We start from the raw sequence: 57,671 nt of genomic DNA, 5'->3' as shown, positions 1-57,671 counted from the left end.
CAGCGGATAGGCGGCCAGGTTAACCACCACCATGAGTAGCGGCAGAGAGTACTGCACCAGATTGTCAGCGGCAGAGTAGATGCCCGCCTCGCTGTCACCACTGATCGCCGAGAGCATGATCCGGTCGGTCACCGAGACCAGCGTCAGCAGCACAAAGTTAACCGCCAGCGGCCAGCCAAAATGGCCCAGCTCACGTAGCCGGCTGGCGATGTGCGGCCCTGGACGGATCATTTCACGCCAGAGTCGAAGATTGATAACACTACCCAACAGGGTAGCGAGTAACAAACCCATTAACAGGGCCACCACACCATCATAACCAGCCTCGATCAGCGCCAACGAGATCAGCAGCGCAGCGACCGACTTGACCAGGCTGGTCACCCCAAAACGGGCTGGTCGAGCACCGGAGCGCAGTAACTCCAGGGTCATCTCGAATCCACCCAGCGACCACATCAGCAACAGCGCCAGCAACACCAACCAACCCCCATCGGAGAACCAGACAAGCGCGCCGACAAAGGGCAATACCCCCAGCAGACTCGCCGTCACAAAACCGATGAGAATGGCTTGGCCCAACCCCTGGGCCGGATCTGGGTAGCGTGGACGCAGCCGGGTGATGCTTACCCTGAGCCAGTAATAGAGGAAAATGTTGAAGAAACTGACCAGCGAAAAGATTACCGAAAAACGACCATACGCCTGGGGATCCAGCAGCCGAGTGTAGAGGATCAGCGCCAGCAGATTGATCAGGCCCGGGCCGAATTTGGCAAAAAAATAGATCAGCGTGTGTCGAAGCAGCATAATATCTCTGTGATCGCAGCCAGACTGTGGCAGCCGCCCTCGTCCAATTGGGGCGCGCTGTAGCGACCGGGGGCTCTGTCTGTGGCAGAATCATCAGCCGCTGAGCCAGGCGAGCCATCGCATCATGTAGAGGCCGCCGCCGATGATACCCGAGCGAAGAGTCACACAGGAAGCGCCATGCCGCATCTGATCAATTTCATCCCGCCGCGCTTTCGCTCCACTGGCACCGCTTTTCTGCATGATCTGCTGATGGTGCCGCTGGCCTGGCTGGGTGCCTACTGGCTGCGCTTCAATCTGGAGACAATCCCCGACGACTATCTCCAGGCCGGGCTGTTTGCGCTGCTGATCTTGCTGCCGGTACAGGCCGCCACCTTCCTCTTCCTCGGGCTCTATCGGGGCATCTGGCGCTTCTCCTCACTGCCCGACCTGCTGCGCATCCTCAAAGCCATCGTCATCGGTACCGCGATTGCTATGGTGATCCTGTTCCTGATCACCCGCGGCGTCGGCATCCCCCGCTCGGTGCCTTTGCTCCACGCGCTGCTGCTAGTGATACTGCTGAGCGGGCCGCGCCTACTCTACCGCTGGCTAAAGGATCATCACCTCTACCTCTCCGCCGGTCAGCGAGTGCTGATCGTCGGCTCCGGCAAAGCCGGTGAGATGCTCACCCGCGACATCCTGCGCAATCGCCGCGAGGCATTCCAGCCGATCGCCTTCGCCGATGACAACCGTCGCCGCCACAAGCGCGAGATCCACGGCATCCCGGTGGCTGGCGCCTGCCAGCAGATTCCCGGCCTGGTCCGCGAGCACGAGATCGACCTGATCATGATCGCCATCCCCTCCGCCACCTCCAAGCAAATGCGCCGGGTGGTGGAGTATTGCGAACAAGCCGGCGTGCCCTTCCGCTCGGTGCCGCAACTGCAGGATCTAATGTCGGGCAATGTACAGATCAACCAGCTGCGCGAGGTCAGTATCGAGGATCTGCTCGGCCGCGAACCGGTCTCCCTCGACTGGCCGGAGATCCGTCAGGCGCTGGCTGGCAAACGCATCCTGGTCACTGGTGCCGGCGGTTCGATCGGCTCCGAACTCTGCCGTCAGCTCGCCGCCCTCGGCCCGGCGCAGCTGGTGCTGTTCGAGAACAGTGAGTTCAACCTCTACACCATCGAGATGGAGCTGCGCCAGCACTTCCCACAACTGAATCTTGCCTACCAGCTGGGGGATGTCACCGACGCCGCCTATCTCAACCACGCCTTCGACCAGCACCGCCCACAAGTGGTGTTCCACGCCGCCGCCTACAAGCATGTGCCGATGCTCGAGCCACAGCTCCGCCAGGCGCTGCGCAACAACGTGCTCGGTACCCAAAACGTCGCGCTGGCGGCACACCGCTGCGGCTGCTCCGACTTTGTGCTGGTCTCCACCGACAAGGCGGTCAACCCGGCCAACATCATGGGGGCAAGCAAACGCGCGGCGGAGATCTTCTGTCAGAATCTGAACCGACAGTCGCAGACCCGCTTCATCACGGTGCGCTTTGGCAACGTGCTCGGCTCCGCCGGTAGCGTGATCCCGCTGTTTCGTCAGCAGATCGCCAGCGGCGGCCCGCTCACCGTCACCGATCCGCGCATGGAGCGCTACTTCATGACCATCCCCGAGGCCTGCCAGCTGATCATGCAGACCATGGTGCTGGGGCAAGGCGGTGAGATCTTTGTCCTCGACATGGGCGAGCCGGTGAAGATCAGCTATCTGGCAGAGCAGATGATCCGCCTCTCCGGCAAAACCCCCGGCGAGGATATCGAGATCGAGTACATCGGCCTACGGCCCGGCGAGAAGCTCTATGAGGAGCTGTTCCATGAGAAGGAGCAGCTGGAGGGCACCGCCCACGAGAAGGTGCGGCTGGCGCGCCACCGGCAGGTCGAGTGGATGGCACTGAACGCCACTCTGGAGCAGATCACCGCCGCCTGCGAGGCGATGGATGAGGCGAAGCTGCTGGAGCTGCTGCACCAGCTGGTGCCGGAACATGGCCCCAAGCCGGAGCAAGCGAAGAAGAGCGACTCCGCCGAGGTGATCTATCTCAACTCATCGCCGCAGAGTTGATCCGGCAGATCAACGCACCAGCCCCGCCTCAACCTTGTCTCGTGTCTCCTTGCCCACCAGCCGTTCGATCAGCACCAAAGTGAAATCTATCGCGGTACCCGGCCCGCGCGAGGTGATCACCCTGCCGTCGGTCACCACCGCCTCGCCGCTCAGCCGCACCTGTGTCAATCCCAGCGCCTCCAGAGTTCCCGGATAGCCGGTCGCCTCGCGTCCATCCAGTAGGCCAGCGCTGGCCAGCACCTTGGGCGCGGCGCAGATCGCCGCAGTGTAGCCACCGGCGTCGGCCAAGCGTTGCAGCAGGGAGTGAATGCGCGGGTCATTATTGAGGTGGTCGGCGCCCGGCAAGCCACCGGGCAGTACGATCATGTCGAACCGCTGATCCAGCGCCTGGTCGAGGCTGGTGTCGGGGATGATCTTCAGGCCGCGGGAGGCGAGCACCGGTTCTGCATCCAGACCGGCCGTCACCACTTCCACACCGGCGCGAGTCAGTAGATCTGTGATGGTGACGGCTTCGAGCTCTTCACAGCCTTGGGCGAGGGGGACGAGGACGCGTGCCATTGGCTTCTCCCTTGGTTGATAAGTTGTGACACTGGCACCAGTCGGATGCCCTGCTGCTCCAGTTCAGGCAGTAGCGCTTCCAGCACCTCAAGGGTCTCCGGATGGGGGTGAGCGATGCCGATCGCGTGGCCCTGGCTGCGGGCAAGCGCTAGCAGCCGCTTGAACTGGGCACGGATGGCCTCTGGCTGCCGCAGGTTGTCGAGAAACACATCCCGCCGGCCGGTGGCAACCAGATTCTCTTGAGCCGACTGTTCGGCGAGGGTTTTGTCGGTGGTGCGGCTGTCGAGAAAGAACAGCCCGGTGTCGCGGATCAACGCCATGAATTGCTGCATCGCCACGCCATCTGCGGTCATCATGCTGCCCATGTGGTTGTTGATGCCCGCCAGATGGGGCACCGAGGAGACTGCTGCAGCCAGCACCTCCGCCTGCTCCTGGCTTGTCATCCCAGTGAGCAGGGCGCCCTCACCAAGGGGCAGCGCCTCAAGCGACTCCATCGGCAGGTGCAGCATCACCTCCCGCTCCAGGCGATACGCCTGATCCGCCTGCTGACGCGCGTAGGGAGTGTGGGGCAGAAAAGAGTAGGTGACCTTGCCGGGCAGCGCCAGGGCGCGCTCGCCACGCTGCATCAGGTTACCCATGTCATCGATGATCAGCGCAACCAGCGGCGGATCATCTTCTGCAGGCACCTCAGGCTCAGCCGCCACCACTGCGCTGCACAGCAGCAGAGCGAGCAGGCTCAGGAGCGTGCGTGGCAGCTTTTTCAGCAACATCGATCAACCCGCATCGGGCCGATTGAAGATCGCCAACCCTTTGAGCAGATTGAGCGCTTCGTTGAGCTGATAGTCCTTTGCCAGCAGCGCGGCAATCGCCTCCTGGTCATCCTTATTACGCTTCTCCGCCCTTTTCTTCTTCCCTTTGGCGTCACCATTGCCGTTCGATAGATGACCGGAGAGGTCGGCCTCCTTGAGTGGCGAAACGCCATTGTTCTTCACCTTGGCAATCTCTACATCCTGCAGCTCGATGTCAGGCTTAATCCCCTCCGCCTGGATCGAACGGCCGGATGGAGTGAAGTAGCGGGCAGTGGTGAGCTTGACCGCGGAGACCTTGTTGACCGGGATGATGGTCTGCACCGAGCCCTTGCCGAAGGTGGCGCGCCCCATGATCACCGCCCGGTCGTGATCCTGCAGCGCACCGGCCACAATCTCCGAGGCAGAGGCGGAACCGGCGTTGACCAGCACCACGATCGGTGCGCCGTTGAGCACATCGTCCGGGGCCGCCTCAAAGCGCAGCGCCGAGTCATTGATGCGACCCTGTGTATAGACGATCAGCCCCTCTTCGAGAAACGCGTCACTCACTGAGACTGCCGCGTTGAGCACCCCACCAGGGTTGTTGCGCAGATCGAGCACCAGCCCTTTCAGTGGTCCGCCCACCTTGCTCTTCATCTTCTCGATCGCCTTCAGCAGGTCATCCGTGGTGTGGGACTGAAACTGGGAGATCCGCACATAGCCGAAGGCATCTTCCAGCAGCCGGCTCTTGACACTGGTGACCTTGATGATATCGCGCACCACCTCAATCTTGAGCGGCTGCTCCTGGCCTTCACGTACAATGGTCAGGATGATCTTGGTACCGGGCTTACCACGCATCAGCTTGACTGCGTCGTTCAGGCTCATGCCCTTTACCGGGGTCTCGTCGAGACGCACGATCAGATCGCCGGCGCGCACCCCGGCACGCTGTGCTGGGGTGTCATCGATCGGTGAGACCACCTTGACGAAGCCATCCTCCATGCCAACCTCGATGCCCAGGCCGCCGAACTGGCCGGTGGTGCCGACCTGCAGCTCCTTGTACTCATCCGCGTTCAGATAGCTAGAGTGGGGATCGAGACCGGAGAGCATGCCGCGGATCGCGTACTCCAGTAGCGTCTTGTCGTCCACCGGCTCAACGTAGTTAGCCTTGATCCGGCCGAAGATCTCGGCAAAGGCGCGTAGCTCTTGCAGTGGCAGCTCGGCAGTCGGCCTTTCCGGCTGCTGCGCAGCGGCAACAGCAGAAAGCTGGCCCATGCTGATTGCCATCAGACCCACCAGGAAATTACGTACCTTAGCTGACTTCATGCTGCTCTTCTCAGTTGATCGGCCCGGCCGGAGCGGGGCGCTATACCATGTTCATCTGCCACCCGGGTCTGTGGCGGCTCGACCAGCCAGCCAACCCGGTTGCCGCGACTGCGCCGGCACCATTTTTTCGGATTGACTGCGCGTCCATTGTGGCGGATGGCGAAATAAACGCCAGGGCTGGGACGGCCACCACTACTGCCAACCAGGGCCACTACCTCACCCGGCTCGACCCATTCCCCGGTTTCTTTAAACAGGCTCTGATTATAGCCATAGAGGCTCATATAACCGTCGCCGTGGTCGAGAATCAGCAGCAGGCCAAAACCACGCATCCAGTCGGCGAAGGCGACCCGGCCACGATGTACCGCCTTCACCTCGCCCCCTTCCGGGGCGGCAATCACCACCCCATCCCACTGCAGCTCACCCACATTCCGCGGCGAACCGAAACCTGCCGTGAGTCGTCCGCGCGACGGCCACTGCAGTTTGCCTTTGCGGACGCTAAAGGGTTTCTGCTGCATCGGATCGACCGGAATGTCCGCCAGTGCCTGCTGCAGGCTGGAGAGCAGCGAGCTGAGCTGAGTTTCATCCTCCTGCAGTTGCGACAGCTCCACCCCCTTGCTGGCGAGCTGTCTGTTGAGAGAGGCAATGAGCTGCTCGCGGTCCCGTTTCGCCAGTTCAAGCCGTTGTTGTTCCGTGTTTGCTTTGGCCTGCAACTGCTGCAGCCGCTGCTCCTCCTGGACGATCTCCTGCTCAATCAGATTGAGCCGTTGCAGCACCTCGTGGATCTCTGCCATCTGTTTAAGGCGCGCGGCATTGAGATAATCGTAATACACCATCACCCGACTGACCACGGCTGGATCCTGCTGACTCAGGAGGATCTTGATCTTCTCCTGGCGTCCCATGGCGTAGGCAGAGCGGATCTGTCGCTCCACGCTCTGGCGGTGTTTGTCGAGCTGCAGGCGGGCATCGGCGCGTTGGCGCTCCAGCTTGCCCATCCGCCGCTGCTGACGTTTCAGGCCAACCTCGATGACTCTGACCCGACGCGCCAGGGCACCGATGTGCTGATCGGTCTCGCGCAGGGCGATGTTCTGCTGCTGCTGTCGGCCCTTAGTCTGCTCCAGTTTCGACTGCAGCTCTTTGATGCGCGATTTGATCAGCTGCAGCTCCTCGGTTTTTTCCTGATAGTCGGGCTGTGCAGCCGACAGTGGCATGCCGCAGGCCAGCCCCAATCCGACTAGCAGCAACCAAGCCAAGCGCGCCAGCTCCGGTCTCATCCCCACTACTCGGCTTCAAACCGCACCAGGGGATGCCCATTCATCTCCGTCGGCTGCTCCACCGCCATCAACTTCAGCATGGTTGGCGCGATGTCACAGAGCGCGCCGCTCTCTTCCAGCTCCGCCTCACGTCCGACATAGACCAGCGGCACCGGATTGGTGGTGTGGGCAGTATGCGGCTGGTGGTGGTCGAAATCCTCCATCTGCTCTGCATTGCCGTGGTCGGCGGTGATCAGCATCTCGCCACCAGCCCGGTGCAGGGCTTTCTGCACTCGTCCCAGGCAGTGGTCAATGGTTTCAATCGCCTGCACCGCGGCCTCCATCTTGCCGGTGTGCCCGACCATGTCAGTATTGGCATAGTTGCAGATGATGGCGTCGTATTTGCCGCCTTCGATCGCCTCCACCAGGTGGTCGGTCACCTCCTCGGCGCTCATCTCCGGACACAGGTCGTAGGTCGCCACCTGCGGCGAGGGCACCAGGATACGATCCTCTCCCTCGAACGGCTCCTCCCGCCCACCGTTGAAAAAGAAGGTGACATGGGCATATTTTTCGGTCTCAGCGAGGCGCAGCTGGCGCATACCTAGGCGCGCCATATATTCGCCGAAGACATTGTTCAGGCGCTCCGGCGGGAAGGCCACCGGAATATCGAACTTCTTGTTGTATTGGGTGAGGCTGACAAAGGAGTGGATCTTCGGCCGGCTTTTGCGTTCGAAACCGTCGAAATCATCATCGATAAAGGCCTGTGTCAGCTGACGCGCCCGGTCGGAACGGTAGTTGACGAAGATCACCACATCGCCATCTTCGATCTTTACCGGGGTGCCTCCCGGCGGCACGATCGCCGTCGCCTCGACAAACTCATCGGTTTCCTCCCGCGCATAGGCATCCCGCAGCGCTCGGCAGGCGCTCTCCGCCTGGTGGATCCCCTCACCGCGGGTCAGCAGATCATAGGCGGCCTCGATGCGATCCCAGCGGTGATCCCGGTCCATCGCATAGTAGCGACCAATGATACTGGCGATCGAGCCATGTCCCAGCTCATCGAAACAGTCATTCATCGCCCGAATCGAGGCATTCGCGCTCTTCGGCGGGGTATCCCGGCCATCCAGAAAGGCGTGTACGTAGGTGCGTGTCGCGCCCCGCTCCACCGCCAACCGGGCCATCGCGTGAATGTGCGCCTCGTGGCTGTGCACCCCGCCCGGCGAGAGCAGGCCGAGGATATGCACTGCCTTGCCCTTTTCGACGGCAGCATCCACAGCGCTGGTCAACGTCTGATTGTTGAAAAAGGAGCCGGTCCGGATGGAGCGCCCTACTCGGGTAAACTCTTGATAGACGACCCGCCCGGCACCCAAGTTGAGGTGCCCGACCTCCGAGTTACCCATCTGCCCGCCGGGCAGGCCAACCGCCGCACCAGAGGTGCGTATCAGGGTGTGGGGATACTCTTTCCAGAGCCTGTCCCAAACCGGTGTCTTTGCCGAGTTTATGGCATTGGCTTCAGTCGCTTCCCGATATCCCCAGCCATCCAGGATGAGGAGAACGACGGGTTTTAGCTTGTCCGTCATGAGCGGCGTTTAACCTCGTTTTGCTTCCCGGGCGCTGATCACCCGTGCTACAGAAAATTCGTTATTAAGGCACTTATTTAGGCGGCATACAACACGCCAATAGAGAGGGGAACTCCATCAAAGCGTGGAATCGGCAAGATCCAGCAGAAAATCTGGGGCTTCTCAAGCCCAACATAAACAGCGTATTATTGTATTAGACAATAATTAAGGCGTAACTCGATGCAACAGAAATTTGGTAAACCGAGCAAACCCGTGTTGGAAGCCGATACCGATGCTGTCGACACTCTGTTCGCCACTGATGACGATGTCGATCGGGCCTCGCGCTCACTCAAGGCCATGTCCCATCCACTGCGGCTAAAGATCCTCTGCACCCTCGGGGACCAAGAGGTCAGCGTGCAGGAGATCGTCGACCAGGTCGGCACCTCGCAGAGCAACATCTCCCAGCACTTAGCGATCCTGCGCGACAAAGGCATTCTCGCCTCGCGCAAGGACGCCAACCGGGTCTACTACCGGGTCAGTGACTTCCGCACGTTGCGGCTGATCGGCATGATGCGGGAAGTTTTCTGCACCCACAGCAGCTAAGGGGTTTCTGGATCCCAACTTGATCGAAACCCATCTCAATAATCCTCCCGGTGCGACTTAACCGGGAGCGACTCCTGTTATACACTGCCGTCACTTTTTCCAAGCGTTTTCTTTCTGAGGCTTTGAATGGATCAACTCATCGAGTTCGTCACCAACCACTGGATGCTGGTACTCCCCTTTCTGCTCGTCAGCGGCCTGCTGGTACACAACCTGCTGCAGGGCGACAAGGGCAGCGTCGATCCGGTTGCCGCCACCGAGATGATCAACCGGCAGGACGCGCTGGTACTCGACGTGCGTCCCGCCGCTGACTTTCACAAGGGCCATATCATCAACTCTCTCAACATCCCGATGAATGGCTTCAGCAACCAGCTCGCCACCCTCGAAAAACACAAGCAGCGCCCGATCATCATCGGCTGCCGCTCCGGCGCCCAGTCCGCCAGCGCCTGCCAGATCCTGCGCAAACAGGGCTATGAACAGGTCTACAACCTGCGCGGTGGCATCCTTGCCTGGCAAAGCGCCAATCTGCCGATCACGCGCAAGTAACACAACTTAAAGTAACCAGGAGCAGTTCCCATGACAGACCAGGAAGCAAACCAGCAGCCACAGCGCGAGCTCTCCCTGCAACGCGTCTACCTCAAAGACACCTCTTTTGAGACCCCAAACTCCCCGGCAATCTTCCAGCAGGAGTGGAAGCCGGAGACCAACATCAACATAAACAGTGAGGTCAACACCCTCACGGATAGGATCCACGAGGTGGTGCTGACTGTCACCGTCACCACCAAGCTGGGTGAGCAGACTGCCTATCTGGCCGAGGTGCAACAGGCCGGCATCTTCAGCATCGGCGGCTTTCCGGATCAGGAGATGGGCCCGCTGATGGGCTCCTACTGCCCCAACCTGCTCTTCCCCTACGTGCGCGAGGCGATCTCCGACCTGGTCACCAAGGGCAGCTTCCCACAGATGGTGCTGCAACCGATCAACTTCGACGCGCTCTACGCCCAGCACCAGCAGAAGATGGCAGAAGCAGGCGGCGAAGCCACCCACTGAGCTTCAGTGAACCAGGCGCGCAACAAGATCGCCGTACTTGGCGCCGGCTCCTGGGGGAGCGCGCTGGCGATTCTGCTTGCGCAAAACGGCTTTGATGTGCCCCTCTGGGGGCATCTCCCAGCAGATATCGAACAACTCGCACGGGAGCGCCAGAACCAGCAGTTTCTGCCCGGCATAGAGTTTCCCGACAACCTCCAGCCCACCACCGATCTGGCGCAGTCGCTGGATGGGGCCGACGAGGTGCTGCTGGTGGTACCGAGCCACGCCTTCAGTGCCGTGCTCAACCAGATCAAACCGCTGCTCGACCCGGCCACCGGCATCTCCTGGGCCACCAAAGGCTTCCAGCCCGGCAGCCAAAAACTGCTCTCCCAGGTAGCGGCAGAGATACTCCCCGAACACGATCTGGCAGTGCTCTCCGGCCCCACCTTCGCCGGAGAAGTGGCCCGCGGCCTACCCACCGCGATCACCGTAGCCGCCTCCAACCCAGCCCACGCCGAACGGCTTGCGGCCTACCTGCACGCCCCCTGGTTCCGCGCCTACACCAGCGACGACATGATTGGCGTACAGGTCGGCGGCGCCAGCAAAAACGTCATCGCCATCGCTGCCGGCATCGCCGACGGCCTGGGGTTTGGCGCCAACACCCGCGCCGCACTGATCACCCGCGGCCTGGCCGAGATCATGCGCCTCGGCATCGCCCTCGGCGGCAAACCGGACACATTCATGGGGCTGGCCGGGCTTGGCGATCTGGCCCTGACCTGCAGCGACAATCAGTCACGCAACCGCCGCATGGGGCTGGCGCTAGCCAAGGGTTTGAGCGTCGAGCAGGCGCGTGCAGAGATCGGTCAGGAGGTGGAGGGGATTCAGACCGCACAGGAGGTATTCCTACTGGCCCAGCGCAGCGGCGTGGAGATGCCGATCGCCGAGCAGGTCTACCAAGTCATCTATCGGCAACTCGACCCGCGCAGGGCGGTGCACAATCTGCTCGAGCGGCAACAAAAAGCAGAATCGAACTAAGAAGCCTCCACGCGAATCATCAACAAGCGTCTTGCAGCCGCTTCATCCAGAGGCTCCCACCTGAGCAGAATTCCCGGCGCTTACCCCCCCTGGGAATCCAGGTAGTATGGACCAGGTCTTATCCTTTTCTCCCCGCATTGCCGATAACCAGCGGATGCGGTATAACCGGCGCGGTCAACCGGTCAACCACCGGGCGCCCTGCCATCCAGAAAAATAAGGGACGATTTATACATGTGTGGAATCTGCGGCATCTGCCACGACTCTGTCGAGCGCCCCATCGAGCGCCCTATTCTACAGGAGATGAACGACAGCCTAATCCACCGCGGGCCGGATGGTGAAGGGCTGTTTGTCGAGGGCAACATCGGTCTTGGTCACCGCCGCCTCAGCATCATCGACCTGGAGGGCGGCGACCAGCCGATCTTCAACGAGGATCGCAGCATCGCCATCGTCTTCAACGGCGAGATTTACAACTACAAGGAGATCCGCGAACAGCTGCTGAAGAACGGCCACCAGTTCAAGACCCACTCCGACACCGAGGTGATCGTGCACCTCTATGAGGAGCGCGGCATCGACTGCCTAGAGGCGCTCAATGGCATGTTCGCCTTCGCCATCTGGGACAAAAACCGCCAGCGCCTGTTCATCGCCCGCGACCGGCTCGGCGAGAAGCCGCTCTACTACACCAGCCAGAACGGCGTCTTCGCCTTCGGCAGCGAACTCAAGGCGCTGCTGCGCAATCCAGACGTGAAGACCGAGATCAATCTGGATGCCCTCGACGACTTCCTCGCCTACGGCTATGTGCCGGCACCGCGTACCATCTACCAGAATATCCACAAGCTGCCGCCGGCCCACTTCCTGATCTGGGAGCGCGGCGAGATCAGCACCATCCGCTACTGGACACCGCACTTCGCACCCGACACCACACCCAGAAGCGATGACGACTATCAGGCTGAGCTGGAGGCGCTACTCGACGACTCGATCCGCATCCGCCTGCGCAGTGACGTGCCGGTCGGCGCCTTCCTCAGCGGCGGCATCGACTCCAGTCTGATCGTGGCGCTCGCCAGCCAGCAGCTCGATAAGCCCCTTGAGACCTTCTCCATCGGCTTCTCGGAAGAGGATTTCGACGAGTCGGGCTTCGCCCGCATCGTCGCCGAAAAATACCAGACCAACCACCATGAGCTGATCGTCGACAAAATTAGCCTGTTAATGTTTCCCAAACTGGTAGCCCACTTCGACGAACCCTTCGCCGACGCCTCCTCGCTGCCCACCTACTTTGTCACCCGGGAGGCAAGCAAACACCTGAAGGTCTGCCTCTCGGGCGACGCCGGCGATGAACTGTTCGGCGGCTACGAGCGCTATCGTTGGGAGTCCCACGAGCAGCAGATGGACCGCCTCCCTAACGCAGTCCGGCGCGGCGTGCTAGGGCCCGCCGCTGGCATGCTCGGCAACCATGTGCAGGGCAAGGGCTGGCTGAGCCGCATGTCGGTGAGCGGCGCCGAACGTTTCCAGCGCAAGGTCGGGCATCTGGAACCGGCCGAGCGGCGTGCGCTGTTCCTGCGCAAACACCGCTCCCATGTCGACCCAGGGGCCTGGTTTTTCGAACCCCACTTCCAATATCCTGGCCTCGACGAGCAGGCGCTACGCATGGCCACCGACCAGGAGACCTACCTCTCGGAAGATATTCTGGTGAAGGTCGACCGCAACTCGATGCTCAACAGCCTGGAGGTGCGGGTGCCGTTTCTCGACCACCGCCTGGTGGAGTTCGCCAACACCCTGCCCACCAGCGTGAAGATCCGCGACGGGGTGCAGAAGTATCTGCTCAAGCGGATGCTCAAGGACAAGGTACCGGACGACATCGTGAATCGCGGCAAGAAGGGCTTTGGCATGCCCCTGAAACACTGGCTGCGCGGCAAATATTACGACTTCACCCGCGAGCTGTTGCTCGCACCCGAGAGCCGCTCGTCTAAATTTTTCGATCAGAACGAAATCCGCCGCCTGATCGATGCCCACCAGAAGAAACAGCGCAACCTGGCCGACCGCATCTGGCCGCTGCTCTGGTTCGAACAGTGGTGCCGCGAGAACAACATCTGAACCCAGGCTAAAGCGATATGAGCGACACAAACAACCGCATCGTCGTCGTCCTGGTAATCAGCAACCTGGAGTATGGCGGCGCACAGCGCCAGATTGTTGAGCTAATCAACAACATGGATAGCAACGCCTTCGATGTCCATCTGGTCTCGCTGTCGGACTATGTGCCACTGGCCGACACCATCAAACAGCGCGAGCAGCGTCTACACATCATCCACAAAAAGTCCCGCTTCGACCTTAAGGTCGCCTGGAAACTCTCACAGCTACTGGAGCAACTGAGAGCCGACATCGTGCACGGCTACCTGTTCGACGCGGAGATCGCGGTGCGCCTGGCCGGCAGACTCGCCGACACCCCGCTGATCGTCGGCTCCGAGCGCAACACCAACTACAGCCTGAAAAAAGTCCAGCGGGCCGCCTACACACTGACCCATTATATGCTCGACCTCTGCATCGCCAACTCCCACGCCGGTGCCAAATTCAACCGCAAGACCCTCAACCAGCCAGAAGAGAAGTACCGGGTGGTGCATAATGGTGTCGACGCCGAGCGCTTCGCACCGCTAGATGCCTCGGCGCTCCGCGAGGAGTTAGGGTTAAACCCCGACACCTTCTACGTTGGCATGTTCGGCAGCTACAAACGGCAGAAGAACCACCCGCTCTTCTTCAAGGCGGTGGCACGCATCCTCGAGAGCCACCCGGATACCCGCTTCATCCTGATCGGCGACCAGCTGGCCCACGGCCTGCACGGCTCCTCCGACTACAAGCAGGAGGTGAGCGAGCTGGTGGATCAGCTCGGAGTGCGCGAATACTGCCACTTTGTCGGCAACCGCGACGATGTGGAGATGCTCTACAACGTCTGCGACATCACAGTGCTGCCCTCCCTCTACGAAGGCACCCCCAACGTGGCGCTGGAGTCGATGGCCTGCGGCGTGCCGGTGGTCGCCACCGATGTCTCCGACAACAGCTATGTGATCCCCGACGACCAGGCGGGCTATGTGGTGCCGCTAGGGGATGAGGCGCTGCTGGCGGAGCGGGTAACCCGCTGCATCGACGATCCTAATCTGCTGCAACGGCTGAAGCAGGGTGCCCGCGACTGGGTGCTCTCAGAGTTCTCCACCCGTCGCCTGGCAGAAAAGACCGAGGCGATCTATCGTGAGGCGCTGGCCACCAAACGCGGCTGGCCCGCCGGAGCGGACCCTATCCGCCCCCGGTAAACCCCTGCTGACGCCACGCTTCGTAGAGGATCAGGGCCACCGCATTGGAGAGGTTCAGGCTGCGCACCTCCGGCCGCATCGGGATGCGCAACTGCTGCTGTTCCGGCAGCGAATCGAGCAGCGCCTGGGGCAGACCGCGGGTCTCCGGGCCGAACAGCAGCGCATCTCCCGCCTCGAACGCCGCCTCAGCATAGTTGCGCCGGGCGCGGGTGGTGCAGGCAAAGAGACGCGGCGGCTGCACCGAGTCGAGGAAGGCCGACAGCGAAGCGTGCTCGCGCAGCTCGGCCCACTCATGGTAGTCGAGGCCGGCACGGCGTAGCCGCTTGTCGTCCAGCTCGAAACCGAGCGGCTGAATCAAGTGTAAACTGCTGCCAGTGTTGGCGCAGAGGCGTATGATGTTGCCCGTGTTGGGCGGGATTTCCGGCTCATACAGCACTACATGAAACACCTCAATCTCCTCCACAAGCAGACGACACAAAACACCATGACGACGCAAACCCCTTCTCCCCTCAACATCGAGTTCTGCGGCATGCCGTTCAACACGCCGATCGTGCTGCTCTCCGGTTGCGTCGGATTCGGCGAAGAGTACACACGGGTGGAGGGCTTTAGCAACCGGGACACCGGCGCGGTCTGCCTCAAGGGCACCACCCTGGAACCGCGCCTCGGCAACCCGCCGCACCGCATCTATGAGACCCCCGGCGGCATGCTCAACGCCATCGGCCTGCAGAACCCCGGGGTCAACAAGGTGGTGGGTGAGATCCTGCCACAGCTCGATTTCGACGAGACCCGATTTATCGCCAATGTCTCCGGTTCATCGGTAGAGGAGTACTACGAGGTGACTCGGCGCTTCGACGACTCCCCCATCGACGCCATCGAGATCAACATCTCCTGCCCCAACGTAAAGGAGGGCGGTGTCGCCTTCGGCAACGACCCGGCGATGTCGGCGCGGGTGGTGGAGGCCTGCCGCAAGGCCACCAACAAGCCGCTGATCACCAAGCTGTCACCCAACCAGACCGATATCGCCGCCAACGCCAAGGGCTGCATCGAGGCCGGCAGCGATGCCTTCTCGGTGATCAACACTCTGATGGGGATGGCCATCGATATCGAGAGCCGCACGCCGATCATCGGCAACAATCAGGGTGGCCTCTCCGGCCCAGCGATCAAGCCAGTGGCACTGCTCAAGGTGCATCAGGTGCACCAGGTCTGCCGTGACCACAACATCCCGATCATCGGCCAGGGCGGCATCAATTGCGCGGAGGACGCCATCGAGTTCCTGATCGCCGGAGCCAGCGCCATCGGCATCGGCACCGCGCTGTTCTACGATCCGCACATCTGCAAAAAGATCAACCAGGGCATCGCCGACTATTTGCAGCGCCACGATCTGACTAGCGTTGACCGGCTGGTCGGGACCCTGCAGTTGCATCAGGCCCGCGCGCCCAAGTGCGGATGTTGAGCCAGGACCGGCTAACACCAAGAGAATCACCACGCTATCGATCTTTTATGTAGAACGGCTACACTTTTTGCATGTTCAAAAATACCGGCAGACACCCCACTCCCGAGCAGCTTAAACGCTTCAATCCACTCTCGGAGCTTACCCCGCAACAGCATGAGCTATTGAGCAACTCACTCGCCATCTATACCGCTAGCGAGGGCAAGCGGCTGCTCAAGCTTGGGGCATCGGAACCCTTCAGCCTCTATCTGCTCAAGGGCAGAGTGAATCTGCACTCGGCAGATGACCGCCACACTAGCGTTGAAGCCGGTTCGACCCAGGCCAGCAGACCGATCGCCCACCTGACTCCCCGTCAGTACGACGTCACCGCAGCCGAAGATGTGGAGTATTTTATGCTCGACAATCAGCTGTTGAACGACCTGATCCTCGACCAGCTGCAGCAGGCGGAGCCCGAGATTCTCTTCCCCAGCGGGCAACACCATATTCCAGCGGAGACCGAAAACGATCTCTCGCAGACCCTGCTGCGCGATCTGGAAGCAGACCAGCTAGTGTTGCCCAGTCTACCCGATGTGGCGGCACGCATCGGCCGCGCCATGGCGTCGGAGTGGGTCGCAGCAGAGAAACTGGCGCGTATCATCGAGTCCGACCCTGCTATCACGGCCAAGCTGATCCGGGTTGCCAACAGCGCTCTCTACCGCGTGATGGCGCCAGTCGACTCCTGCCTTGCAGCGGTAGTGCGACTCGGCAATAACACCACCTACCAACTGGTTCTGAGTTTCGCTCTGCGGGAGCTGTTCCAGGCCCGCTCGCCGCAAATCAAACAGCAGATGGAGGCGCTCTGGCAGCACAGCACCAAAGTCGCTGCAATCTGTTTTGTCCTGACGGATTTTATCAAGGGCTTTGACAGGGAGCAGGCGCTACTGGCCGGACTGATCCATGACATCGGCGAGGTGGCAATCCTCAACTATGCCGAACGCTTCCCCAATGTTGCCAATGACGCCGCTCGGCTCAAGCAGGTGCGCAGCGAGATGCGCGGGCAGATCGGCAGCAGGATCCTGCAGCGCTGGGGGTTTATCGACGACATGGTGCAGGTCCCCACAGGGGCGGAAGCCTGGCTCAGAGATGGCGCTGAGGACGCCGATTACACCGACCTGGTGGTGGTCGCCCAGCTGCACAGCTACATCGGTACTGACTATTTTCTTACTCTTCCCAGCCTGGACCAGATCCCCGCCTTCTACAAACTCGGCCTTAGCGAGCTGACCCCGGAGTTGAGCATCCAGATCCTCGACGATGCCAAAGAGCGCCTCGCGGCGGCCGAGGCGCTGTTTGGCTAGGAGCCTAACAGCTCCGCCGCCAGCTGGGTCTCAAGGCGGCTGGCCAGCACAATCTTCAACACCATGGTAAGTGGCACCGAGAGAAACATACCCACCGGCCCCAGCACCCAGCCCCAGAAAACCAACGAGACAAACACCACCAGCGGCGACAGCCCCAACCCCTTGCCCATGAAACGGGGTTCAATGACATTACCCACCAGGTTATTGATCAGCAGATAGCCGAGCATCACCCACAGGGCATCCATCGGGCCCAGCTGTACCAGTGCCAACAGCACCGCGGGCACCGCAGCGATGATCGAACCAATGTTTGGCACATAGTTGAAGAGAAAAGCAACTGTACCCCAGAGTATCGGGTAATCCACCCCCAGGAACATCAGCCAAAGCGACACCAAGGCACCGGTGAGCAGACTGGTGGTAGTCTTAATCATCATGTAACGCTTGATGTTATCGGTGATAGTGTCTATATGTTCGAGGGCCGACTCGGGCCGCTGCAGCACACTGCGGAGCTTCTCTCGAAAACCGGCGGCCTCCACCAGGATAAAGATCACTGTGATCAGGATGAACACAGCCTGGGTCAACACTCCACCCAGCGCACTCAGCAGCTTGGCGGCCATTCCCATCGCCTTGCCGGGATCGAGATAAGTGCTGAAGGTAGCCGGATCCACCTGCACCCCCTGAGCTGTTAACCAGGCGCTAAAACCGCTGGTCTGCTGTGCCAGGCTCGCCTGGTATTTCGGCAGGTTGCTGGAGAAGTCGTTGACCGCACCGCCGACCAGCCAGGCCAGCAGCGCACCGATGCCGATGATCAATGCGATCACCAGCAGCATCGCCAACCAGCCCGGCAGACCTCGCTGACGCAGCATGAATAGCGGTGTCGCGGCGATCACCGCGACAAACAGAGCCAGCAGAAACGGCACCAGCAGCTCGGTGGCCGCCTTCATCCCAGCCACGAGCAGCACGATCGATGCGCTGACTATAAAGAAGCGTGAAGCAGACGAAAAACCGGCTGGAGATTGCATAGCCTATTTGAACTCGGGGATCGGGCTCTGCAGATGCCAGGTTTTGGTCTCAGCATCATATTTCCAGAGCTGCTGGTCCACCAGTTCGTGTACTACCTGCTCGGTCTCAAAGATATACTGGATCACCACTGTCAGCCCCGCCGTCGCCTCGTCCAGCATCGATGGCCCCTGCACCGTTTCATAGCTGGTTACACGCAAATCCTTGCGCAGCGGTTTATTGGCTGTCTGCTGCTGCTCTGCCGCCAGGAAGCGCTGGGCCCCCACACCAGCGTTCCAACGGATCACCGCCTCATACTTCAGCAGGGTATCCTCTAGGTGCTTGGCCTGCTCACGCTCAGACAGCGTCTTGCAGCCGGCCAGCAGCAAACCTGCCAGCGATAAAATGATAATGATCCGATACATGCCGCAACTCCCAAATGTTCCCTGCCGCATGTTAGTTCACCCACCCCGACACCACCAGGCCCCAGCGCTATCACCACCATGCAAGTCTGTCTAAACTACAATCGATGCTCTATCAGGAGTGCAGTCATGCCATCAGACTTTGAAACCATTGCCCGTGAGTTGATTGAGATCGGCCACCTCTTCCACCAGCGCGGTTGGGTACCCGCTACCAGCGGCAACTTCTCTGCCCGCCTCGACGACGGCAGCCTTGCGATCACTGCCTCCGGCCGCCACAAGGGCCGACTCGATCTAGAGGATATCCTGCACACCGACGCCGATGGCAACACCGACGAGCTGCAGCGCCCCTCCGACGAGAGCCTACTGCATATTCTGCTCTACCACCGCCTGCCGGAGATAAACGCGGTGCTGCACCCTCACACGGTCAACGCGACACTGTTGTCGCGGCTGCATCAGACCCATCTCTCGCTACAGGATTATGAGCTACTAAAGACATTTGCAGGGATCGACAGCCACGATTGTCAGGTCCGGGTACCGATCTTCGCCAATGACCAGGATATTGCGCGGCTCGCCAACCGGGTCGATCGCTACATCGATGCAAACCCCGACCTGGTCGGCTTCCTGATCCAGGGCCATGGTTTCTATACATGGGGCGAATCGATCGACGAGGCGATCCGTCACGTCGAGGCCTTCGAGTTTATGTTTGAGTGTGAGATGCGCCTGCTGAGCGTGAGATCATCATGAGCCATCTATAGCGAACAGGGTGGAGAACCGCAGCAGATCACCACGGCACGGGAGCCGACGTCGACGCCGTCTGGCTGGTGCGGGAGAGTGATGCTCCCGGTCCAGCCGCAGCATACCGGCAGGTCTGCAGTTTTGACGAAATCAGGCCCTGACTCCCCCGCCGGGGAGCCTTCAGTACACCCTCTCAGTCGCCCACCACGTAGTTGGGGATGACACCACGCTCTTCCAGCACGCTGAGAATCTGTGCAATACAATCCTCTAGGGTGTCGATCTCGGTATCGACGGTGATCTCGGGTTTCACCGGCGCCTCGTAGGGAGAGGAGATACCGGTAAATTCCGGGATCTCACCGGCACGAGCCTTCTGATAGAGCCCCTTTACGTCACGGCTCTCGCACTTCTCCAGCGAGCACTTGACATAGACCTCGATGAAGTCGCCATGGGGAAACAGGCCACGGGCGCGCTCACGATCTTCGCGGATCGGCGAGATGAAGGCTGTCAGCGCGATCACCCCAGCATCGACAAACAGCTTCGCCATCTCACCGATGCGGCGAATGTTCTCGGTGCGGTCTTCAATACTGAAACCCAGATCTCGGCAGAGCCCGTGGCGCACATTGTCGCCATCAAACACGTAGGTGTGACAACCACGCTGATGCAACTCCTCCTCCAGCGCATGCGCCAGGGTCGACTTACCCGATCCCGACAGGCCGGTAAACCAGAGCAATTTCGCCTTGTGACGATTCATTTTCTCCCGCCTCTCGCGGGTGACAGTGGCGTGGTGCCAAACGACGTTTTTATCCATATTTAATCGCGTTCTTCAAATAGGTGGACCGATTCCGTGCCTGAATACTTCCTTAAAATCCGCCCGTACGCTAGCAAATTATCCAGGCCAATATAAGTAACGCCCTGCAGGTACCAACGAACCGGAATGGAATTCTTGCGCAGGGTCTCATTTCTTAGCGGCCGCCAGCCTGCTGCCTGTAATCTGAGCCCAACCGATCGGCACAATTGCCCCAGAAATGTCCTGCCGCATTGAATGGCACAGCCCTGCATGAATAGGACGAGATAAAGCCAGGCTCGTAATTCACTGGTATGATGGCTACCTTTTGCCAACCCCAAGAGCACCATGCAGGCAGAGGAACAGCAACCCATCCGTCAGATCCAGCTCGGCGAGAGTCAGCTGACGCTGCTCGGCACCGCGCATGTCTCACGCACTAGCGCAGAGAAGGTGCGCGAGCTGCTGCAGAGTGGCGATTATGACTCGGTCGCGGTGGAGCTCTGCCCCAGCCGCTATAACGCCTTGCTAAATCCCGATGCGCTGGCGCAGATGGATCTGTTTCGCGTGGTGCGCGAGGGCCGCGTCACCATGGTGATGGCTAGTCTCGCCCTGAGCGCCTATCAACAGCGACTGGCGGACCAGTTCGGCATCGAACCCGGTGCCGAGCAGCGTGAGGCAGTGCGTATCGCCCAGGAGTCCAACAAACCGCTGCTGCTGATCGACAGGGAGATCAGCGTCACCTTCAAGCGGGTTGCTAGCAACCTCAGCTGGTTCAGACGCTTCAGTCTGTTTGTTGGCCTACTGGCGGGCATCCTCTCCAAAGAGGATGTGGCGGAAGAGGAGATCGAGCGCCTGAAAGAGGGCGACATATTAGAGACCACCTTTGCCGAGTTTGCCGAAGACCGCCAGGATCTGTTTCTGCCCCTGATCGACGAACGTGACCGCTACATGGCTGCGCGCCTGCGCGAAGAGATCGAACAGCAGGGCCATGAAAACATCCTGGTGGTGATCGGTGCCGGCCATCTGCAGGGGGTGGCAAACTACCTGCAGAGCGAGCCGGAACCCGCCAAGGCCACGATCAAGCAACTCGACTCTCTGCCGGAGCCGAGCCGCTGGCCGAAGCTGATCCCCTGGGTCATCGTCTGCCTGGTGCTCGGCGGCTTTGCGGCTGGTTTTTTCCGCAGCAGTGACCTGGGCTGGCAGCTGGTGCTCGACTGGGTACTGATCAACGGCGGGCTTTCAGCCCTCGGCGCACTGGTCGCAGCGGCCCATCCGCTGACCGTACTGACCGCGTTTGTTGCCGCCCCGCTGACCTCACTCAACCCGGCGATCGGCGCCGGCATGGTGACCGCCGCGGCAGAGCTCTATCTGCGCAAACCAACGGTGGCCGACTTTGGCCGGTTACGCAATGACACCACCCACTTCAAGGGTTGGTGGCACAACCGCGTATCCCGCACCCTGCTGGTGTTCTTTCTCAGCACCCTCGGCTCAGCTGTCGGCACCTATCTGGCGGGCTTTCGCATCTTTGACCGCCTGGTCAACTAACCTCACGGTCGACCCGGCGCATTACCTCCAAGCGCAAGCGGCGCATCGCATCGCCCATCGCCTTACCACTCACCCACTTCGGCAGCTGACTGCTATCCACACTGGCGGCGGCCCGATAGAGCCGTCGCAAACGGTCGGCCTGAGGATAGGTGCGCTGCTCAAACCCCGCCCGCCCACGGAAATCGGCCTCGCAGACCAGTAGAAACGCCTCCAGTCGCTGCGGCCGGCGAAACGCATCCAGTCGCTCCAGCAGCTTCAGGCGGGTGGTGGCTTTCAGCTCATCCAGGTGGTGCAGCTGGCTGTGGTAACGGCCGCAACACTCTGCTAGCTCCTGGTACCGGGTGGGCACCCGCAGACGACGACAGAGTGCTCGCAGGATTGCTACCCCGCGCTCCTCATGGCCATGGTGGCTGGGCAAGATGTGCGCCGGGGTCGATGCCTTGCCGAGGTCGTGGGTAAGAGCGGCAAAACGGATGCTCTGCTCATCCGATAGCCGGGCGGCCTGCGCCAGCACCATCATCGTATGCACGCCGGTATCGATCTCCGGGTGCCAGCGCTCTGGCTGGGGCACCCCCCAAAGGCTGTCCAGTTCAGGCAACAGCCGAGCCAGCGCGCCAACCTCCCGCAGGGCCGCAAAAAACGGCACCGGATTCGGCTCGCCAAGGGCCTTGTCGAGCTCTTGCCAGACCCGCTCCGGCACCAGCTCGTTGAGTTGGCCCGCATCAACCATCGAGCGCATCAACTCCCTAGTCTCCCCGGCGATACGAAACCCCAGAGACGCAAAGCGCGCCATGAAACGCGCCACCCGCAACACCCGGATCGGATCCTCGGCAAACGCCGGTGAGATGTGGCGCAGCACGCGCTGCTCGAGATCCCGGCGTCCACCAAACGGATCGATGAGCTCTCCGTCGTCACTCTCTGCCATCGCGTTGATGGTGAGATCCCGCCGCGACAGATCCTCCTCCAGGGTCACCCCCGGATGGGCCAGGGGCGCGGCCAGAGTCTGGCGAGAACCGCTGGCGGTGCGTGCCAGGGCATACTCGCTACCATCCTGCGGATGGATGAAGATCGGAAAGTCACGCCCCACCTGGCGAAACCCCTGTTGCAGAAGCTGCTCCGGCGTCGCCCCCACCACCAGGTAGTCGCGCTCGGTCACCGGCAACCCCAGCAACCGATCGCGCACCGCGCCACCGACCAGATAGGTCTGCATCAGCGGCCGATGCGCGCCTGTTGCAGACGCTTGCGGGCTGCCGCCACTGCCGCCTCGGCCTGCTCGATGCGCTCAAAGTATTCAGGCCGGATGCGCCGGCCTTTGCCGCCACCGATGGTCTGCCGATCTTCGTCTCGCAACACCCTGGCCTGCTCCAGGCGCTGCTCCGCCTCTTGCAACTGCTGCTCCGCCTGCTCGACCACTCTGGCGCGCTGTTTCCGCTTATATTCGCGTTGCGCAACGGCCTTGTCCGCAGCCCGGCGGATCTCACTCTCTCGCTGCTGCGCCTGCTGCTGTGCTGCGGCAGAGGGTTTAGACTCAACCTGGATGCGCTGTGTCTCGACAGAGTCCGACTGGGGGGTATCGGAGTAGATCACCCGGCCTTCCGGGTCCACCGAGCGGTAGAGCGTATCGGCACTGAGCGACACCGGCAGCAACAGCAGCAGCCAGCCGCATAGTCTGAGAGTTGTTGACATCATCTTCACCCCACTTTTGCAACCGCTCCAGCCGCCAGTCTATCAGAAGCCGCCTACGCCACGGCCACTCCATCGGCTGGGGAAACTAATGCCTGCATTGCTCGATCTCACCCTGGAAGCCTCCCAGCAGGCTGCTACATTATGCCTAAGCATAGATTCCAGATTGTGCAGCCAGAGATGAGGAGTAATAGTGATGCTTGACTACGCCGAGAAGCGGGACTTCGTGCGGATGGAGATGGATTGTCCGGCGCGTTTTCGTATCAGCGGCCAGCCGCAATTGGCGACCGGCATTGTTAGAAACCTGAGTAGCAGCGGTTTGCTGCTGGAGTTTGACCAGGAACTGGCGACTGGCACGGAACTGGCCTTGGAGATACTACCAGGCAAATCGATTACCCCCCCCTTTGCGGCCATCCTCAGCGTAATCCGCAGCAGCCCCATGGAGCACGCGAATTTCAGCATCGCCTGCGCCATCGAACGGATATTGGGAGAGAAGGATACCGGCCCCGACTTTCCCTGATCCTGTCCGCCTCCCAAGCCGCTTCAATCGACTGCCCGGGTTAGTTGGGGCGCAGCTTTCCATGTTTGGGATCAATGCATGCCGACAGGAGTTTTAATATACAATACCGACTTGCCCGCACGCCATGAGTGATGCGGGCGTTTTTCGTTTTGAGCCGGAGCGGACTATGCCAACAGCCGTCAAGCCGCGGATCCGTGAGATCCCCTACAACTACACCTCTTTTTCTGACCGGGAGATCGTCATTCGCTTTCTCGGTGAGGAGCTGTGGCGGGTCATTGAGGATCTCCGGGGCTCGCGCCGCACCGGCCGCTCCGCCCGCATGCTGTTCGAAGTGCTCGGCGACATGTGGGTGGTAAGCCGCAATCCCTACCTGCAGGACGACCTGTTGCAGAATGAGGAGCGCCGCCAGGCCCTGATCAACGCCCTGCACCATCGTCTTGATCAGTTTGAGCTGCGCACCAATGAAAACCAGCAGGCGATCCACCTGTTGCACGCCTCACGCCAGGCGGTGGAGGCATTCGAGGCACGCTTCATCCGGCAGATTGAGCTACGCCGTCAAGTAAAGCGTAATCTGATCGGCCTGACCCGCAAAGACAATGTGGATTTCAGCGGCCTTGCGCGGGTCGCCCACGCCACCGACGCCACCGACTGGCGCGTCGAGATCCCCTTCGTGGTCATCACCCCCGACACCGAGGCGGAGGTAGCAGCGGTGGTGCGCGCCTGCATCGCCTCCGGTCTGACCATCATCCCGCGCGGTGGCGGCACCGGCTACACCGGCAGTGCGGTGCCGCTCGACCCCCACTCGGCGGTGATCAACACTGAGAAGCTGGAGCAACTGGGGGAGATCGAGAGCATCGCACTGCCCGGCGTGGCGGAACCGGTGCCGACCATTGTCGCCGGCGCAGGGGTGATCACGCGGCGGGTCTCGGAACAGGCGGAGGCCGCCGGGCTCGCCTTTGCCGTCGACCCCACCTCCCAGGACGCCTCCACCATCGGTGGCAACATCGCAATGAACGCCGGCGGCAAGAAGGCGGTACTGTGGGGCACCACCCTCGATAACCTCGCCAGCTGGCGCATGGTGACCCCGGACGGCAGCTGGATGGAGGTGGAGCGGCTCGATCACAATCTGGGCAAAATCCACGATCAGCCCGAGGTGCGTTTCCGCATCAGCCGCTATGCCAACGACGGCACCACACCACTCGCTGAACCGGAGATCCTACAGATACCCGGCAGCGCCTTCCGCAAGGCGGGGCTGGGCAAGGATGTCACCGACAAGTTTCTCTCCGGCCTGCCAGGGGTGCAGAAGGAGGGTTGCGACGGCCTGATCACCTCCGCCCGTTTCGTGTTGCACCGCATGCCTGAGCAGGTTCGCACCCTCTGTCTGGAGTTCTTCGGCAGCGACATCGGCCGGGCGGTGCCGGCCATCGTCGAGATCAAAGCGTATCTGGACCGGCACGACAAGGTCACGTTGGTGGGTCTGGAGCACCTCGATGAGCGCTATCTGAAGGCGGTCAAATACTCCACCAAGGCGGCCCGCGCCGAGCGCCCCAAGATGGTGCTGCTGGCCGACATCGCCAGCGATCAGGCGGACCAGGTCAGCAGCGCGGCAGACCAGGTGGTCGAACTGGTGGAGGCACGCGGCGGCGAGGGTTTTATCGCCAGCAGCGCCGAGGCGCGCAGACATTTCTGGCTCGACCGGGCCCGCACCGCCGCCATCTCCGCCCACACCAACGCCTTCAAGATCAACGAAGACGTGGTGATCCCGCTGGAGCGGCTGGCCGACTACAGTCGCGGCATCGAGCGCATTAATATCGAGGAATCGATCAGCAACAAGATCGAGATCGCTGATGCCGTTCTCGACTATCTACAGAGCAGCGAATGGCGCGATCTGGCCAGCGAGGCCTTCGGTGCCAGCGATGAGAATGAAGCGATCTCCCGCGCCAAGATCAGCCTGGCGCAGAGCGCCGTTGAGCGGGCGCGGGGGCGCTGGAGCGAGACCCTGCAACAGATCGAACAGCCTGCCGCCGACCACCGGCAGCTGCTGAGCGAAGCGGAGGCCCAACACATCCAGCCAAACGACCGGTTGCTCGATCTGCTACTGCGCCGTGACCTGCTGATCTCCTACCGGCAGGAGATAGCTCTGCAGCTGGATGAGGCCTTCCCCGGCCAGGAAATGCAGCCGCTACGCCACGCGCTGCGCGAGATCCACCAGCGGCTCCGGGAGTCGCGGCTGTTCGTGGCGCTGCACATGCATGCCGGTGACGGCAACGTGCATACCAATATCCCTGTCCACTCCGACAACTACGCGATGCTGCACCGCGCCGAGCGGATGGTGGACCGCATCATGGCACTGGCCTCCTCGCTGGGCGGAGCGATCTCTGGTGAGCACGGCATTGGCCTGACCAAGCTGCAGTACCTAGAGCCGGAGAAGCTGCAGGCGTTTGCCCGCTACAAGGCACAGGTCGATCCCGAACAGCATTTCAACCGTGGCAAGCTGGCTATCGGTGCCGATCTGCGCAACGCCTACACTCCTTCGCTCAAGCTGCTGGAGCAGGAGGCAATCATCCTCGAAGAGAGTGAGCTGGGCGCGCTCAACGACGAGATCAAACACTGTCTGCGCTGTGGCAAGTGCAAGCCGGTCTGCATGACCCATGTACCACGTGCCAACCTGCTCTACTCACCGCGCAACAAGATCCTCGCTACCGGCCTGATCATCGAAGCCTTCCTCTACGAGGAGCAGACCCGCCGCGGTCTATCGCAACGCCATTTCGATGAGATGAACGACGTGGCCGACCACTGCACCGTCTGCCACAAGTGCCTCACGCCCTGCCCGGTCAATATCGACTTCGGTGAGGTCACCACCCGCATGCGCAAGATCCTCACCGAGCGCGGCCAGAAGCGCCGCAGCCTGGGTGCAATGGCGGCGATGAGTTTCCTCAATATGACCGATCCACGGGCAATCCGCTGGATGCGCCTGGGGCTGGCCGAGTGGGGATTCAAGGCGCTTAATCTGGCGCATGGGCTAGCCAAGCGCAGTGGTCTACTGAAACAGCGCAGCACCCTACCCCGCGCCACCACAGGCAGACCGGAGGTAAAGACCCTGGCGCTGGAGATGCTGAGCTACCCGATCCGGGTAGAGCCACCCAAGCAGAGCCTGCGGGCGATGCTCAAACTAGAGGATCACACCACTATACCGATCCTGCACAGCCCTAAGGGGTCGCCCGAAGAAAACGAGGCGGTCTTCTATTTCCCAGGCTGCGGCTCAGAGCGCCTCTACAGCGAGATCGGTCTGGCGACCCTAGCGATGCTGGCCGAGACTGGCGCCACCACCGTGCTCCCCCCCGGCTATCTCTGCTGCGGCTACCCACAGAGCGCGGCCGGACAGGCGCAGCGCGGTCACCAGATCACCACTGAGAACCGGGTGCTGTTTCACCGTGTCGCGAATACTCTCAACTACATGGATATTCGCACCGTGGTGGTCTCCTGCGGCACGTGCATAGATCAGCTGCTGAAGTATGAATTTGAAAAGATCTTTCCCGGCTGCCGACTGCTCGACATCCATGAATACCTGATGGAAAAAGGGATCAAGATTACTGACGGCGCGCCGGGCAATTACCTCTTCCATGACCCCTGCCATAGCCCGATGAAGCTGCATGATCCACTCGAGGTCACTGCCTCCCTCACTGGCGGCAGGGTCGAGCTATCGGATCGCTGTTGTGGCGAAGCCGGCACCCTCGGCACCAGTCGGCCCGACATCGCCCACCAGCTGCGCTTCCGCAAGGAGGAGGAACTCCAAGCCGGGTTGGCCAAACTAGCTGATGATGCAAAGCCGGGCCATATCAGCGTCAAGCTGCTGACCAGCTGCCCTGCCTGCCAGCAGGGCCTAAGCCGTTATACCGACTCAACCGGCCTCAAACCCACTTATATTGTGGTCGAACTGGCAAACAGGATGCTGGGAGAGCGGTGGCAGCAGCAATTTATCCAGCAGATGAGTCAGCAGGGCATCGAACGAGTGCTACTTTGATAAGGTGCCAGCAACTACTTTTGCTAAAGCATTTGGAGATCAGCTGGTGGCAAGTGGCTGGTTTTGTCGAGGTTGGTCGGGTTGTGCCAGCATACAATGCCGATTTTTTAACGCGAAAAAATCGCTGATGCTGGGAGGGCCGCTGGAATTGATTAATTTATCAGCGCTTCCTTCGTGGCTTGTGTAAAAATGACTCCCGGCCGTTTTTTGGAGCGCAAGGCTATCCGCCCATGATTCGTTCGGAGCCTCCCTAAGAAGCTGCTTCGCTCTCGAAATGTTTCAGCAAGTTCTCCAGCTCGCTCAACCGCTCAAGCGCCTGTGCCACTGATTCCCCCTCCTGCTGGCGCTGCTCCAGCAGAGCCCGGGCCTGTTTGCTGATCGCCTCCAGCTGCGGCGGATCAAACAGGGTCACAGCCACCTGAAACTCCTCTTCAGAAGCGCTCAGCAGAGTCGGCACCAAGTCATCTTCACCTATCAGAGAGTCGGGGGAGAGCAGGTCCACCGCCAACGGGTGTTCCAGCATCTCATAGTGCAGCCGCCTGGCTTCTTCCTCCTGCTGCAGTTCCTGATGGGCCAGGGTGTCATTGCCGGCACCTCGCCACACCGCCTGCATAATCACCGCCACCAGCTTGCTGATCGCATCCTTGTTGGCGCCCTGCTCATCGGCCAGACCGCAGGCGGTCTCATAGGCCTTGTCGAGACGCTCTTTCAGTTCGAGGATCACATCGCTCTGTTCGTGGGGACCAAGTCCGACCGCTTCACCCACCAGCTTGCGCAGCTCTTCGATAAAGCTCACCAGCTCTTCGTGATCTTTGCGCTGTGCCTCTTCCAACGCAGAGGGCGTAAGCGAACGCTCACTTTTGTCGAACAGAGGGTTGTTGTGTTTTCGCATCAGGTGCCGCTCATAGCGACCCGGCATTGTGCTGAATAGCAGTTTCATCAAATCCTACCTAATAGATCGAAAAGGCTGTGCTGCCGCGTCAGCAGCCCTCATCCTGACTAGCCTGAAAGTCGGGGTTGATCGCCTCGTAGAGTGATGAGTAGTCATCTTCCCCATGTCCCGCAGCCTGCGCCTCACCGAAGACTCTTAGCATCGTCTGCGGCAACTGCGCATCGATGCCCAGCTCATCCACCACGCGGCTGAAAAGATCCACATCTTTGATCAGATGCTTAAGGGGAAAGTTGGGGTTGGCATAATCGTGGCTCAGCATCTTCGCCAGCTTCTTGTCGAAGGTCGGCGCATAGAGCGCGCTCTCTCGCAGCAGGCCCATGAACTGCTCCACATCGATGCCTTCGGCCCGCACCAGCCCAAGGCTCAGGGAGAAGGCAGAGGTGAGCGAAGCGATCAGTTGGTTCATCGCCAGCTTCATCGCCGCACCCTGACCAACCTCGCCGATGCGCTGCACCTGCTTGCCGAGACAACGCAACAACAACAGCATCTGCTGGTAGATCTCTGCATCACCTCCGGCCATCACGATCAGGTTGCCGGACCGTGCCTCCGGGATGCTGCCGAGCACCGGTGCCTCCAGGTAGTGTCCACCAACCGCCTCCACCGCAGAGGCAATCTCGCGGCTCTGATTCGGTGCGATGGTTCCCATCTGTACCACGACCTTGCCTGCCAGCCCACTGAGTGACGAGGGCTGCAACAGGGTCGCACGGATAGCTGCGGCATCGCTCAGGGTCAGCAGGACAGCCTCCCCCTGGGCAATCGCGGCTGTCAGATCAGATTCGACCGGAATACCTTTAGCTTGCACCTGACCGTAAGCAACCTGGGAGCGGTTCCAGGCAACCAGCTCATGCCCGCACTGGATTAGCCGCTGTGCGATCGGCTTCCCCATCAGCCCCAATCCGATAAGCGTGATCTTCATGTTGTCTTCACTCTAGATGCGAAGCCAAGAGGTATAAGGCTTGTTTGATCAAGGGAATCAGTAACCCGCCTGCAGATAGAGCATCGGTCCCTGAAAGGTGTAATCGAACTCACCCCGCAGGTTGTCATCATCGGCGGAGAGGCTGTATCCGTAATAGGTGTAGCCGCCGCCGATGCCGAAGTTTTTACTGAAGTCATAGCGCACCGAAATGCTGCCATTTACCAGACTGCCAGAATAAGCATCATAATCGAGCGCAAACACCTGCGCCCAAGCATCCAGTTTCAGCTTGGGGGAGATCCAATAGGCACCATCCAGACCCAGGCTGGGTAGCGGGATGCTCACGTCGGCATCATAGCTGGGGCCAGCAAGGCGCGTGCTAATCCCTGTGGAGAGTGAGGTCACATGGACACCGAGCAGGCTCTCGATCTGCCAGTCTTCGTTCTGATAGAGCTTATAACGCCACGCCAGACGTGCGACCTTCGAATCAAAGAAGCTGTCGACGAGCGTATCAACGGTATAGTCCTCACCATCAATAGTGATGGTGCTGTTGAGCATACTGCTGCCACTGCGTGATAACTCCACATAGGAGAGATCGATGGCGTGATTCTCATTAAAGCGATAGGTGATATCCAGCATCGGCAGGATCTCCCGCTCTCCCAGGCCAAGTTGATCCTCCATGTTAAAGCTGGTCCCGATTGTGCCATCTTTTGAATCGAGCCTGAGCTCAGTAGCGGTGCTGGCCCAGAAGGCGGCAAGGCGTACCTCTATCGTATTCGGCTCAGCCATTGCCTCGAAGGTAGCTAACAGGCCGACAACCAGTAATCTAAAGCCCACAATCACTTTACGCTTGTTCACTCTGCTATTTACTCCCTGGTAAAGATCTGGATGCCTGATGATAGGGCCGGCTTAATTCATGCACGGCCTCGACAAAGGCCCCGGCATGTTCCGGCGGAATATTGGGATGAATGCCATGGCCCAAATTGAAGACGTGACCCTCGCCCGGACCGAAACTCTCGAGCACCCGGCCAACCTCTTCACGAATACGCTCGGGTGAAGCATAGAGCACGCAGGGATCCATATTGCCCTGCAGCACTACCTTGTCACCGACGCGCCGGCGCGCCTCGGCTAGATCGAGGGTCCAGTCGATGCCGAGCGCATCGCAGCCGCTCTCGGCCATCCGCTCGAGCCAGAGCCCTCCGCCCTTGGTGAAGAGGATCACCGGCACCTGGCGGCCCTCCGCCTCGCGGGTCAGCCCCTGGATGATGCGTTGCATGTAGTCGAGGGAAAAGGCCTGGTAGGCGGCCGGGGTGAGTGCGCCACCCCAGGTATCGAAGATCATCACCGCCTGTGCACCGGCGGCAATCTGCGCATTCAGGTAGGCGGTGACCGAATCGGCAACCCGGCTGAGCAGCTGATGCATCAGCTCGGGACGATCGAACATCATCCCCTTTACCTGGGCGAAGTTCTTGGTGCCGCCGCCCTCGACCATGTAAGTGGCCAGGGTCCAGGGGCTGCCTGAGAAGCCGATCAGCGGCACCCGTCCATCCAGCTCGCGGCGGATGGTGCGCACCGCATCCATCACGTAGCCCAGGTCATCCTCCATGTCGGGCAGACCCAGCGCCTTGACCGCTGCCTCATCACGCACCGGGCGTTCGAAGCGTGGCCCTTCTCCTTCGGTGAAGTAGAGCCCCAGTCCCATGGCGTCGGGTACGGTGAGGATATCGGAGAAGAGGATCGCCGCATCCAGCGGGTAGCGGTCGAGGGGCTGGATGGTCACCTCGCATGCCAGTTCAGGATTACGGCAGAGGTCCATGAAGCTACCGGCCTTGGCGCGGGTGGCCCGGTACTCCGGCAGATAGCGCCCGGCCTGACGCATCATCCAGACGGGTGTGACATCAACCGGCTGCCGCAGCAGAGCCCGGAGGAATCGATCGTTTTTTAGGGTGCTCACTTAGGGATCCTGATATCGTCTCTCGCTCAAACTTACCGGGCGGATTCTACACAGTTTGCCGCATTCCCGCCTCCATCGAGTCAAACCCATGTAACATTCGGCTGCGATAGTGTCCCGGAAGTCCGCAACAGTTTAACCTGGCTTGATGCAAGTGAATCTGAAGGAGTTTGGCATGTCCGCAATGCAGAAGATCATCCTTGAAAAGAAGGCGGCACTGGCCGAGTCGGTGGGGATACCTCTATCGGCTCTAGCGGCGCTCTGCGCCGAAGTCTGGCCAGATGCTGATGCCATCGACACCACTCTGCAGCGCCATCTCAAGGATCTGACACACTGCGAGACACTCTACGCCTGGGATCTGGATGGCAGGGAGATCTCCTCGCTAATCCGTGACGGTGTTGCCGACCCCGCATGGCGCGGGCGGGACCTCTCCCATCGCCCCTATCTAAAAAACAACCTGCCGTTCAAAGGCATCATGCTCTCCTCCGTCTACCAGAGCGCCTATTCGGGTAAAGAGTGTGTCACCGCCCTGCAAGCGGTACGTCGAGAAGATCAGCTGATGGGCTTTATCGCTGCCGACTTCTCCCTCAACAAGCTGCTTGCCGATACTCCAGCGCTGGCCGCGGAGAGCCAATGGCAACAGTTCAAAGGCGACCCGGCGGTACGCAGTACCCTGTTCATGCAGCAGCGGGTTCAAAGCCTGCTGGATGAGAATATCGATTCGGTACACGACACCGTACTGACGCTGATGAGCACCCACGGCATCTTCCACAGTAAGATCCACTACTCCAGCGGGCGCTGTTCCTTCTGGTTGCTGGAGGATCCCTACTCCTATCGCATTCATGGTGTGCTGGAAATCATCGATCCCGATATCAGCCTCGCCTATCCACTGCACGACTATCCCGCCGTGGCCAAGGTCACTCCCAGCCAGCTGCGCGCCGCACTCGATGGGCTGAAGGCACTGCGCTTCGCCGACGAGACCATCTATCTGCGCAGCGCCTCACTCAACATCATGAATGGCATGATCGGGCTCACTTTCTCCTGTGATGGCTCACACTACATGTCGATCGACGAATTTCTGGAGAAGAACCTGGGTTTCTGGGTCGGAGAACTGGCAACAGAGCAGACTTCCTCGTGACAGCGAGGCAAATGGAGTCATGAATATTAAATAGAACGGGGCGCCTTACGCGCCCCTTTGAATAAAGTCTGCTGAATAAAGTCTGCGTCGCCCCAGACTACTGGGCGACGAAAGCCCCGAATCCTACGGAATCTGGTAGTGGCTTTGGTTCATCAGATCAACGCCACACTCCAGGTCAGCGATCCAGTTGATGAACTCAGCCACCGCTTTTTTGCCGACAAACGCGCGGCCATGCTGCGGCACGATCATCTCGATATCGAGGTCCTTCACCATGTTGGCCCAATAGCGACAGACCCGGTTTGAGTTCATATAGCGCTTGTGGAAACCCTCCATATAGGGCAAAACCTCAGCGATCTTCTTCACCGGCTTGTCCAGGTCTCCCGGCGGCAGGTTGGCACCCAGATCACCGGAGAAGAGGATCTTGCTCTTCGGATCGTAGAACTGAAAATTGCCTTCGGCATGGAGAAAATGGGCCGGCAGCGCCTTCAGGCGGATATCGCCCAACTCCAGATTCATGCCCGGATCCGGGATCGCGATGACCCGGTTCTGCAGCCGCCCCGGCCGGGTGAAGTGAGGAATGAACCGCTCCCAGAGGGCGGGCACGACCACTTTACAATCGGTACCAACCAACCATTTGTTGATCGAGGCAACAATATCGGGATCCTGGTGGGATGCAACCACATAGTCGAGCTTCTTGACGTTCACATAATCACTGATCGCCATAAACAGACGAGAGTAGGTGAGCTCTCCGCCAGGATCGATCAATGCGGCATGGCCGTGATCAAAGATGAGAAACTGATTGGCCTGCACCGCCTCACCGCTAACCAGATCACGATAAACTACGCAGATATGGCCCTGTTTGTTATAGAGTTCCACTGACATCTAATGCCCACCCTTCTACAGCGCCTGCTCCCCAGCATCACCGGAGAAACGAGCGCCTGTCCACTGAAATTACTTAATAAATCGCTAGCCTGAAACGCAAAGGCAGTGCCAAATTTATGCGAACATGGTTCAACTGCCTGTGAAACGATCACAATCACCAAAAAGCATGGTATATGTCATCATCCCGCTGGAACAATCTTATGTCAGGTTCGGCTATTTGCAACAAATTGTTGGAATTTGCTGTCCTGGATCACACAGGACGATCGGTTCAGAATTCAGACTAATCGAGAGCAGATCCAACCAGCACTGAACTTGGCCGGCGACGTTGAAGGTGGATCTATCTAACTTGCACGATTGGAATCTGACACCGCAGCAGGCGCGCGAGCTACAACAGCAGCTGAGCCTGAAGGTGATCCGTGAAGACCGATTCACTACACCACGCTTTGTTGCCGGTGTCGATGTGGGATTTGAAGATGGTGGCGCCACCACCCGCGCTGCGGTTGCCCTGTTGCGGTTTCCATCCCTTGAGCTGCTGGAACACAGCATCGCACACCTGCCCACCCGCTTTCCCTATCTGCCGGGACTGCTCTCCTTTCGTGAGATACCGGCAATCCTTGAGGCGTTGAAGGGGCTGGAAACAGCACCCGATATGCTGCTATGCGACGGTCAGGGGCTGGCCCACCCCCGCCGCTTTGGGCTGGCCTGTCACCTCGGCCTGATCACCGACACACCCTCCATTGGTGTTGCGAAAAGCCGCCTGATCGGCACCCATGCGGAGTTGCCAGCGGAGAAGGGGGCTTGGGTAACACTGGAAGACAAGGGCGAGATCATCGGCGCAGTGCTACGCAGCCGCAGCAACGTAAACCCCCTCTATATATCCATCGGGCAAAGGATCAGCCTGGCTTCGGCCATCCACTACACTCTCGCCTGCACCACCCGTTACAAGCTGCCGGAGACGACCCGCTGGGCGCATCGCTTCGCCTCCGGCTAAGCAGCCGGGGCTATTCTGGCTTGATGTGCTCAATGTAGTAGGGGCGATCCTCCATCTCCAGCCTCACCCCCACGGCCTGCGCCTGAAGTATCTGCTCACTGTCTTTGAAGCGCAGTTTGCAGTGGGCATGTCCCTGACTCTGCAGTGGCAACGGGATCATATCGCGGTAGGTGTAGACATTCTCCCCCACGTCACCGCCGTCACAGATACAGGGTGCGCTGGGCAGCTCGCCATCGAGCTCGGCAGCAGTAAAGATCAGCGAACCGGCCTGCCACCAGCGGGTGCGTTCCTTGGAGCCGCTGATGGTCTTGATGATATAGGCCCGGGAAAAGCGAACCTTGAGTTCACCATCTTCCAATGTGATTGACTCAATTTCACTGCCTGGCAGATCGACACTGCTGGAATCCATCAAAACCCCCTTTATCTGTTCGGGATGACGCGCATCCACCCCGCTAATCGTTTAACTGTCTAACTCGAGACCCAGCTCTTTGATCTTGCGGGTCAAGGTATTGCGTCCCCAGCCGAGCAATTTTGCCGCGTCCTGGCGGCGCCCGGCGGTCTGCTCCAGGGCGCTCTCGATCATCACACGCTCAAACGCAGGAAGTGCCTCGTCAAGCAGATTTTTATCCCCCGCCTGCAGCCGCTCCCGTGCCCACAGCTGGAGCAGCTGACGCCAGTCTCCGGCGGCTGCCGAGGATCGCTCCTCCTGCAGCAACTCTGGAGGCAGATCCTCTACATGGATCTCCTTGCCGGCAGCCATTACCGTAAGCCAACGCGCAGTGTTCTCCAACTGGCGCACATTGCCAGGCCACTCTAGTTGACTGAGAAACTGCTCGGTTTCCGGCAGCAGCGTCTTAGTCTCGACTGCCAGCTCCTCCGATGCCTGCCCGAGAAAGTGGCGCATCAGCAGGGGGATGTCCTCACGACGCTCGCGCAGGGCCGGGATATGAATTCTAATCACATTGAGGCGATGAAATAAATCCTCCCGAAACTGTGCTTTTTTGACTAGCTGTTCGAGATTCTGATGGGTGGCGGCAATGATGCGCACATCCACTTTCACCGGTTCATGGCCGCCGACCCGATAGAATTCACCATCTGCCAGCACCCGCAGCAACCGCGTCTGCAGCTCAGCCGGCATATCACCGATCTCATCCAGGAACAGGGTACCGCCATCGGTCTGTTCGAAACGCCCCTCGCGCCGGCTCTGCGCACCGGTGAAGGCGCCACGTTCGTGGCCAAACAGCTCCGACTCCATCAGATCCCGTGGGATCGCCGCCATGTTGAGGGCGATGAACGGGGCCTCGGCGCGCGGGCTGTGGCGATGCAGGGCTCGGGCGACCAGCTCCTTGCCGGTGCCCGACTCGCCATTGATCATCACCGTGATGTTGGAACGCGCCAGCCGGCCGATGGCACGAAACACCTCCTGCATCGCCGGCGCCTCACCAATGATCTCCGGACTCGGCTCAATGACATCAACCTGGCGTTTCGTCTGACTCTGGGTCTGCCGGCAGGCGCGACGGATCTGATCCACGGCCTCATCCACATCGAAGGGCTTTGGCAGATATTCGAACGCGCCACCATGGAAGGCCGACACTGCACTCTCCAGGTCAGAGTGAGCGGTCATGATGATCACCGGCAACTCCGGAAAGCGTAGATTGATCCGCTCCAGCAGCTCCAGCCCATCCATACCTGGCATACGGATATCCGAGACGATCACATCCGGCTGTTGCCGCTCCAGTGAGTCGAGCACCCCATTGGCACTCTCGAAGCAGACCACCTCCATCTGCGCCTTCTGCAGGGTCTTCTCCAGCACCCAGCGAATCGACCGGTCGTCATCAATGACCCAGACCCGGCAGAAATCAGCCATGTTTGCCCTCCAAAGGCAGAGAAATTGTAAACACCGTCTCACCCGGACGGCTAGTGAATTCAATCAGGCCCTTATGCTGATTAATCAGTGACTGGGCGATGGAGAGCCCTAGGCCCATACCATCGCTACTGCCTGAAACCATCGGGAAGAAGATCCGCTCCTGGATCTCCTTGGGGATGCCACCGCCGTTATCACTGATCTCAACCTGCAGCACTAATCGGTAGTGTTTGGTGCCGATGGTAAAGTGGCGCATCACCCGGGTGCGCAGGCCTATCACACCGCTAGGTCCAGCGGCCCGCACACCGTTACGCACGATATTCAAACAGGCCTGGATCAGCTGATCGCTATCCCCCAGCAGGGAGGGAATACTTGGATCGTAATCCTTTTTGATAGTCAGGGCGTTGCCCGTTTCCACCTGCACCAGGCTGACCACTCGTTCCAGCACCTGGTGGATGTTGACCGGCTTACGATCCGGCAGACGGTTCGGTCCGAGCATCCGGTCAACCAGGGTCTGCAAGCGGTCGGACTCGCCGATGATGATCTGGGTATACTCCTTGAGTTCAGGGTCATCCAGTTCCCGCTCCAGCAGTTGCGCCGCACCGCGCACTCCGCCCAGGGGATTTTTTATCTCATGCGCGAGCCCCCGCACCAGCGCACGCGAGGCCTGGTTGCGTGACAGCAGCTGCTCCTCACGGTTGATCCTCAATTGCCGATCAACCTGCAGCAACTCGACCAGAAACTCCTTGATCTCGCCCTCCTGGCGAAGCGGGATCACGGTGCAGTCGACCGTCACCTCTTTACCTCCGGCGAGAGGCAACGACAACTCCCGCTCGGTAAAGGGCTGACCGCTCTTCACCACTTGAGAGAGGTGTGACTCAACCAGTGCTCCAGGGCAGCGGATCAGATCTCTGACCCGCAGCCCGATCAGCTGGCGAGCACTCACCGCAAACAACATCTCCCCGGCGGGATTGATGTAGTTGAGGATGAAATCGCGGTCAAACAGCAACACAGCTGAACGTTGATTTTCAACGATGCGTTGCTCAATGGTCTCTGTGTCTGGTGTAACTGCCATGCTAATTGCTTGCAATAATCAAACCAATCAGCAGCATAGGGCATTTTTCTGCGTGCAGTCTGCTGAACTGTCTCATCTGTCACGATTTAAGACGTTGAGTAAGGCTTTGTTTCTGAAAAAATTGAGGCTACGACGAGTGCCCGCCTTTTCATAGGGCAGGGGCTGTCCGCGTCGCAAGATAATGCGCACCAAAAAAGTGCAGCCAGAGGACCCCTAGTGAACGTCAGGGTTTGATAATAGAGGCTTTTCGCAGATGGAAGCTGATCTGTTGAGCGGAGATCAAACGCTTGCCCGCGGCATCGACGACATGCGCCTCAAGGGTATGGGTGCCGCGATTCAGGCCAATCAACCTGAATTGAGTCCGATTCAGCTCATCTCCTCCTTTCTGCAATGCACCATCGATCAGGATCTCCAATCTGTGCCCCTGCTGCAGTGCCGGCGAGAGGCTCAGGCCCACATCGACCACACCCTCGTTGTTGCGAATCGTGACATCCTGCTCGCGTTCGACAATCTCAAAGCTGGTGTAGCCTTCCGCTTTCTCCTGTTTGCTCTCTGACTCCGCCAGCTTGGTCTGAACGATCGGGCTGTACTGATCTGAATGGGTGCCTTTGATGGTGACCATCTCCGCCCCCGGCGCGTCGAAGTCGGAGTAGTGGATCACTCCATCATCCGAGACCCAGCGGTAGACATCCCTGGCTGCAGCCGGCAAGGCAAGAACAATAAGAAGAATTAGGATAAGGGTACGCATATGCAAAAGAATAGACCACAACTCGTTGATAAAACAAGCAGATAGAGACTAAAAAAGCGCCCCCGAATGGAGGCGCTTTCCACAATTCCTGTACTAGGCGGGAATCGACCAGGCAAGGCTCCCTGACGGGAGCCGATACCTGCTTAGAGGCTGTAGTACATGTCGAATTCCACCGGGTGGGTGGTCATGCGCAGACGAGTCACCTCTTCCATCTTCAGCTCGATGTAGCCATCGATCAGATCATCGGTGAAAACGCCGCCAGCGGTGAGGAACTCACGATCCGCATCCAGTGCATCCAGTGCCTGATCCAGACTGTGGCAGACGGTGGGGATATTCGCCGCCTCTTCTGCGGGCAGGTCATAGAGATCCTTGTCCATCGCGTCGCCAGGGTGGATCTTGTTCTGGATGCCGTCCAGGCCGGCCATCATCATGGCGGCGAAGGCCAGGTAGGGGTTGGCGGTCGGATCGGGGAAACGCACCTCGACGCGACGACCCTTCGGGCTGGAAACCCACGGGATACGGATCGAAGCAGAGCGGTTGCGGGCCGAGTAGGCCAGCATTACCGGGGCTTCGAAGCCCGGCACCAGACGCTTGTAGGAGTTGGTGGAGGCATTAGTGAAGGCGTTCAGCGCACGAGCATGCTTGATGATGCCGCCGATGTAGTAGAGCGCACTCTCGGAGAGGCCGCCGTACTGGTCACCAGCGAAAATGTTCTCGCCATCTTTCGCCAGGGACTGGTGCACATGCATGCCGGAACCGTTGTCACCAACGATCGGCTTGGGCATGAAGGTCACGGTCTTGCCGTAGGCGTGACCGACGTTCCAGGTAGCGTATTTCTGGATCTGCACCCAGTCAGCACGCTCCACCAAGGTGCTGAACTTGGTGCCGATCTCACACTGACCACCAGTCGCCACCTCATGGTGATGGACCTCGACCGGCACCCCCATCTCTTCCATCGCCAGACACATGGCGCCACGCAGGTCGTGCAGGGAGTCAACCGGAGGGACCGGGAAGTAACCACCCTTCACGCCAGGACGGTGACCGATGTTGCCATCTTCATAGACGCGCTCGGAGTTCCACTCCGCCTCTTCGGAGTCGATCTTGACCATGCAGCCGCTCATGTCGGCACTCCAGCGCACGTCGTCGAGGACGAAGAATTCTGGCTCGGGACCGAAGAAAGCCTGGTCGGCAATGCCGGTGGACTGCAGATAGGCCTCGGCGCGCTTGGCGACGGAACGGGGATCACGCTCGTAGCCCTGCATGGTGGCAGGCTCGAGGATGTCGCAGCGTACGATCAGGGTGTTCTCGTCGGCGAAGGGGTCCATCACGGCAGTGGCAGCCTCAGGCATCAGGATCATGTCTGACTCATTGATACCCTTCCAGCCAGCGATGGAGGAGCCATCAAACATCTTGCCGTCGGTAAACATCTCCTCATCAACCTCGTGGGCAGGCAGAGTGACATGCTGTTCCTTGCCGCGGGTATCGGTGAAGCGAAGATCAACGAATTTTACTTCGTTGTCTTTCATCATTTTCATGACTTCAGAGGCCATCATTATCTCCAAATCTATTAGGTGACTATCTGCTGCTGCAAGAGCCTCTGAATGAATCTGGATGAAGCAGATTCATTCAGAGGCTCCTGTCGCCAGCAACGAAATTCCTGCGAAAGGATGCCATCGATCCCTGCCGCTCTGGGCCATTCACTAGGCAAAAACAGTGCCATCAACCTTTGATTGCTACAGCTCCTGTATGAGCCAATTCGCAAAAAACTGTTGATAAACAAGCGGAAGATGATAGAGCGATCGAACGCATAATGGTAGTGGTTGCACGCATTAGCCGCGACCAAACAGTAACTCTTCGCAAGAATACGCACAAAAACTGTGCGGATCCGCGCCTGCATGCACAAAAATCGTGCGTTAACCAAACCAGAGCCGTACCCGCCCAAACTGCTCGGCCTCTTGCAGCTGCGCCTGATAGCGCTCGGCCAACTCCTCGCTTATCGATACGCTCTTGCTGCAGTCGAGCGGAAAGAAAAGATCCACATCGATACGTCCGGAAATGTAGTGCAATACGAGCCTCATGCGTCGATCGAAACAGGGCAGATCCTGCCATAGCGCCTGCAGACGTTGCTCCGCTTCGGTGCGTAATGGTAGATGACCACAGGGAGCGGTCGATTCGTCATCCTCCGGATCGATGTGCACCGTCACATCCACCAGTTCCTCCACCGACTCAAGCAGCCGCTGCATCACCACTTCACTGATCCTGTGTCCCTCAGAGACACTCAGCCAGGAGGCTACCTGCACATGCACATCAGCCGAGGCGTGACCACCCATCTTACGGGTGCGTAACATATGTACATCCTTGACCCCGGCCACTGAGGTGATCACCTGCTTGATCTCTTCTACCCGCTGCTCTTCAAGACCTGAGTCGACCAACTCATGCACCGACTGCCAGACCAGCTGCCAGCCGATGTGCAAAATCATCAAGCCGACCAGCACCGCGGCGATGGCATCGAGATAGGGCAGCCCCACCAGGGTGCCGCCGATGCCGACCAGCACCACCACCGATGAGATCGAGTCGCTGCGATGGTGCCAGGCATTGGCGCGCAACAGATCGGAGCGGATCTGCTTCGCCAGATGCTGGGTATAGAAATAGAGAGCCTCGTTGGCAACGATGGAGAAGGCGGCAACCCACAGGGTGGTCATGCTGGGTACCAGCAGTGCCTCTGGCGAAAACAACCGCTCCACCGCATCCCAGATCACCCCGGCACCCACCAGGAACAGAAACAATCCCAGGGCGAGAGTTCCCGCCGTTTCGAAGCGCCCGTGGCCATAAGGATGCTCGTCGTCTGGTGCCTCTTTGGCATGGTAGGCAGCAAACAGCACCAGCCCATCCGAAAGTAGATCGGAGAGTGAATGCAGACCATCAGCTAACAGCGACTGGGAGTGTCCGATCACGCCAAACAGAATCTTCACTACCGCCAACAGCAGGTTCACCCCGGCGCCGACAAGGGTGGCCCGCTGGGTCACCCGATAGCGCTGCTGTTGCTGCCGTTCCCGACTATCCACCTGGCTGCTCCACACCACCCACCCGGATCCGCACGATATATTCGTCGCCCTGCTGGCGGGTCTCCACCACCTCGTGGCCGTTGATCCGGCACCAGGCGGGGATGTCGTTCAACACTCCGGGGTCGGTACAGACCACCTCCAGCACGGTTCCCGGCTGCAGGGTTTCGACCCGATCCTGCACCCGGATCACCGGCATTGGGCAGAGCAGACGCCGTGCGTCCAGGGTTACCAGCTTCAAATGAACCACTCCTGCGGGATCTCGTGGGGCTTGATCGGCGTGACACTGAGCTGGCGGGTCTCGCCCTGGAGGTCGGTCAACTCAAGATCGACCAGCTCCGCATCCCGCCCCTGGCTGTAACGCGCCACCAGTCGTGCCGCCAGCTCGATCTCGTCCGCGTTGGGCTCTCCGTCGATCAGCGCCAGCGGCCCACCGTGGCTGGTGGTCTTGAGGCTGATGAACTGTTTTCGATAGCCCTGCAGAAACTTCGCCTCGCCCTCTTCGCGAGCGATGATCAGCTTGAAGTGCGGCGCCGGGCGCAGATGCCGACCGACCTTGAGCAGCATGATGTCATCCATCTCATACTGCTTGCTGCCGCGCGCCTGCCAGAGATCGGCCAACTTTTTCGAGTACTGCTGATCGGTAAGAAAGCAGCAGCCGCCAGCCGGTTGCGCATAATCTGTCAGGCCAAACGACTCGGCCAGGGCCATCTGCGGCTTGCGGTTGCGGCCGCTGAATGCATAGAGCTTGTCGCGATCGACCCAGCCCTTGCGCTCCGGCAGGGTCTCGGGCAAATTCTTGGCACAGAGCGGGCGTAGCAGCAGATCCTCGGCACCCGACTCACCCGCCACCACCGGCATAGTGTCCTTACGCTGCGACATCGGCCGCTGGCCGATCACCTCGCCGGTGATGATGAAGTCAAAACCACGTGCGCGGATCCACTCAAACGCCTTTTTCACCATGAAGATTTTGCAATCGAGGCAAGGATTGAGATTGGCGCCGTAACCATGCACTGGGTTGAACAGCACCTCCTTATACTCCTCCACGATGTCGACGATATGCAGCTTGATGCCCAACTGCTCCGCCACCCAGAGCGCATTGTTGCGCTTCGGCTTGCGCTGGTCGCGCTTGCGGATCGCATGGGTGTGGCCCTCGACGCAGAATCCGGTGAAGAAGTTGATCCCCTCCACATGGATCCCCTGGGACTGGATCACCTTAGCGGCGAGTAGCGAGTCGAGCCCGCCGGAGATCAGGGCGACAGCTTTGCGTGGCTCGGTCATGGTGCTCCTGGCAGATGAGAGAAAACGCGCATTATAAGAGATCATAGGGCGCAGGGCATCCGGTTAGCCAAGCCTCGGGGCGACCGCTATAATTGTTCAGTTTTTTCTGATCAAACAGGATCTTGGACGTGAACCAGGCAGACGACCTCAAACCCGATCTATCAACCTTTCAGGGGCTGATCTTCGCCCTGCAAGCCTATTGGGCCAAGCAAGGTTGTGTGATCCTGCAGCCCTACGACATGGAAATGGGCGCCGGCACCTTCCACACCGCCACCTTTCTGCGCTCAATCGGGCCCGAACCCTGGAATGCCGCCTACGTGCAGCCTTCGCGCCGCCCCACCGACGGACGCTATGGTGAGAATCCCAACCGGCTGCAGCACTATTATCAGTATCAGGTGGCGATGAAACCCTCGCCAATGAACATCCAGGAGCTCTATCTGGGTTCCCTCGAGATGCTCGGCATCGACCCCAAGGTGCATGATATCCGCTTCGTTGAAGACAACTGGGAGTCCCCTACCCTAGGTGCCTGGGGTCTCGGCTGGGAGGTCTGGCTGAATGGCATGGAGGTGACCCAGTTCACCTATTTTCAGCAGGTTGGCGGGCTCGATTGCCGCCCGGTCACCGGTGAGATCACCTATGGCCTGGAGCGCATTGCAATGTATATCCAGGGAGTGGAGAGCGTCTTCGATCTGGTCTGGACCCATGGTCCGCATGGCCCGGTCACCTATGGTGATGTGTTTCACCAGAACGAGGTCGAACAGTCTGCCTACAACTTCGAACATGCAGATGTCGATTTTCTCTTCGGCTATTTCGATCAGTGTGAGAAGGCGTCCAATAAACTGATCGAGCTCGGCCTGCCACTGCCTGCCTACGAACAGGTACTGAAGGCCTCCCATGCCTTCAACCTGCTCGACGCGCGCCACGCCATCTCGGTCACTGAGCGCCAGAGCTACATCCTCAAGGTCCGTGCGTTGTCGCGGGCGGTTGCCAAAGCCTACTACGATGCCCGCGAGAAGCTGGGCTTTCCCATGCTCAACACCGATGCGGAGGTGGCCAATGGCTGAACGAGTCGATCTGCTATTTGAACTCGGCACCGAGGAGCTACCACCGCTGGCACTTAAGCGCCTCTCTGATGCCCTGACCCAGGAGTTTGTTGCAGGACTGAAACGTGCCGGGCTCGCCCATGGCAAGGTGGAGAGCTTCGCTGCACCACGTCGTCTGGCTGTCAGAATCAGCGACTGCGCCAGTCGCCAGGCAGATCGAACCATCGAGCGACGCGGCCCGGCCGTTAAGGCCGCCTTCGATGCGGATGGCAACCCCACCAAGGCTGCTGAGGGCTTTGCCCGTTCGGTCGGTACCACAGTTGATCAGCTGCAACGTCAGAAAAGCGACAAGGGTGAATGGCTCTGCTACCAGTTAAAAGAGACGGGCAAGTCAACCCGGAACCTACTACCGGAGATCGCCGAAACTGCCCTCGCCCGTCTGCCGATCCCAAAGCGCATGCGCTGGGGTGCCTCGGAGGCGCAGTTTGTCCGGCCTGTTCACTGGCTGCTGTTCCTGCTCGGCAATGAGGTGGTGCCCTGCACTCTCCTCGAAGCTGAGGCCGACCGGTTTACCTACGGCCACCGTTTTCACCATCCGGCCGCGATCGAGATCAACTCACCGGCCGAGTACGCAGACAAACTGGAGACCACCGGCTATGTGATTGCTGATTTCGCCCGTCGCCAGGAGCAGATTCGCTCCCATGTTGTGCAGACAGCCCAGGCCCTAGGCGGCATCGCCGACCTGGACGAGGCGCTGCTAGATGAGGTGACGGCTCTTAATGAGTGGCCGGTGCCGATTGCCGGTAGCTTCGAGGAGCGCTTTCTGGAGGTGCCTCACGAAGCGCTGGTTCTGACCATGAAGAAGAACCAGAAGTATTTCCCGCTGTTCGATAGCGAGCAACGCCTGCTGAACCACTTCATTACCATCGCCAATATCGATAGCCCCAAGCCCGAGCTGATCAAAGAGGGCAACGAGCGCGTGGTGCGCCCGCGTCTTGCCGACGCCATGTTTTTCTGGCAGCAGGATAGCAAGAAGCGGCTGGAGGATCACCGTGAATCGCTCAAGCATGTGGTGTTCCAACGGAAGCTCGGCAGCATGGCCGACAAATCGGAACGAGTCGCCGACTTGGCCATCTATATCGCCGAACAGATTGGCGCTGATCAGGAGCGGGTAAGACGCGCCGGACTGTTGAGTCGCTGCGACCTGATGACCGAGATGGTCTATGAGTTCCCGGAGATGCAGGGCATCATGGGACGCTATCAGGCACAGCGAGATGGTGAAGATGCCGAGCTCGCTCAGGCGATGGATGAGTTCTACATGCCGCGCTTCTCCGGCGACCAACTGCCGCAAAGCCAGACTGGCATCGCCATCGCACTGGCTGAGCGCATTGACACCCTGGTCGGTATCTTTGGTATTGGCATGAAACCCACCGGAGACAAGGATCCGTTTGCCCTGCGACGTGCCGCGCTCGGTGCGATTCGCATCATGAGTGAGCACTCACTTAGCGTAAACCTCCCTGATCTCATCGCCAACTCTGCGGAGTTGCTGGCTGACAAGATCGAGCAAAATGACACTATTGTGCTGGTCTACGATTTCATCATCGAGCGTCTCAAAGGCGTCTGTTTGGAACAGGGTATCAGCAGCGATCAGTTCCAGGCCGTTGCCTCGATCCGGCCGAAGAGTATTGCCGATTTCTATCGTCGACTTGAGGCTGTAAAGGCGTTTCGGGATCTGGATGAATCCGAAGCACTTGCTGCGGCCAACAAGCGCATCCAGAATCTGTTAAAGAAGGTCGATGGCGAGGTTCAAGAACATGTCAACACGCAGCTCCTGAAACAACCTGAGGAGCGCGAATTGAATGACCAGCTTCAGGCGATGAAGCTACGTGTCTCGCCGATGATCGAATCTGCTGACTATCAGGGCACTTTGATGGGGCTGGCTGAGCTGCGCCAACCGGTCGATCGTTTTTTTGATCAGGTGCTGGTAATGGCCGATCAGGCAGATATCCGAAACAATCGGCTGGCACTGCTGAAGGGGTTGAGCAATCTGTTTCTCAAGGTCGCCGATATCTCCATGCTGAGACACAGCTGAGGGTCTAAATCATATGTCTTCACAACGTGACTCCTGGCAGGAGATGATGGCCGCTGTTCAGGCATTTCATGACAAACATGACTTCAAGAACACCGGTGGCGAAGAGCTTAAATATAGGGTCGCCCTGATGGCGGAGGAGCTGGGTGAGATCTCCTCCTGTGTCACCAAAGGCAAACGAGTTGAGCTGCTGGCTGAAGAGGTGGCTGATCTGCTAATCCTTGTGATGGGTACCGGCATCGCCGCCGATTTTGATTTGAATGCCGCCTTCTGGAACAAGATGGAGAAACTGATGAAGCGGGAGTCGCGAATGGTCAACGGCCATATCCGGGTCTCAGAATTTCGGGATATGGATGGATGAAGTTTGTCATCCTCGACCGTGACGGGGTCATCAACCAGGATTCCGCTGAGTTTGTTAAGGGACCGGAGGAGTGGATTCCGATTCCTGGTAGCCTAGAGGCGATTGCACGTCTGAACCATGCGGGCTTCCGGATCTTCATTGCAACCAACCAATCCGGCCTCGCCCGCGGCATGTTTGACATCAACGCCCTCAACTCGATGCATCACAAGTTGCATCAGGAGTTGGAAAAGCACGGCGGCCAGATCGAGGGGATATTTTTCTGTCCCCATGGGCCAGATGATGACTGTGATTGCAGAAAGCCCAAATCAGGTCTTTATCAGCAGATCGCCGATCGTACTCAGCAATCACTGGAAGGCGTTCCGGTGATCGGTGACTCTTTCCGGGATTTGGAGGCGGCATTGGATGTTGCCGCACGCCCTATTCTGGTACTCACCGGCAAGGGCAAGCGCACTCTGGATGCCCATGCTTCACGCCTCACTGATATCGAGATCTATTCCAATCTTTTTGAAGCCGCAAAGGCGATTATCAACGGTTAATAATCTCCAAATCCTATGACTTTCCTACGCTCCTCCCTCTTTTTCTTGGCATTTGTGCTCAACACGATCTTCTTTGCGCTCATTGCAAGCACCTTCATCTGGCTAATTCCCGAGAAAAGTCGCTTCCACATTGATGGGGCGTGGAGTCGCACAAATCTCTTCGCTCTCAAGGTGATTTGCGGTCTCAACTACCGCGTTGAAGGGCTTGAAAATCTGCCGAAGGGCAGCTTCATAGCCTTGGCAAAACATCAATCGACTTGGGAGACCATTGCACTGATACATATTCTTAACCGCCCAGTGGCGTGGGTGGTCAAGAAAGAGCTGCTTTCAGTTCCATTTTTTGGGTGGGCTCTACGTGCCTTCAGGGCAATCGCTATCGATCGTAAGTCAGGCCGCAAAGCGGTCGTGCAGATCGTCAAAGAGGGGATAAATCGCCTTGATGCGGGGCTTAGCATCATCATCTTCCCTGAAGGGACACGCGTCGCACCCGGTGAAAAAAAGCGATACGGCATCGGCGGTTCCATTCTTGCCGAGAAGAGCGGCTATCCGGTGGTTCCTATTGCACACAATGCGGGCCAGTTCTGGGCCCGTAGAGGCATTAATAAATATCCAGGTGTCATCGATGTCAGGATTGGTTCTGCCATCAAAACACAGGGTAAAAGCGCCACGGAGATCAATTCCGAAGTCGAAGAGTGGATTGAATCTACTATAGATCTACTACCCCAGCGTACTAGCGGTCAGTAGATACTCGCTTTTTAGTCACTACTCCCACTACATTCAGACATCAAGATTTTCAACCGAGAGTGCATGCGCCTCAATAAACTCTCTTCTAGGTTCAACCTGATCGCCCATCAGGGTAGTAAACACCTCATCTGAAGCAACAACATCTTCAATATTCACCAGCAGAAGACGTCTTGATTCTCGATTCATTGTCGTCTCCCACAACTGTTCGGGATTCATCTCACCAAGGCCTTTGTAGCGCTGGACATGCTGGCCACGCTTTGCCTCCTCCATCAACCATTCAAGTGCCTGCCGAAAACTACTGATCGGATGTTTTTTCTCGCCCCTTTGAACAAACGCATCGTCATCAAGCAATCCTGATAGTTTTTCACCCAATTCAATAATATTTCGGTATTCAACCGTAGCAAAAAAATCGGCTGGAATAAACTTATCCGTTGATATGCCATGAACTTTTCGTTCAACCAGCAGCCCTGCTTCTCCAGTCCCTGTCTCCGATTCGTTTAACCACTTCAGCTCGCAGGATTCAGAGATACCGAGATCACTGTTGAGCATAGGCAATAGATCGGCCAACCAGCCATCCATTGCCTCTTGGTTTTCAACTAACGATGCATCAAGTCTTCGAACGTAGATGAGCTTTTCCAACAATTCTTCGTCATAGCGTCGAGACAATCTATCTATAGTCGATTTAACAACCAGATAGGACTGACACAAATCTTCCAATGCACTTCCACTTAGTGGAGGTGCATCAGCTGTGACATATATCGCCGAATTCTCAAGCGCAGTTTGCAAAAAATAGCTATTGAGGTCAGATTCATCTTTCAGATATTGCTCTTGTTTGCCTTTTTTTATCTTGAATAGCGGAGGCTGAGCGATATAAATATGGCCACGTTCGATTAATTCAGGCATTTGCCTGTAAAAGAAGGTCAATAACAGTGTGCGGATATGAGCGCCATCAACATCAGCATCGGTCATAATGATCACACGATGGTAACGTAATTTATCTGGATTAAACTCTTCTCTCCCAATTCCACACCCAAGCGCGGTGATCAAGGTACCCACTTCCGCTGAGGACAGCATTTTGTCAAAACGAGCCTTCTCGACATTCAATATCTTGCCTTTAAGTGGGAGTATTGCCTGATATCTGCGATCCCTACCCTGTTTGGCCGATCCTCCTGCTGAATCACCCTCAACCAAATATAGTTCTGATTGAGCTGGATCTTTTTCCTGACAATCAGCAAGCTTTCCAGGAAGTCCTGCAATATCTAAGACACCCTTGCGGCGTGTCATCTCCCGCGCCTTCCGCGCTGCCTCTCTAGCCCTGGCAGCTTCCACCATCTTCCCAACAATTACCTTTGCATCAGATGGATTTTCAAGCAGAAATTCATTCAAATATTCAGTCACCACCCCTTCTACAATCGCTTTAACCTCAGATGAAACTAATTTATCTTTCGTCTGAGATGAAAACTTTGGATCAGGCACTTTAACTGATAGAACTGCTGTCAAGCCTTCCCTTGCGTCATCTCCAGATGTATTTACTTTATGTTTTTTCAGGACGCCTTCTTTCTCAATGTATTGATTAAGCGTTCTTGTCAGCGCTGCTCTAAATCCCGCAAGGTGACTACCACCATCTCGTTGAGGAATATTGTTTGTGTAGCAGAAAATATTTTCCTGATAAGACTCATTCCACTGTAGCGCCACTTCAACACCAACATCATTCTTATCAGTTGAAAAGTGGAATACTTTCTTATGAATCGGTGTTTTATTTCTATTGAGGTGTTCAACAAAAGCTAGAATGCCGCCCTTGTACTCAAAAACATCCTCTTTTCCAGACGACTCCTCACGCAGAATGATGCGCGCTCCTGAATTCAGGAATGACAATTCTCGCAACCGCTTTGCAAGGATATCGTAATGGAATTCAATATTTGAGAACGTTTCTTTTGCTGGCTTAAAGCAAACCGTAGTTCCTGTTTTTTCTGTATCCCCGATTGACTTAAGTGGGAACACAGGCTCACCACGAGAATATTCTTGTTGCCAGACTTTTCCTTGGCGTTTAATTGTAAGTACTAACGAATCTGAAAGGGCATTAACCACTGATATCCCAACGCCATGAAGCCCGCCAGAAACCTTATAAGAGTTATCATCGAATTTTCCACCAGCATGCAGAACCGTCATTATCACTTCTGCTGCCGAGCGATTTTCCTCTAGGTGAATATCTACAGGAATTCCTCTCCCGTTATCTGAGACACTCACAGACTGATCAGAGTGGATTACTACTTTAATCTCATCACAATAACCAGCAAGTACCTCATCAATTGAGTTGTCCACAACCTCGAACACCATATGATGAAGCCCTGTCCCGTCGTCAGTATCTCCAATATACATTCCCGGACGCTTGCGAACGGCATCCAAGCCTTTAAGAACTTTAATATTTGACGAACCGTAGGACATTAGAAAAGAACCCCATTCAACTAATTGAAAAACTGAATAAAAGCACTCGAGTTATGATGGGCATGTAGACTTTTTTACCAATACAAACTACTACTTCGTCCCAAACACACCTTACATTTCACAGCGCGCTTAGACGCACCTAGCGAGTCCCGCCCATGAGCAAGGCGGCGTTGCGGCCTCTTGGAGAGGGCACAGCATTCCTTACGGACCGCGCCTACACCCCAAGGGTACTTCCTTCGGGACGCCTTGGCTTATGGGTGGGACGCTGAAACGTAAGATGTGCCTGGAACGGAGCGCCAGTATCTAAGTTTAGACAGTTTACGACAAAACACATTAGTAATCCCCCATTTATTACGCAGATTAGAAATGGAGCCTAACCGTGAGGGCTAGCTTCTATCTCAATGCGCTGTCTGCAAGGAGGCTCCCACACCGCTGGTGGTACTGCGCTATCGCGCAGCGATCTACACAAATTTGCTAACGTTAAGACAGGCAAAAGAGCGGTTATTTTTATCTTTAAAACAAGAGGTTATGGGGGATTCGATAAGAGTTATACTTGATCGCTCATGGTTATTAGTCGACTGTTGATTCGCCGGGAATACCCGTCTTCATCACTAAACAGCCACCGGCCAAGGCAGGAGGATTTGGGTTACGGACTAAAGGTACGGATTCGCGTCGACTGAACGATGCGTCTAGTCGGGCTCCATCCGAAAAATATCGCTAGAATTCGGCTCAAAATGATGATCCAAACACTCCTTGATCAATTCTTCGGTCATCTGCCGGGCCGTGGCACAGAAGTATTTCTTCGCCCAAAATGCCTTCCCCAGCACCGTTTCTTTAAATAGGAAAACTCTTCAGACGTTCGTCCCTTGGTGCACCTTATAATTCTCCCGGCACAAGACTCAGCAGTTCGCTCACCAATATGTGGGCATGGCCTTTACTCACCACCCCTCGCACAATGCACATCTCAAATGTCTCACAAGTATCACGCACCAACTTGCATACCCATTCCGCCACCTCCCCATGCAGTATCTGTAACAATACTTTAGGCTCTTTCCAGGATTGTGTGGGCACCTGCTCAGCATAAGCTCGGCCTCGTAAAGGGGGATGCAGGTAGATGGCTGAGCTTTCCGGCAATCAGGTAAGCTATCGCAATCAGGCTACGGGAGGCCCAGTAACCTCTAGCTCTCGCTTTGACGGCCTAAATCAGCGAGTTGGTGCCTCCACACATCCATTACTCAGTTGCACTGTGGATCCATTGAGGATACCGGAGAGGTACGCCTTGATAGTGGCCACCATCTTCTTTATCTGGGGAACCCGGCATCGACGTGCCCAGCTCTGCCACTTCATGAGCATTCTTGTTGGCATTGTCGAGCATCAGCAGGGTAGAGAGAATTTCACATAGCGCCTCTTTGACCTATTCCACCTGCCTTCATCGACAGCCTTAGCCTTGTTGGCTAGCTGAACAATGTGAAAGCGATCAAAGCTCAGTTCAGCGTTGGGCAGATAGGTGCTGGCGCCCTTGATAAAGGCTTTGGATATATCGGAGCAGGCGCCAGGATCGTGCGGACCACCTTGATGGATCTTTAGGTCTTCAGTGAAACGCTCGACGGTTTTGTAGCCGCACCGCTCACAGACTTATAATCCCCAAGTCGTGAAACAGGGCGATATAGTTGCGCCCAAGTCTGGAGGCTTTCTTATCGGCACCAACGGTCTTCCCTCGCTGAAATCCTCCTGGCTCCGGGCGCCATCTACAGAGTGCGATCGCGATAACCCATAAGCTCCAAGGCAGACAGCAAGATTTCAGTGGAGGACATTTCTGTGTCTGGGCTCGTGGAGCCTTTGCTCAACAGCGGAGCTGGGTGAAATGATGCTAAGAAAACACCTCCGCCATCAAGAAAAATGATGGGCATCGGGACCCATTGAAACTCAATATTGCACCCAAGGCGCTCACATCGAGCCATTTGAGGGCGTTCCCAAATATGCCTCAGGCTCGGATGGCTTTCACTGAATCGGGGGCATCCAAGAAGCTAGGCCCTATTCAGCGATTCTAATATATTCAAAAAGACTTTACCTGTACTTACTGTTCCACGTGAAACATTGCAGGATTTTAGCTTCGGTCTTTTCTACTATTGCTTTAGCAGCGCAAAGAACGCCCGTGCTCCATGGATTTGAGTGGCGTGCAAAGTGGATAAACTTTTTCCTATATGAGAGGGTATGGCAGCGGTTGGATCGCCAAGGCTAATTTCTATTTTAGTGTTATACCACCAAAGGCCGTGCTCGAGCACTCATGATTGCAGGTCCACAACCAGCGGTCGCAAAACCCTTAACCTCAGCAATGGCGCCAAACAAATATCGGACCAACCAATCATGGCCACCGTTCGGTTTAGCGTTCCGTTTATGGATTTTACGGCGACCTGCCGAGCGAGTGTAGTCCAGACGGATGCCGCATTTCTCAGCCCAAACCAGTATGGCCTACGCCGCTGATGTGCTCCAGCCCATAGTACAAACGGGACCATGAATGTAATTATTCAGCCCATTCTGTCAGGGTCGGCTACATTAGCCTCATTCAGCTTCCTGAGCTGTGGGTTCTTCTCCTGAAAATGCAGCATCAGTGTTTGTGTGGCCGTCATGCCCTACTTTCAGTAAGTTGACAGGTAACTTCGAACTCGACAAAAGATTTTTGTCCCTTCCATGAATCTCAAACAATTGGAGAGCTTCCGCTGCACCTTTGCCATACCAGATCGTTTTTACCTTGATTATCGGTAAAGAGAACTTTCTCCGCATCCATGAAGCACAGGACATCTTGCTCGAAGTCTCGTAATCGCTCCAGTAAGTTTCTGGCTTTTGATCATTTGAACCTGCCACATTTCCCTTTTCGTTGCCTTTTTCAGCGGACGGCGGACATTCAACCACTGCTTTTCAATTGGTTTTCGATATCGCTGGCACCATAGTTCGGACATATTTGATGTTAACTGACCACCAGCACCCTGTACCGCTATTCTGATATTGGTTATATCCTTTGCCCACTGCTGGTGATCTTGTCTCAAGGCCCTCGCAAGCTTACAGAGGTGATGGGCATTGCACAGGGCATGGATGCATTCTTATGGTAGTACGACTTGACCATCATTCATTGTGGAAATGCAGATTTTGCAGGAGCAATAATCTGCCCAGTGATCATGGCGCAACACGCTCTTGAACACGAGTAGAAAGCCCATCTCACCCATGGCCTCGGTGGCACGCTTTGCATGGGGATACCCCCCTCTGTATCAGGATAGTTGTCACCTCCCCGTGATGGGGCAATGAGAGCAGACAAGGGCCAGAAAGAGGAGCAAATTCCTGATTGCTCAGAAGAACATATAGCATCGGTAATGCGGAAGTTATTGCCGTCGAACGGCCATCTCGTGTCGGAGGTGGCAAAGGAAGAGGGAATTTCAGAACCGTCACTATACAATTGGCGAAAGCAAGCCAAAGAACGAAGAGCTCCAGTGCCAGGCATCGAAAAACGGACAGAAGCGTGATCACCGGAGGCAAAATTGGCGCAGTGGTAGAGACCACCTCAACGATCGAGCCGGAAGTCAGTGGATATTGTCGCAGCAAAGTGCCCTACCCTGAGCAGATAAGACGAAGGAAAGAAGCCTGTCTACAAGGTACTCAGTCGACGGGGAAGCAGAGGCAGCGTGAGGCGAAGCGGGACAAGCAGCGAATCAAACACTCGAACGGGATCTCAGACGCAAGGAGAAGGACCTGGCTAAAAGGGCAGCGTATTGGTGCTGCGAGAAAAGCTGGATGCCCTCTGGGAGGACAACGAGGCCGAGTGACTTCGTACCCGAAGCGGCGCAACTGCTGGGATGGGTCGACGAAGCAGTGGGATCGAGTGCCCGAAAGCTCCGGTAACTCCCCCGAAAAACAGTTGCGCTCAAAAGTAGAATTTTCTCAGTAAACTGAGCGGAGCACAGCATGAGTAGCGCTGCCTTCTACAAATGGCGTTCGAAGTACGGTGGTATGGATGCCTCTATGATGTCCCGATTGAAAGCACTGGAAGAGAAGAACCGGCGTTTGAAGAAGATGTATACCGAGGAACGGCTCAAGGCGGAGATTGTCCAGGAAGTACTGGCAAAAAAGTGGTGAATCCATCTCGTCGGCGCGAGATGGCAAAGACCGTCATGACGGAACGCTCGATCAATGTGCGTCTGGTATCCACCGCCTTCACGATCAGCAAGACATGCTACCGTTATCAACCGAAGCTGTCCGATGAGAACGCCGAGATTGCGAATTGCTGATACGTCTTACTTATAATCAGCGCAATTGGGGTTTTAGTTTGTGTTTCCTGTATCTACGGACGTCAAAAGCTTTGGCTGGAATCACAAACGAGTGTACCGCATCTACCGTGAGCTGGAGCTGAATTTACGAATCAAGCCAAAGAAGCGAATCGTGCGTGAGAAACCGGAACCACTGGCGGTACCAACAATGATCAACACTGTTTGGTCGATGGATTTCATGCACGACCAGCTCACGGACGGTCGAAGCTTTCGGTTGTTCCATGTGATTGATGACTTCTACCGGGAAGGATTGGGCATTGAGGTGGATTTCTCATTGCCAGGCCCGGGCGCGTGATCCGAGCCTTGGAGCACATCATCGAGTGGCGTGGCCACAACCAGCGGCCATCCGACCAGAATACATCAGTGGCACCCTACAGGCGTGGACTGAAAAGCGAGGCATCTGTCTTGACTACATACAACCGGCTAACCCGCAACAAAATGGATACATTGGACCTTACAATAGAACAGTGCGTTATGATTGGCTGAAGACCAGGATTTTGCGGCCCGCTGGTTATGGACCTACAATCATAAGCGGCCGAATATGGCCTTAGGCGGCATCACCCCAAAACAGAAATTGGCCTTGGTAGCCTAACCTCTACTCTTGAGACCAGCTAAAAATAGAGGGATTACCAGATCAAGTATATGCTCAGGCCAAGGCGAAGCATCAGTGGCGTTAATCTGGACACACAGGGATTTTTCACCTATCGGCACTGTTTCGCTGAATCCCGAGCACGCTGATCGACGGATAAAACAAGCAGCGTATTAAAAAGACGGCAACTAGCTTGAAAAATACCGCTTTTACTTTCTACCGCTGAAAACAAACCGGACAGCGCGATAAATACTATATTCTCATCGGCATTATGACGTATTTGCTATCTGGGTTTTCAGCCCCATATACTAGGATACTGCTATCTTTATTTTTGAATTCAATAGTAATGTTAGACTCAATTATTGCATTTAAAACATCTAACAGATAGTTTACATTTAAACCGATGTTTAATTCCTTTCCGGAATAATCAAGGTCTATTTCAATTTTTGCTTCTTCTTGTTCAGGATTATTAGCTATTATTTGAACGCGGTCCTCCTTTATCTCTAATTTTATCCCTTTATACTTTTCATTAGAAAGAATCGATGCTCGCCGCAGTGATTTCTTTAATTCAGATTTATCCATCACAAGTTTATTTTCATTATTTTTCGGTATAACTTTTTCATAGTCAGGAAATACGCCATCAATTAACTTTGATGTGAATATTGTTCTATCCAAATGGACACGAACATAATTCGACGAGACTTCAAATCGAATAGTATTTTCTGATTCATCGAGTAAACGATACAATTCAATAATTGCTTTTCGTGGGATAATCAATTGCGTTTTAAGTTCATAATTTTCGATAGCCTTTATTTGACTAAAGGCCAAACGATGCCCATCTGTTGCAACAGTTTTTATAATTCCATTACTGATTTCTAGCAGAAGACCATTTAGGTAATACCGTACATCTTGTTGTGCCATTGCAAACTGCGTATTTGCAATAAGTTTCCTTAATATACCTTGTTGGACTTCAAAGGAAATATTACTTGATGAAGATTGGATCGATGGATAATCATTCGCTGGTAACAAACTTAATGAAAATCTGTTGTTACCTGTAGAGATATTTACCCTATCATTCTTTTCCTCAATATTTAAAGTTGAACCATCTGGTAAAGATTTACATATGCTTAGTAGCTTTAGGGCCGGTATAGTGAACTCAAACTCATCACTGCAGTCGATATCTAAATAAGTACGCATTTCAATCTCTAGATCTGTTGCTGTCATGATCAACTGATTATGCTTGGCTTGAAATAATACATTTGCAAGGATTGGAAGTGTTTGCCTCTTTTCTACAACCCCAGTAATTTTTTGGAGTGGAAGAAGTAGATGTTCCCGATTGATTTGTAGCTTCATTTTTATACTCATATTGATGCCTAATATATAATTAATTATTAGGTAGATAGCATGTAAGATTGCTTTATAAGTAATTGTTTTACTTGTTTTTCTACCTGCTAATTTTGAAAATTGTTATGAGTTAGCATGCTTTTTGTCAATAAATTATGGACATTTTCCAATATTTTATCTTTCTAGAACTTTGCCATATTAACTTGAAAGAGTTCTTAAGAGGTTAGAGTAATCCTCAGCAATTCTTGGATCACTATCACGTAACTCATTTATTTTTTTATTTGCATGTATAACTGTTGTATGATCTCGCCCGCCGAATGCAGATCCTATCTCCGGGAGACTATGGTTTGTAAGTTCTTTTGCTAATGTCATTGCAATTTGGCGTGGCCGGGCAATTGAACGACTTCGTTTTGCAGAAAGTAAATCTGAGGTCCGGATTTGAAAATATTCACATACCGTTTTTTGAATGTTTTCGATAGTTACTTGTTTAGCTTGTGCCGCAAGCATGTCTCGAAGTGCGTTTTTTGAAAACTCAATACTTATTTCTTTCCCTGTAAAAGTTGAATTTGCTACAACTCTTCGCAATGCTCCTTCTAATTCACGGATGTTTGAGCGAATCTTCTTGCCAATAAAAAAGGCAACTTCGTCCCCCAGCTCTACATTTAACTGTAAGGCTTTACTCTTAAGTATAGCGACCCTTGTTTCAAGATCTGGCGGTTCGATTGCGACTGTCAGCCCCCAACCAAACCTGGATTTAAGACGCTCTTCCAATCCTTTGACTTCTTTTGGAAAACGGTCACTAGAAAGAATAATTTGTTGTTGGGATTCAAAAAGTGCGTTAAATGTATGAAAAAATTCTTCTTGTGATCTCTCTTTACCGGCAAAGAACTGGATATCATCAATCAGAAGCGCATTTACTGACCGATATCTTTTTTTGAATTCATCAATCTTATTGTGCTGAAGGGCTCTAACCATATCAGCGACAAATCGTTCAGAGTGAAGATATAGGACCTTAGCATTAGGATTTTCAGAGAGGATAGCGTTACCAACCGCATGCATCAAATGTGTTTTTCCCAGGCCTACACCTCCATATATAAAGAGAGGGTTATATGCTTTTCCAGGATTAGAGGCAATCTGCATGGACGCAGCACGAGCAAGTTGATTCGATTTTCCTTCAACAAAAGATTCAAATGTAAAGCTGCGATTTAGATTTGATTCGATTGCAGATACAGATTCTAGCTTGTCGCTTCTTTCAATGGTGGCTTGTTTTTTTACAGATCTATCAGGTAATTGGGTAGGTTTTTTTCTAGTGCCAATTATAATTTCAACTATTGGACGCTCATCCTTGCATATTTCATCAAGGTAACTGTTGATGATCTTAATGTAGTGATTACGTACCCAATCGAGCACAAAAGTATTCGGTGCTAGCAACCTGATTTTTGTGGTGCTTTCTTCTGCTTGTAGAGGACGGATCCAAGTGTTGAACTGTTGAGCAGGAAGTTTTCTTTCGAGATGATGGAGGCATTGTTGCCAAAGATCCAC

At 56.9% G+C, this 57,671-nt stretch carries 52 protein-coding genes and 1 pseudogene (1 of these 53 running past the window's edge); 22 read left to right on the top strand and 31 right to left on the bottom strand.

Going from position 1 to position 57,671, the window contains the following annotated elements:
- On the bottom strand, positions 1-792 hold the 5' portion of the coding sequence (locus tag L0Y14_RS00250; protein ID WP_251859234.1) for a lipopolysaccharide biosynthesis protein. 639 nt of this gene lie to the left of the window's left edge; the window shows 792 of its 1,431 coding nt (coding positions 1-792); its start codon is at positions 790-792; its stop codon lies beyond the left edge, outside the window.
- Between the two features lie 177 nt (positions 793-969).
- On the opposite strand from L0Y14_RS00250, the gene L0Y14_RS00245 reads away from it, so the two are divergent.
- A complete protein-coding gene (locus L0Y14_RS00245) occupies positions 970-2,880 on the top strand; it encodes a polysaccharide biosynthesis protein (protein WP_006475150.1) in 1,911 nt (636 codons plus the stop codon).
- A gap of 9 nt (positions 2,881-2,889) precedes the next feature.
- On the opposite strand, the gene L0Y14_RS00240 is transcribed toward L0Y14_RS00245, so the two are convergent.
- From L0Y14_RS00240 to gpmI, 5 genes are read right to left on the bottom strand one after another with little or no spacing between them, the layout of a single operon-like run.
- Complete coding sequence (locus tag L0Y14_RS00240) at positions 2,890-3,438, bottom strand: DJ-1 family glyoxalase III (RefSeq protein WP_039960330.1); 549 nt, start codon at positions 3,436-3,438, stop codon at positions 2,890-2,892.
- The gene (locus tag L0Y14_RS00235) at positions 3,366-4,208 is read right to left on the bottom strand and encodes a divergent polysaccharide deacetylase family protein (RefSeq protein ID WP_005964241.1); all 843 of its coding nucleotides are present in this window, start codon (positions 4,206-4,208) and stop codon (positions 3,366-3,368) included. Before L0Y14_RS00235 ends, L0Y14_RS00240 begins: the two co-directional genes overlap by 73 nt.
- A gap of 3 nt (positions 4,209-4,211) precedes the next feature.
- Positions 4,212-5,546, bottom strand: coding sequence for a S41 family peptidase (locus tag L0Y14_RS00230; RefSeq protein ID WP_005964242.1), 1,335 nt, complete (start codon positions 5,544-5,546; stop codon positions 4,212-4,214).
- Positions 5,543-6,817 (bottom strand): murein hydrolase activator EnvC family protein, encoded by a 1,275-nt coding sequence (locus L0Y14_RS00225; RefSeq protein WP_006475149.1) that lies wholly within the window; start codon positions 6,815-6,817, stop codon positions 5,543-5,545. The genes L0Y14_RS00230 and L0Y14_RS00225 overlap by 4 nt, the downstream gene beginning before the upstream one ends.
- Before the next feature lie 5 nt (positions 6,818-6,822).
- The gene (gene gpmI, locus L0Y14_RS00220) at positions 6,823-8,373 is read right to left on the bottom strand and encodes a 2,3-bisphosphoglycerate-independent phosphoglycerate mutase (protein WP_005964245.1); all 1,551 of its coding nucleotides are present in this window, start codon (positions 8,371-8,373) and stop codon (positions 6,823-6,825) included.
- A gap of 336 nt (positions 8,374-8,709) precedes the next feature.
- Between gpmI and L0Y14_RS00215 the strand changes: the two genes are divergently transcribed.
- The 6 genes from L0Y14_RS00215 to L0Y14_RS00190 all read left to right on the top strand — a co-directional run bounded on the left by L0Y14_RS00215 (position 8,710) and on the right by L0Y14_RS00190 (position 14,309).
- Positions 8,710-8,955 (top strand): ArsR/SmtB family transcription factor, encoded by a 246-nt coding sequence (locus L0Y14_RS00215; protein WP_232432860.1) that lies wholly within the window; start codon positions 8,710-8,712, stop codon positions 8,953-8,955.
- A gap of 126 nt (positions 8,956-9,081) precedes the next feature.
- Entirely contained in the window at positions 9,082-9,498 is a 417-nt protein-coding gene (locus L0Y14_RS00210; protein WP_005964253.1) for a rhodanese-like domain-containing protein, read from the top strand.
- A 30-nt stretch (positions 9,499-9,528) separates the two neighbouring features.
- A complete protein-coding gene (gene secB, locus L0Y14_RS00205; RefSeq protein ID WP_005964255.1) occupies positions 9,529-9,999 on the top strand; it encodes a protein-export chaperone SecB in 471 nt (156 codons plus the stop codon).
- 6 nt (positions 10,000-10,005) lie between these two features.
- Positions 10,006-11,013: an NAD(P)H-dependent glycerol-3-phosphate dehydrogenase gene (locus tag L0Y14_RS00200; RefSeq protein WP_005964257.1), complete on the top strand. Its 1,008-nt coding sequence runs from the start codon at positions 10,006-10,008 to the stop codon at positions 11,011-11,013.
- Between the two features lie 231 nt (positions 11,014-11,244).
- On the top strand, positions 11,245-13,101 hold the full coding sequence (gene asnB, locus L0Y14_RS00195; protein ID WP_006475148.1) for an asparagine synthase (glutamine-hydrolyzing): 1,857 nt from the start codon (positions 11,245-11,247) through the stop codon (positions 13,099-13,101).
- 17 nt (positions 13,102-13,118) lie between these two features.
- The gene (locus L0Y14_RS00190; RefSeq protein WP_005964268.1) at positions 13,119-14,309 is read left to right on the top strand and encodes a glycosyltransferase; all 1,191 of its coding nucleotides are present in this window, start codon (positions 13,119-13,121) and stop codon (positions 14,307-14,309) included.
- On the opposite strand, the gene trmL is transcribed toward L0Y14_RS00190, so the two are convergent.
- The gene (trmL, locus tag L0Y14_RS00185) at positions 14,293-14,757 is read right to left on the bottom strand and encodes a tRNA (uridine(34)/cytosine(34)/5-carboxymethylaminomethyluridine(34)-2'-O)-methyltransferase TrmL (protein WP_040819750.1); all 465 of its coding nucleotides are present in this window, start codon (positions 14,755-14,757) and stop codon (positions 14,293-14,295) included. The genes L0Y14_RS00190 and trmL overlap by 17 nt on opposite strands.
- A gap of 36 nt (positions 14,758-14,793) precedes the next feature.
- Here trmL and L0Y14_RS00180 point away from each other — a divergent pair, with 36 nt between their 5' ends.
- Both L0Y14_RS00180 and L0Y14_RS00175 read left to right on the top strand, forming a co-directional pair.
- Positions 14,794-15,762, top strand: a complete 969-nt coding sequence (locus L0Y14_RS00180) for a dihydroorotate dehydrogenase (protein WP_006475146.1) — start codon at positions 14,794-14,796, stop codon at positions 15,760-15,762.
- Positions 15,763-15,833: 71 nt separating this feature from the next.
- A complete protein-coding gene (locus L0Y14_RS00175) occupies positions 15,834-17,093 on the top strand; it encodes an HDOD domain-containing protein (protein WP_005964277.1) in 1,260 nt (419 codons plus the stop codon).
- On the opposite strand, the gene L0Y14_RS00170 is transcribed toward L0Y14_RS00175, so the two are convergent.
- Positions 17,090-18,112, bottom strand: coding sequence for an AI-2E family transporter (locus tag L0Y14_RS00170; RefSeq protein WP_040819736.1), 1,023 nt, complete (start codon positions 18,110-18,112; stop codon positions 17,090-17,092). The genes L0Y14_RS00175 and L0Y14_RS00170 overlap by 4 nt on opposite strands.
- Before the next feature lie 3 nt (positions 18,113-18,115).
- A complete protein-coding gene (locus L0Y14_RS00165) occupies positions 18,116-18,514 on the bottom strand; it encodes a hypothetical protein (protein WP_006475144.1) in 399 nt (132 codons plus the stop codon).
- 126 nt (positions 18,515-18,640) lie between these two features.
- Here L0Y14_RS00165 and L0Y14_RS00160 point away from each other — a divergent pair, with 126 nt between their 5' ends.
- Positions 18,641-19,255: a methylthioribulose 1-phosphate dehydratase gene (locus tag L0Y14_RS00160; RefSeq protein WP_006475143.1), complete on the top strand. Its 615-nt coding sequence runs from the start codon at positions 18,641-18,643 to the stop codon at positions 19,253-19,255.
- A 184-nt stretch (positions 19,256-19,439) separates the two neighbouring features.
- On the opposite strand, the gene cysC is transcribed toward L0Y14_RS00160, so the two are convergent.
- Entirely contained in the window at positions 19,440-20,054 is a 615-nt protein-coding gene (gene cysC, locus L0Y14_RS00155) for an adenylyl-sulfate kinase (RefSeq protein ID WP_006475142.1), read from the bottom strand.
- A 324-nt stretch (positions 20,055-20,378) separates the two neighbouring features.
- Here cysC and L0Y14_RS00150 point away from each other — a divergent pair, with 324 nt between their 5' ends.
- Positions 20,379-21,575, top strand: a complete 1,197-nt coding sequence (locus L0Y14_RS00150; protein ID WP_006475141.1) for a TraB/GumN family protein — start codon at positions 20,379-20,381, stop codon at positions 21,573-21,575.
- Here L0Y14_RS00150 and L0Y14_RS00145 read toward each other — a convergent pair.
- Positions 21,568-22,785: a multifunctional CCA addition/repair protein gene (locus L0Y14_RS00145; RefSeq protein WP_006475140.1), complete on the bottom strand. Its 1,218-nt coding sequence runs from the start codon at positions 22,783-22,785 to the stop codon at positions 21,568-21,570. The genes L0Y14_RS00150 and L0Y14_RS00145 overlap by 8 nt on opposite strands.
- Positions 22,785-23,264: a DUF4124 domain-containing protein gene (locus L0Y14_RS00140; RefSeq protein WP_006475139.1), complete on the bottom strand. Its 480-nt coding sequence runs from the start codon at positions 23,262-23,264 to the stop codon at positions 22,785-22,787. The genes L0Y14_RS00145 and L0Y14_RS00140 overlap by 1 nt, the downstream gene beginning before the upstream one ends.
- 190 nt (positions 23,265-23,454) lie before the next feature.
- Between L0Y14_RS00140 and L0Y14_RS00135 the strand changes: the two genes are divergently transcribed.
- Both L0Y14_RS00135 and L0Y14_RS00130 read left to right on the top strand, forming a co-directional pair.
- On the top strand, positions 23,455-23,778 hold the full coding sequence (locus L0Y14_RS00135; RefSeq protein ID WP_006475138.1) for a PilZ domain-containing protein: 324 nt from the start codon (positions 23,455-23,457) through the stop codon (positions 23,776-23,778).
- Between the two features lie 166 nt (positions 23,779-23,944).
- Positions 23,945-27,802: a DUF3683 domain-containing protein gene (locus L0Y14_RS00130; protein WP_006475137.1), complete on the top strand. Its 3,858-nt coding sequence runs from the start codon at positions 23,945-23,947 to the stop codon at positions 27,800-27,802.
- 250 nt (positions 27,803-28,052) lie between these two features.
- Here L0Y14_RS00130 and L0Y14_RS00125 read toward each other — a convergent pair whose 3' ends face one another.
- From L0Y14_RS00125 to hemE, 4 genes are read right to left on the bottom strand one after another with little or no spacing between them, the layout of a single operon-like run.
- Positions 28,053-28,742 (bottom strand): hypothetical protein, encoded by a 690-nt coding sequence (locus tag L0Y14_RS00125; protein ID WP_039960499.1) that lies wholly within the window; start codon positions 28,740-28,742, stop codon positions 28,053-28,055.
- A 40-nt stretch (positions 28,743-28,782) separates the two neighbouring features.
- The gene (locus L0Y14_RS00120; protein WP_005965538.1) at positions 28,783-29,670 is read right to left on the bottom strand and encodes an NAD(P)-dependent oxidoreductase; all 888 of its coding nucleotides are present in this window, start codon (positions 29,668-29,670) and stop codon (positions 28,783-28,785) included.
- Positions 29,671-29,727: 57 nt separating this feature from the next.
- Positions 29,728-30,525 (bottom strand): hypothetical protein, encoded by a 798-nt coding sequence (locus L0Y14_RS00115; RefSeq protein WP_005965536.1) that lies wholly within the window; start codon positions 30,523-30,525, stop codon positions 29,728-29,730.
- 4 nt (positions 30,526-30,529) lie between these two features.
- The gene (gene hemE, locus L0Y14_RS00110; protein ID WP_005965534.1) at positions 30,530-31,621 is read right to left on the bottom strand and encodes a uroporphyrinogen decarboxylase; all 1,092 of its coding nucleotides are present in this window, start codon (positions 31,619-31,621) and stop codon (positions 30,530-30,532) included.
- Between the two features lie 172 nt (positions 31,622-31,793).
- Here hemE and L0Y14_RS00105 point away from each other — a divergent pair, with 172 nt between their 5' ends.
- The gene (locus L0Y14_RS00105; RefSeq protein ID WP_040819748.1) at positions 31,794-32,756 is read left to right on the top strand and encodes a PDC sensor domain-containing protein; all 963 of its coding nucleotides are present in this window, start codon (positions 31,794-31,796) and stop codon (positions 32,754-32,756) included.
- A 123-nt stretch (positions 32,757-32,879) separates the two neighbouring features.
- Here L0Y14_RS00105 and L0Y14_RS00100 read toward each other — a convergent pair whose 3' ends face one another.
- On the bottom strand, positions 32,880-33,638 hold the full coding sequence (locus tag L0Y14_RS00100) for an oxygen-binding di-iron domain-containing protein (protein WP_005958775.1): 759 nt from the start codon (positions 33,636-33,638) through the stop codon (positions 32,880-32,882).
- 331 nt (positions 33,639-33,969) lie between these two features.
- Here L0Y14_RS00100 and nfi point away from each other — a divergent pair, with 331 nt between their 5' ends.
- Entirely contained in the window at positions 33,970-34,629 is a 660-nt protein-coding gene (nfi, locus tag L0Y14_RS00095) for a deoxyribonuclease V (RefSeq protein WP_305790613.1), read from the top strand.
- Between the two features lie 10 nt (positions 34,630-34,639).
- On the opposite strand, the gene L0Y14_RS00090 is transcribed toward nfi, so the two are convergent.
- The 8 genes from L0Y14_RS00090 to L0Y14_RS00055 all read right to left on the bottom strand — a co-directional run bounded on the left by L0Y14_RS00090 (position 34,640) and on the right by L0Y14_RS00055 (position 42,659).
- Positions 34,640-35,038, bottom strand: a complete 399-nt coding sequence (locus L0Y14_RS00090; protein WP_240991665.1) for a hypothetical protein — start codon at positions 35,036-35,038, stop codon at positions 34,640-34,642.
- A 51-nt stretch (positions 35,039-35,089) separates the two neighbouring features.
- The gene (gene ntrC / locus L0Y14_RS00085; RefSeq protein ID WP_006474974.1) at positions 35,090-36,496 is read right to left on the bottom strand and encodes a nitrogen regulation protein NR(I); all 1,407 of its coding nucleotides are present in this window, start codon (positions 36,494-36,496) and stop codon (positions 35,090-35,092) included.
- Positions 36,489-37,568: a nitrogen regulation protein NR(II) gene (gene glnL, locus L0Y14_RS00080; RefSeq protein ID WP_006474975.1), complete on the bottom strand. Its 1,080-nt coding sequence runs from the start codon at positions 37,566-37,568 to the stop codon at positions 36,489-36,491. The genes ntrC and glnL overlap by 8 nt, the downstream gene beginning before the upstream one ends.
- Before the next feature lie 223 nt (positions 37,569-37,791).
- Positions 37,792-38,277: a DUF4124 domain-containing protein gene (locus tag L0Y14_RS00075; protein WP_040819667.1), complete on the bottom strand. Its 486-nt coding sequence runs from the start codon at positions 38,275-38,277 to the stop codon at positions 37,792-37,794.
- 182 nt (positions 38,278-38,459) lie between these two features.
- Positions 38,460-39,866, bottom strand: coding sequence for a glutamate--ammonia ligase (gene glnA, locus L0Y14_RS00070; RefSeq protein WP_006474977.1), 1,407 nt, complete (start codon positions 39,864-39,866; stop codon positions 38,460-38,462).
- A gap of 363 nt (positions 39,867-40,229) precedes the next feature.
- Positions 40,230-41,381: a cation diffusion facilitator family transporter gene (locus L0Y14_RS00065; protein ID WP_006474978.1), complete on the bottom strand. Its 1,152-nt coding sequence runs from the start codon at positions 41,379-41,381 to the stop codon at positions 40,230-40,232.
- Positions 41,374-41,628 carry a sulfurtransferase TusA family protein gene (locus L0Y14_RS00060; protein WP_005958791.1) on the bottom strand — a complete coding sequence of 85 codons (255 nt, stop codon included), beginning with the start codon at positions 41,626-41,628 and terminating at the stop codon, positions 41,374-41,376. The genes L0Y14_RS00065 and L0Y14_RS00060 overlap by 8 nt, the downstream gene beginning before the upstream one ends.
- Positions 41,616-42,659, bottom strand: coding sequence for a tRNA (5-methylaminomethyl-2-thiouridylate)-methyltransferase (locus L0Y14_RS00055; protein ID WP_006474980.1), 1,044 nt, complete (start codon positions 42,657-42,659; stop codon positions 41,616-41,618). Before L0Y14_RS00055 ends, L0Y14_RS00060 begins: the two co-directional genes overlap by 13 nt.
- Before the next feature lie 128 nt (positions 42,660-42,787).
- On the opposite strand from L0Y14_RS00055, the gene glyQ reads away from it, so the two are divergent.
- From glyQ to L0Y14_RS00030, 5 genes are read left to right on the top strand one after another with little or no spacing between them, the layout of a single operon-like run.
- Complete coding sequence (gene glyQ, locus L0Y14_RS00050; protein WP_005958795.1) at positions 42,788-43,723, top strand: glycine--tRNA ligase subunit alpha; 936 nt, start codon at positions 42,788-42,790, stop codon at positions 43,721-43,723.
- Positions 43,716-45,794 (top strand): glycine--tRNA ligase subunit beta, encoded by a 2,079-nt coding sequence (gene glyS / locus L0Y14_RS00045; RefSeq protein ID WP_006474981.1) that lies wholly within the window; start codon positions 43,716-43,718, stop codon positions 45,792-45,794. The genes glyQ and glyS overlap by 8 nt, the downstream gene beginning before the upstream one ends.
- A gap of 13 nt (positions 45,795-45,807) precedes the next feature.
- On the top strand, positions 45,808-46,152 hold the full coding sequence (locus L0Y14_RS00040) for a nucleoside triphosphate pyrophosphohydrolase family protein (protein ID WP_005958799.1): 345 nt from the start codon (positions 45,808-45,810) through the stop codon (positions 46,150-46,152).
- Positions 46,149-46,688 (top strand): D-glycero-beta-D-manno-heptose 1,7-bisphosphate 7-phosphatase, encoded by a 540-nt coding sequence (gene gmhB, locus L0Y14_RS00035; protein ID WP_005958801.1) that lies wholly within the window; start codon positions 46,149-46,151, stop codon positions 46,686-46,688. Before L0Y14_RS00040 ends, gmhB begins: the two co-directional genes overlap by 4 nt.
- A gap of 15 nt (positions 46,689-46,703) precedes the next feature.
- Complete coding sequence (locus L0Y14_RS00030; protein WP_005958803.1) at positions 46,704-47,432, top strand: lysophospholipid acyltransferase family protein; 729 nt, start codon at positions 46,704-46,706, stop codon at positions 47,430-47,432.
- Positions 47,433-47,465: 33 nt separating this feature from the next.
- Here the strand turns inward: L0Y14_RS00030 and gyrB are convergent, their stop codons facing one another.
- From gyrB to L0Y14_RS00020, 4 genes are all read right to left on the bottom strand, one after another.
- On the bottom strand, positions 47,466-49,877 hold the full coding sequence (gene gyrB / locus L0Y14_RS00025) for a DNA topoisomerase (ATP-hydrolyzing) subunit B (protein ID WP_005958805.1): 2,412 nt from the start codon (positions 49,875-49,877) through the stop codon (positions 47,466-47,468).
- A 1,203-nt stretch (positions 49,878-51,080) separates the two neighbouring features.
- A complete protein-coding gene (locus tag L0Y14_RS16565; protein WP_420886999.1) occupies positions 51,081-51,224 on the bottom strand; it encodes a transposase in 144 nt (47 codons plus the stop codon).
- 27 nt (positions 51,225-51,251) lie between these two features.
- Complete coding sequence (locus tag L0Y14_RS16560; protein ID WP_081417681.1) at positions 51,252-51,458, bottom strand: transposase; 207 nt, start codon at positions 51,456-51,458, stop codon at positions 51,252-51,254.
- A 981-nt stretch (positions 51,459-52,439) separates the two neighbouring features.
- Entirely contained in the window at positions 52,440-52,790 is a 351-nt protein-coding gene (locus tag L0Y14_RS00020) for a yippee-like protein (RefSeq protein WP_138921860.1), read from the bottom strand.
- 386 nt (positions 52,791-53,176) lie between these two features.
- Between L0Y14_RS00020 and L0Y14_RS16555 the strand changes: the two genes are divergently transcribed.
- Both L0Y14_RS16555 and L0Y14_RS00015 read left to right on the top strand, forming a co-directional pair.
- A complete protein-coding gene (locus L0Y14_RS16555) occupies positions 53,177-53,395 on the top strand; it encodes a transposase (protein WP_081417679.1) in 219 nt (72 codons plus the stop codon).
- Between the two features lie 430 nt (positions 53,396-53,825).
- Positions 53,826-54,788 (top strand): annotated as a pseudogene (locus L0Y14_RS00015) (IS3 family transposase); the annotation flags it as partial.
- Positions 54,789-55,037: 249 nt separating this feature from the next.
- Here L0Y14_RS00015 and dnaN read toward each other — a convergent pair.
- Positions 55,038-56,138 (bottom strand): DNA polymerase III subunit beta, encoded by a 1,101-nt coding sequence (gene dnaN / locus L0Y14_RS00010; RefSeq protein WP_006474992.1) that lies wholly within the window; start codon positions 56,136-56,138, stop codon positions 55,038-55,040.
- Between the two features lie 189 nt (positions 56,139-56,327).
- On the bottom strand, positions 56,328-57,671 hold the full coding sequence (dnaA, locus tag L0Y14_RS00005; RefSeq protein ID WP_005958812.1) for a chromosomal replication initiator protein DnaA: 1,344 nt from the start codon (positions 57,669-57,671) through the stop codon (positions 56,328-56,330).

This window comes from Candidatus Endoriftia persephonae (genome assembly GCF_023733635.1).
In the GTDB taxonomy this organism is placed as follows: domain Bacteria; phylum Pseudomonadota; class Gammaproteobacteria; order Chromatiales; family Chromatiaceae; genus Endoriftia; species Endoriftia persephonae.
The sequence above is the reverse complement of the archived record's forward strand: the minus strand, read 5'-3'. Positions and strand labels throughout refer to the sequence as shown.

What these genes read in the sequence shown, in the direction of transcription:
- L0Y14_RS00245 (WP_006475150.1), top strand. Translation starts at nt 970, where the DNA reads ATGCCGCATCTGATCAATTTCATCCCGCCGCGCTTTCGCTCCACTGGC.
- L0Y14_RS00240 (WP_039960330.1), bottom strand. Translation starts at nt 3,438, where the DNA reads ATGGCACGCGTCCTCGTCCCCCTCGCCCAAGGCTGTGAAGAGCTCGAA.
- L0Y14_RS00235 (WP_005964241.1), bottom strand. Translation starts at nt 4,208, where the DNA reads ATGTTGCTGAAAAAGCTGCCACGCACGCTCCTGAGCCTGCTCGCTCTG.
- L0Y14_RS00230 (WP_005964242.1), bottom strand. Translation starts at nt 5,546, where the DNA reads ATGAAGTCAGCTAAGGTACGTAATTTCCTGGTGGGTCTGATGGCAATC.
- L0Y14_RS00225 (WP_006475149.1), bottom strand. Translation starts at nt 6,817, where the DNA reads ATGAGACCGGAGCTGGCGCGCTTGGCTTGGTTGCTGCTAGTCGGATTG.
- gpmI (WP_005964245.1), bottom strand. Translation starts at nt 8,373, where the DNA reads ATGACGGACAAGCTAAAACCCGTCGTTCTCCTCATCCTGGATGGCTGG.
- L0Y14_RS00215 (WP_232432860.1), top strand. Translation starts at nt 8,710, where the DNA reads ATGTCCCATCCACTGCGGCTAAAGATCCTCTGCACCCTCGGGGACCAA.
- L0Y14_RS00210 (WP_005964253.1), top strand. Translation starts at nt 9,082, where the DNA reads ATGGATCAACTCATCGAGTTCGTCACCAACCACTGGATGCTGGTACTC.
- secB (WP_005964255.1), top strand. Translation starts at nt 9,529, where the DNA reads ATGACAGACCAGGAAGCAAACCAGCAGCCACAGCGCGAGCTCTCCCTG.
- asnB (WP_006475148.1), top strand. Translation starts at nt 11,245, where the DNA reads ATGTGTGGAATCTGCGGCATCTGCCACGACTCTGTCGAGCGCCCCATC.
- L0Y14_RS00190 (WP_005964268.1), top strand. Translation starts at nt 13,119, where the DNA reads ATGAGCGACACAAACAACCGCATCGTCGTCGTCCTGGTAATCAGCAAC.
- L0Y14_RS00180 (WP_006475146.1), top strand. Translation starts at nt 14,794, where the DNA reads ATGACGACGCAAACCCCTTCTCCCCTCAACATCGAGTTCTGCGGCATG.
- L0Y14_RS00175 (WP_005964277.1), top strand. Translation starts at nt 15,834, where the DNA reads ATGTTCAAAAATACCGGCAGACACCCCACTCCCGAGCAGCTTAAACGC.
- L0Y14_RS00170 (WP_040819736.1), bottom strand. Translation starts at nt 18,112, where the DNA reads ATGCAATCTCCAGCCGGTTTTTCGTCTGCTTCACGCTTCTTTATAGTC.
- L0Y14_RS00165 (WP_006475144.1), bottom strand. Translation starts at nt 18,514, where the DNA reads ATGTATCGGATCATTATCATTTTATCGCTGGCAGGTTTGCTGCTGGCC.
- L0Y14_RS00160 (WP_006475143.1), top strand. Translation starts at nt 18,641, where the DNA reads ATGCCATCAGACTTTGAAACCATTGCCCGTGAGTTGATTGAGATCGGC.
- cysC (WP_006475142.1), bottom strand. Translation starts at nt 20,054, where the DNA reads ATGGATAAAAACGTCGTTTGGCACCACGCCACTGTCACCCGCGAGAGG.
- L0Y14_RS00150 (WP_006475141.1), top strand. Translation starts at nt 20,379, where the DNA reads ATGCAGGCAGAGGAACAGCAACCCATCCGTCAGATCCAGCTCGGCGAG.
- L0Y14_RS00145 (WP_006475140.1), bottom strand. Translation starts at nt 22,785, where the DNA reads ATGCAGACCTATCTGGTCGGTGGCGCGGTGCGCGATCGGTTGCTGGGG.
- L0Y14_RS00140 (WP_006475139.1), bottom strand. Translation starts at nt 23,264, where the DNA reads ATGATGTCAACAACTCTCAGACTATGCGGCTGGCTGCTGCTGTTGCTG.
- L0Y14_RS00135 (WP_006475138.1), top strand. Translation starts at nt 23,455, where the DNA reads ATGCTTGACTACGCCGAGAAGCGGGACTTCGTGCGGATGGAGATGGAT.
- L0Y14_RS00130 (WP_006475137.1), top strand. Translation starts at nt 23,945, where the DNA reads ATGCCAACAGCCGTCAAGCCGCGGATCCGTGAGATCCCCTACAACTAC.
- L0Y14_RS00125 (WP_039960499.1), bottom strand. Translation starts at nt 28,742, where the DNA reads ATGAAACTGCTATTCAGCACAATGCCGGGTCGCTATGAGCGGCACCTG.
- L0Y14_RS00120 (WP_005965538.1), bottom strand. Translation starts at nt 29,670, where the DNA reads ATGAAGATCACGCTTATCGGATTGGGGCTGATGGGGAAGCCGATCGCA.
- L0Y14_RS00105 (WP_040819748.1), top strand. Translation starts at nt 31,794, where the DNA reads ATGTCCGCAATGCAGAAGATCATCCTTGAAAAGAAGGCGGCACTGGCC.
- L0Y14_RS00100 (WP_005958775.1), bottom strand. Translation starts at nt 33,638, where the DNA reads ATGTCAGTGGAACTCTATAACAAACAGGGCCATATCTGCGTAGTTTAT.
- L0Y14_RS00090 (WP_240991665.1), bottom strand. Translation starts at nt 35,038, where the DNA reads ATGGATTCCAGCAGTGTCGATCTGCCAGGCAGTGAAATTGAGTCAATC.
- ntrC (WP_006474974.1), bottom strand. Translation starts at nt 36,496, where the DNA reads ATGGCTGATTTCTGCCGGGTCTGGGTCATTGATGACGACCGGTCGATT.
- glnL (WP_006474975.1), bottom strand. Translation starts at nt 37,568, where the DNA reads ATGGCAGTTACACCAGACACAGAGACCATTGAGCAACGCATCGTTGAA.
- glnA (WP_006474977.1), bottom strand. Translation starts at nt 39,866, where the DNA reads ATGGCCTCTGAAGTCATGAAAATGATGAAAGACAACGAAGTAAAATTC.
- L0Y14_RS00055 (WP_006474980.1), bottom strand. Translation starts at nt 42,659, where the DNA reads ATGACCGAGCCACGCAAAGCTGTCGCCCTGATCTCCGGCGGGCTCGAC.
- glyS (WP_006474981.1), top strand. Translation starts at nt 43,716, where the DNA reads ATGGCTGAACGAGTCGATCTGCTATTTGAACTCGGCACCGAGGAGCTA.
- L0Y14_RS00040 (WP_005958799.1), top strand. Translation starts at nt 45,808, where the DNA reads ATGTCTTCACAACGTGACTCCTGGCAGGAGATGATGGCCGCTGTTCAG.
- gmhB (WP_005958801.1), top strand. Translation starts at nt 46,149, where the DNA reads ATGAAGTTTGTCATCCTCGACCGTGACGGGGTCATCAACCAGGATTCC.
- L0Y14_RS00030 (WP_005958803.1), top strand. Translation starts at nt 46,704, where the DNA reads ATGACTTTCCTACGCTCCTCCCTCTTTTTCTTGGCATTTGTGCTCAAC.
- gyrB (WP_005958805.1), bottom strand. Translation starts at nt 49,877, where the DNA reads ATGTCCTACGGTTCGTCAAATATTAAAGTTCTTAAAGGCTTGGATGCC.
- L0Y14_RS16565 (WP_420886999.1), bottom strand. Translation starts at nt 51,224, where the DNA reads ATGAAGTGGCAGAGCTGGGCACGTCGATGCCGGGTTCCCCAGATAAAG.
- L0Y14_RS16555 (WP_081417679.1), top strand. Translation starts at nt 53,177, where the DNA reads ATGAGAGCAGACAAGGGCCAGAAAGAGGAGCAAATTCCTGATTGCTCA.
- dnaN (WP_006474992.1), bottom strand. Translation starts at nt 56,138, where the DNA reads ATGAAGCTACAAATCAATCGGGAACATCTACTTCTTCCACTCCAAAAA.